General features: G+C 72.4%; 44 protein-coding genes (1 of these 44 running past the window's edge). 27 read left to right on the forward strand and 17 right to left on the reverse strand.

From position 1 onward, the window contains the following. Nucleotides 1-2,873: the 3' portion of a S8 family serine peptidase gene (locus HII36_RS04885; protein ID WP_328807592.1), read on the forward strand. It extends 556 nt beyond the left edge of the window; only the last 2,873 of its 3,429 coding nucleotides appear in the window; its start codon lies beyond the left edge, outside the window; the stop codon is at nt 2,871-2,873. Here the strand turns inward: HII36_RS04885 and HII36_RS04890 are convergent. The 7 genes from HII36_RS04890 to HII36_RS04920 form a co-directional block, all read right to left on the reverse strand. Next, on the reverse strand, nt 2,870-4,192 hold the full coding sequence (locus tag HII36_RS04890) for a sensor histidine kinase (protein ID WP_173521825.1): 1,323 nt from the start codon (nt 4,190-4,192) through the stop codon (nt 2,870-2,872). The genes HII36_RS04885 and HII36_RS04890 overlap by 4 nt on opposite strands. Then, nucleotides 4,189-4,878: a response regulator transcription factor gene (locus HII36_RS04895; RefSeq protein ID WP_217369182.1), complete on the reverse strand. Its 690-nt coding sequence runs from the start codon at nt 4,876-4,878 to the stop codon at nt 4,189-4,191. Before HII36_RS04895 ends, HII36_RS04890 begins: the two co-directional genes overlap by 4 nt. A gap of 42 nt (nt 4,879-4,920) precedes the next feature. Beyond that, nucleotides 4,921-6,252 (reverse strand): cation:proton antiporter, encoded by a 1,332-nt coding sequence (locus HII36_RS04900; RefSeq protein ID WP_173521826.1) that lies wholly within the window; start codon nt 6,250-6,252, stop codon nt 4,921-4,923. A gap of 3 nt (nt 6,253-6,255) precedes the next feature. Then, nucleotides 6,256-7,590, reverse strand: a complete 1,335-nt coding sequence (locus HII36_RS04905; protein WP_173521827.1) for a cytochrome P450 — start codon at nt 7,588-7,590, stop codon at nt 6,256-6,258. After that, nucleotides 7,584-8,642 (reverse strand): alpha-hydroxy acid oxidase, encoded by a 1,059-nt coding sequence (locus HII36_RS04910; protein ID WP_173521866.1) that lies wholly within the window; start codon nt 8,640-8,642, stop codon nt 7,584-7,586. The genes HII36_RS04905 and HII36_RS04910 overlap by 7 nt, the downstream gene beginning before the upstream one ends. Continuing rightward, entirely contained in the window at nt 8,642-10,210 is a 1,569-nt protein-coding gene (locus HII36_RS04915) for an NAD(P)-binding domain-containing protein (RefSeq protein WP_173521828.1), read from the reverse strand. Before HII36_RS04915 ends, HII36_RS04910 begins: the two co-directional genes overlap by 1 nt. 70 nt (nt 10,211-10,280) lie before the next feature. Then, complete coding sequence (locus HII36_RS04920; RefSeq protein ID WP_173521829.1) at nt 10,281-11,837, reverse strand: class I adenylate-forming enzyme family protein; 1,557 nt, start codon at nt 11,835-11,837, stop codon at nt 10,281-10,283. A 143-nt stretch (nt 11,838-11,980) separates the two neighbouring features. Between HII36_RS04920 and HII36_RS04925 the strand changes: the two genes are divergently transcribed. After that, entirely contained in the window at nt 11,981-12,688 is a 708-nt protein-coding gene (locus tag HII36_RS04925) for a sulfotransferase family protein (protein WP_328807593.1), read from the forward strand. Nucleotides 12,689-12,747: 59 nt separating this feature from the next. Beyond that, on the forward strand, nt 12,748-14,148 hold the full coding sequence (locus tag HII36_RS04930) for an amino acid permease (protein ID WP_173521830.1): 1,401 nt from the start codon (nt 12,748-12,750) through the stop codon (nt 14,146-14,148). Between the two features lie 4 nt (nt 14,149-14,152). Here HII36_RS04930 and HII36_RS04935 read toward each other — a convergent pair whose 3' ends face one another. Next, nucleotides 14,153-15,079 carry a nucleoside hydrolase gene (locus HII36_RS04935; protein WP_173521831.1) on the reverse strand — a complete coding sequence of 309 codons (927 nt, stop codon included), beginning with the start codon at nt 15,077-15,079 and terminating at the stop codon, nt 14,153-14,155. A gap of 95 nt (nt 15,080-15,174) precedes the next feature. Here HII36_RS04935 and HII36_RS04940 point away from each other — a divergent pair, with 95 nt between their 5' ends. Genes HII36_RS04940 through HII36_RS04950 form a run of 3 tightly spaced genes read left to right on the forward strand, consistent with a single transcriptional unit; the run spans nt 15,175 to nt 17,350 of the window. Continuing rightward, a complete protein-coding gene (locus tag HII36_RS04940) occupies nt 15,175-15,702 on the forward strand; it encodes an RNA polymerase sigma factor (RefSeq protein ID WP_173521832.1) in 528 nt (175 codons plus the stop codon). Beyond that, on the forward strand, nt 15,699-16,502 hold the full coding sequence (locus HII36_RS04945; protein WP_173521833.1) for a cupin domain-containing protein: 804 nt from the start codon (nt 15,699-15,701) through the stop codon (nt 16,500-16,502). The genes HII36_RS04940 and HII36_RS04945 overlap by 4 nt, the downstream gene beginning before the upstream one ends. Then, on the forward strand, nt 16,499-17,350 hold the full coding sequence (locus tag HII36_RS04950; RefSeq protein WP_173521834.1) for an ABC transporter ATP-binding protein: 852 nt from the start codon (nt 16,499-16,501) through the stop codon (nt 17,348-17,350). The genes HII36_RS04945 and HII36_RS04950 overlap by 4 nt, the downstream gene beginning before the upstream one ends. On the opposite strand, the gene HII36_RS04955 is transcribed toward HII36_RS04950, so the two are convergent. Next, on the reverse strand, nt 17,293-18,108 hold the full coding sequence (locus tag HII36_RS04955; protein ID WP_173521835.1) for an SGNH/GDSL hydrolase family protein: 816 nt from the start codon (nt 18,106-18,108) through the stop codon (nt 17,293-17,295). The genes HII36_RS04950 and HII36_RS04955 overlap by 58 nt on opposite strands. A 108-nt stretch (nt 18,109-18,216) precedes the next feature. Between HII36_RS04955 and HII36_RS04960 the strand changes: the two genes are divergently transcribed. Genes HII36_RS04960 through HII36_RS04970 form a run of 3 tightly spaced genes read left to right on the forward strand, consistent with a single transcriptional unit; the run spans nt 18,217 to nt 21,664 of the window. Then, nucleotides 18,217-19,071 (forward strand): DUF4394 domain-containing protein, encoded by an 855-nt coding sequence (locus HII36_RS04960; RefSeq protein ID WP_173521836.1) that lies wholly within the window; start codon nt 18,217-18,219, stop codon nt 19,069-19,071. A 47-nt stretch (nt 19,072-19,118) separates the two neighbouring features. Further along, nucleotides 19,119-20,735: a CocE/NonD family hydrolase gene (locus HII36_RS04965; RefSeq protein WP_217369184.1), complete on the forward strand. Its 1,617-nt coding sequence runs from the start codon at nt 19,119-19,121 to the stop codon at nt 20,733-20,735. Further along, nucleotides 20,717-21,664: a helix-turn-helix transcriptional regulator gene (locus tag HII36_RS04970; protein WP_173521837.1), complete on the forward strand. Its 948-nt coding sequence runs from the start codon at nt 20,717-20,719 to the stop codon at nt 21,662-21,664. Before HII36_RS04965 ends, HII36_RS04970 begins: the two co-directional genes overlap by 19 nt. 3 nt (nt 21,665-21,667) lie before the next feature. On the opposite strand, the gene HII36_RS04975 is transcribed toward HII36_RS04970, so the two are convergent. Continuing rightward, on the reverse strand, nt 21,668-22,558 hold the full coding sequence (locus tag HII36_RS04975) for an SDR family oxidoreductase (RefSeq protein WP_173521838.1): 891 nt from the start codon (nt 22,556-22,558) through the stop codon (nt 21,668-21,670). 77 nt (nt 22,559-22,635) lie between these two features. Between HII36_RS04975 and HII36_RS04980 the strand changes: the two genes are divergently transcribed. The 4 genes from HII36_RS04980 (at nt 22,636) to mctP (ending at nt 25,905) form a co-directional block, all read left to right on the forward strand. After that, complete coding sequence (locus HII36_RS04980; protein WP_173521839.1) at nt 22,636-23,184, forward strand: VOC family protein; 549 nt, start codon at nt 22,636-22,638, stop codon at nt 23,182-23,184. Beyond that, nucleotides 23,184-23,810, forward strand: a complete 627-nt coding sequence (locus HII36_RS04985; RefSeq protein ID WP_173521840.1) for a carboxymuconolactone decarboxylase family protein — start codon at nt 23,184-23,186, stop codon at nt 23,808-23,810. Before HII36_RS04980 ends, HII36_RS04985 begins: the two co-directional genes overlap by 1 nt. A 284-nt stretch (nt 23,811-24,094) precedes the next feature. Further along, nucleotides 24,095-24,304, forward strand: a complete 210-nt coding sequence (locus tag HII36_RS04990) for a DUF3311 domain-containing protein (RefSeq protein WP_173521841.1) — start codon at nt 24,095-24,097, stop codon at nt 24,302-24,304. After that, on the forward strand, nt 24,301-25,905 hold the full coding sequence (gene mctP / locus HII36_RS04995; protein ID WP_328807594.1) for a monocarboxylate uptake permease MctP: 1,605 nt from the start codon (nt 24,301-24,303) through the stop codon (nt 25,903-25,905). The genes HII36_RS04990 and mctP overlap by 4 nt, the downstream gene beginning before the upstream one ends. A 66-nt stretch (nt 25,906-25,971) precedes the next feature. Here mctP and HII36_RS05000 read toward each other — a convergent pair whose 3' ends face one another. Continuing rightward, complete coding sequence (locus HII36_RS05000) at nt 25,972-26,319, reverse strand: DUF6285 domain-containing protein (protein ID WP_173521842.1); 348 nt, start codon at nt 26,317-26,319, stop codon at nt 25,972-25,974. Between the two features lie 113 nt (nt 26,320-26,432). On the opposite strand from HII36_RS05000, the gene HII36_RS05005 reads away from it, so the two are divergent. The 6 genes from HII36_RS05005 (at nt 26,433) to HII36_RS05030 (ending at nt 31,565) form a co-directional block, all read left to right on the forward strand. Further along, nucleotides 26,433-27,218, forward strand: a complete 786-nt coding sequence (locus HII36_RS05005; RefSeq protein ID WP_173521843.1) for a CPBP family intramembrane glutamic endopeptidase — start codon at nt 26,433-26,435, stop codon at nt 27,216-27,218. 54 nt (nt 27,219-27,272) lie between these two features. Then, nucleotides 27,273-28,463, forward strand: a complete 1,191-nt coding sequence (locus tag HII36_RS05010; protein WP_173521844.1) for an acyl-CoA dehydrogenase family protein — start codon at nt 27,273-27,275, stop codon at nt 28,461-28,463. After that, nucleotides 28,460-29,479, forward strand: coding sequence for a phosphotransferase family protein (locus HII36_RS05015; RefSeq protein WP_173521845.1), 1,020 nt, complete (start codon nt 28,460-28,462; stop codon nt 29,477-29,479). Before HII36_RS05010 ends, HII36_RS05015 begins: the two co-directional genes overlap by 4 nt. 64 nt (nt 29,480-29,543) lie before the next feature. Beyond that, complete coding sequence (locus tag HII36_RS05020; RefSeq protein ID WP_173521846.1) at nt 29,544-29,885, forward strand: hypothetical protein; 342 nt, start codon at nt 29,544-29,546, stop codon at nt 29,883-29,885. 91 nt (nt 29,886-29,976) lie between these two features. Further along, a complete protein-coding gene (locus HII36_RS05025; RefSeq protein ID WP_173521847.1) occupies nt 29,977-30,747 on the forward strand; it encodes an ABC transporter ATP-binding protein in 771 nt (256 codons plus the stop codon). Then, nucleotides 30,744-31,565 carry an ABC transporter permease gene (locus tag HII36_RS05030; RefSeq protein ID WP_173521848.1) on the forward strand — a complete coding sequence of 274 codons (822 nt, stop codon included), beginning with the start codon at nt 30,744-30,746 and terminating at the stop codon, nt 31,563-31,565. The genes HII36_RS05025 and HII36_RS05030 overlap by 4 nt, the downstream gene beginning before the upstream one ends. Here HII36_RS05030 and HII36_RS05035 read toward each other — a convergent pair. Both HII36_RS05035 and HII36_RS05040 read right to left on the reverse strand, forming a co-directional pair. Beyond that, nucleotides 31,519-32,124 carry a TetR family transcriptional regulator gene (locus HII36_RS05035; protein ID WP_173521849.1) on the reverse strand — a complete coding sequence of 202 codons (606 nt, stop codon included), beginning with the start codon at nt 32,122-32,124 and terminating at the stop codon, nt 31,519-31,521. The genes HII36_RS05030 and HII36_RS05035 overlap by 47 nt on opposite strands. Further along, nucleotides 32,124-32,531: a hypothetical protein gene (locus HII36_RS05040; protein WP_173521850.1), complete on the reverse strand. Its 408-nt coding sequence runs from the start codon at nt 32,529-32,531 to the stop codon at nt 32,124-32,126. Before HII36_RS05040 ends, HII36_RS05035 begins: the two co-directional genes overlap by 1 nt. A gap of 131 nt (nt 32,532-32,662) precedes the next feature. On the opposite strand from HII36_RS05040, the gene HII36_RS05045 reads away from it, so the two are divergent. Genes HII36_RS05045 through HII36_RS05060 form a run of 4 tightly spaced genes read left to right on the forward strand, consistent with a single transcriptional unit; the run spans nt 32,663 to nt 37,399 of the window. Next, nucleotides 32,663-33,457 carry a hypothetical protein gene (locus tag HII36_RS05045; protein ID WP_173521851.1) on the forward strand — a complete coding sequence of 265 codons (795 nt, stop codon included), beginning with the start codon at nt 32,663-32,665 and terminating at the stop codon, nt 33,455-33,457. A 34-nt stretch (nt 33,458-33,491) separates the two neighbouring features. Beyond that, nucleotides 33,492-34,619 carry a hypothetical protein gene (locus HII36_RS05050; RefSeq protein WP_173521852.1) on the forward strand — a complete coding sequence of 376 codons (1,128 nt, stop codon included), beginning with the start codon at nt 33,492-33,494 and terminating at the stop codon, nt 34,617-34,619. A gap of 31 nt (nt 34,620-34,650) precedes the next feature. Next, a complete protein-coding gene (locus HII36_RS05055) occupies nt 34,651-36,078 on the forward strand; it encodes a hypothetical protein (protein WP_173521853.1) in 1,428 nt (475 codons plus the stop codon). 31 nt (nt 36,079-36,109) lie between these two features. Then, the gene (locus tag HII36_RS05060) at nt 36,110-37,399 is read left to right on the forward strand and encodes an AAA family ATPase (RefSeq protein ID WP_173521854.1); all 1,290 of its coding nucleotides are present in this window, start codon (nt 36,110-36,112) and stop codon (nt 37,397-37,399) included. 45 nt (nt 37,400-37,444) lie between these two features. On the opposite strand, the gene HII36_RS05065 is transcribed toward HII36_RS05060, so the two are convergent. Beyond that, a complete protein-coding gene (locus HII36_RS05065; protein WP_173521855.1) occupies nt 37,445-37,837 on the reverse strand; it encodes a hypothetical protein in 393 nt (130 codons plus the stop codon). A 52-nt stretch (nt 37,838-37,889) separates the two neighbouring features. Here HII36_RS05065 and HII36_RS05070 point away from each other — a divergent pair, with 52 nt between their 5' ends. Further along, nucleotides 37,890-38,609: a hypothetical protein gene (locus tag HII36_RS05070; protein ID WP_173521856.1), complete on the forward strand. Its 720-nt coding sequence runs from the start codon at nt 37,890-37,892 to the stop codon at nt 38,607-38,609. A gap of 6 nt (nt 38,610-38,615) precedes the next feature. Here HII36_RS05070 and HII36_RS05075 read toward each other — a convergent pair whose 3' ends face one another. Next, a complete protein-coding gene (locus HII36_RS05075) occupies nt 38,616-39,602 on the reverse strand; it encodes an ArsR/SmtB family transcription factor (protein ID WP_217369185.1) in 987 nt (328 codons plus the stop codon). Between the two features lie 57 nt (nt 39,603-39,659). Here HII36_RS05075 and HII36_RS05080 point away from each other — a divergent pair, with 57 nt between their 5' ends. Next, nucleotides 39,660-40,895, forward strand: coding sequence for an MFS transporter (locus HII36_RS05080; RefSeq protein ID WP_173521857.1), 1,236 nt, complete (start codon nt 39,660-39,662; stop codon nt 40,893-40,895). A gap of 200 nt (nt 40,896-41,095) precedes the next feature. Here the strand turns inward: HII36_RS05080 and HII36_RS05085 are convergent, their stop codons facing one another. Beyond that, a complete protein-coding gene (locus HII36_RS05085) occupies nt 41,096-41,536 on the reverse strand; it encodes a VOC family protein (protein WP_173521858.1) in 441 nt (146 codons plus the stop codon). Nucleotides 41,537-41,557: 21 nt separating this feature from the next. Then, nucleotides 41,558-42,625, reverse strand: coding sequence for an AraC family transcriptional regulator (locus HII36_RS05090; RefSeq protein ID WP_173521859.1), 1,068 nt, complete (start codon nt 42,623-42,625; stop codon nt 41,558-41,560). Nucleotides 42,626-43,130: 505 nt separating this feature from the next. Here HII36_RS05090 and HII36_RS05095 point away from each other — a divergent pair. Both HII36_RS05095 and HII36_RS05100 read left to right on the forward strand, forming a co-directional pair. Continuing rightward, on the forward strand, nt 43,131-44,381 hold the full coding sequence (locus tag HII36_RS05095) for a sensor histidine kinase (protein WP_173521860.1): 1,251 nt from the start codon (nt 43,131-43,133) through the stop codon (nt 44,379-44,381). Nucleotides 44,382-44,724: 343 nt separating this feature from the next. Further along, nucleotides 44,725-45,571 (forward strand): hypothetical protein (locus HII36_RS05100; RefSeq protein ID WP_217369186.1); only part of this gene is annotated, 847 nt, incomplete at its 3' end.

Consider the following 45,571-nt stretch of genomic DNA (forward strand, 5'->3'; position numbering starts at 1 on the left):
ACGACTACAACTGGTTCGACCCGGCGCGGATCTGCCCCGAGGCCGCCCCGTGCGACAACAACGGGCACGGCACGCACGTCATGGGCACCATGACCGGCGCCGACGGCATCGGCGTCGCGCCCGGCGCGAAGTGGATCGCGGCCAAGGGCTGCGAGGTCAGCACCTGCAGCGACGCCTCGCTGCTGGCCGCGGGCCAGTGGGTGCTCGCGCCGACGGACCTGAACGGCCGCAACCCGCGCCCCGACCTCGCCCCCGACATCGTGAACAACTCCTGGGGCGGCGACGGGTTCGACCCCTGGTACAAGCAGACCGTCGAGGCGTGGATCGCTGCCGGGATCTTCCCGGCGTTCGCCAACGGCAACGAGGGCCCGGCCTGCCTCACCAGCGGCTCGCCCGGCCAGTACGTGATCAGCTACAGCGCCGGCGGCTTCGGCGCGAACAACGCGCTGTACAGCGCGTCGAGCAAGGGCGCGGGCGAGGACGGCGAGATCAAGCCGAACATCGCCGCCCCCGCCGTGAACGTGCGCTCCTCGACCCCCGACGACGGCTACGGCGTCTCCACCGGCACCTCGATGGCCTCGCCACACGTGGCGGCCACGGTGGCGCTGATCTGGTCGGCCGCGCCCCGGCTGCAGGGGAACGTGGCGGCCACCCGCCCGCTGCTCGACACCACCGCGATCGACGTCGCCGACACCAGTTGCGGCGGCACCGCGGCCGACAACAACGTGTGGGGCGAGGGACGGCTGGACGCCTTCGCCGCCGTCCAGGCCGCGCCCGCCGAGCCGCTCGGCGACCTGCGCGGCACGGTCACCTCGGCGGGCACGCCGGTGGCCGGCGCGACGGTCAGCATGACCGGGCCGCTCAGCCGCACGGTCACCACCGGCCAGGACGGCACGTACAGCGTGCCGCGCCTGCTGCCCGGCGAGTACCACCTGACCGTGACCAGGTTCGGCCACCAGCCGGCCACCGCGGTCGCGCAGCTCACCGGCGGCCAGAGCACCACCACCGACGTGGCGCTCACCAGGCATCCCACCGGCGAGGTCACCGGCACGGTCGGCACGGCGGGCACGCCGGAGCCAGGCGCCACGATCGAGGCGGCCGGCACTCCGGTCAGCACGGTCACCGACGCGGCCGGCCGCTACCGGCTGACCCTGCCGCACGGCGACTACACGCTGAACGTCACGCCGTCGTCGCGGTGCGCGAGCCCGGGCACCGCCACGGTGAGCGTGACCGGCGACGTGACCAAGGACATCGAGCTGCCGCTGCGCGGCGACGCCTTCGGCTACACCTGCCGCAGCGCCGCCGAGCCGTACGTGGCCGGCGCCGAGAAACTGGCCCTGACGGGTGACGACGAGGCGCTCCAGGTCACGCTGCCGTTCCCGATGCCGTTCTACGGCAGCGGCCAGTCCAGGGCCTGGATCAGCACCAACGGGTTCCTCAGCTTCGCCACCGACGAGATCGTCACCGGCTCCAACACCAAGCTGCCCGCCACCGGGACCCCGAACCACGCGATCTACCCGTACTGGGACGACCTGGTCGTGGACACCGAGTCGGGCATCTACACCGCCGTGCTCGGCCAGGCGCCGAACCGCCGCTACGTGGTCGAGTGGCGCAACGTCACCTTCTACTCCGCCAAAGACCAGCGGCTGTCGTTCTCGGCGGTGCTCGGCGAGGACGGCTCGATCTCCTTCCGCTACAAGGACATCGAGAGCGAGCGCGACCAGGGCAGCAGCGCCACGATCGGCGTCGAGAACGCGGCCGGCACCGACGCGCTGATGTACTCCTACGACGAACCGGCGCTGTCGACCGGGCAGAGCCTGGCGATCACCCCCAGCAGGCACGGGCTGGTCGGCGGCGTCGTCACCGACGCCAACGACGGCAAGCCGCTGGCCGGCGCGAGCGTGAAGATCGGCGACCTGCCCGCGCTCACCACCGGACAGGACGGCGCGTTCTTCGGCCAGGTGCTGGCCGGCGACTACCAGGTGACGGTGGCCAAGGAGCACTACGGCACCTTCACCCAGGAGGCCACGATCACGCCCGGCACGCTGACCAGGATCGACACCGCGCTGGTCACCGGCCGGGTGAGCGCGTCGGCGGCCGAGCTGACCGTGGTGATGCCGGCCGAGTCCACCAGGACGCGCACGCTGGAGCTGACCAACCTGGGCTCGCCCACGCCGTACACGGTGACCACGGACCCGGCGCAGGGCTGGCTGGGCGTCACCCCGGCGGCCGGCGACCTGGCCAAGGGGCAGAAGGCCACGCTGCGGGTGAGCGTGTCCAGCGCCGGGATCGCGGCCGGCGGGCTGCGCTCGGGCAAGCTGATCGTCAAGTCGGCCAGCGGGCGGCAGCCGGTGATCGAGATCGCGGTGACCGTGGTGGTGCCCAAGCACCAGGTGGCCGTGGACGTCGGCGCCACGCGCGGCGTGACCGACGCCGCCGGTGACTCCTGGTCGCCGGACCGGCGCTACGTCCAGGGCGGGCACGGCTACGTGGCCAACCGCAGCCGCACCGCCGACACCAGCAGGACCATCGCCGGCACGCAGGACCAGGCGCTGTACCGCACGGCGCGCGAGGGCATGCTGGAGTACCGGTTCGACGGCGTCCCTGCCGGGACGTACACGGTCGAGCTGGACTTCGCCGACCTCAGGTCCACCCGGCCCGGCGCGCGCGTGTTCGACGTGCTGGTCGAGGGGCAACTGGCCATCCCGGCGCTGGACCTGGCGCTGGAGGCGGGCACGTACACGGCGGTGGCCAGGCAGTACACGGTGAAGGTCACCGACGGCCAGCTCAACGTGCGCTTCGCCACCCGGCAGGGCACGACGATCGTCAACGCGGTGCGCATCTCGGAGCGGCCGGACAAGGCACTGCCCTAGCGGGTGCGGCCCGCTCCTGAGGCGCCTCTCATGAGCGGGCCGCGCTGCGGCGGGTCACGCGGCGGCGCGGGCGGCTGGTCGGCGGGCAGGCGCACGGTGAACACCGCGCCCGCCCCCGGCCCGCCGTCGGCCGCGATCGTGCCGCCGTGCGCGTCCACCACCTCGCGGGCCAGCGCCAGGCCGAGCCCCACGCCAGACCCCGGATTGGACCCGTGACCGGGCCCGTAGCCTCGGTCGCCGCGGGCGAACCTGGTGAACAGGCGTTCCGCGTCGCGCGGGTCCAGGCCGGTCCCGTCGTCGCGGACACTGAGCAGGACCACGCCGGGCCCGGCCCGAAGCGTCACCAGCACGTGACCGCCCGCGGCGGTGTGCCGCAGCGCGTTGTCGACCAGCGCCGAGATCACCCGCCGCAACGCGGTCCGCACGCCGCGCACGACGTGCTCGCCCGGCCCTTCGCTGCGCACGTCCAGGCTGACGCCGCGATCCTCGGCGCGGGCGGTCTCGGCCGTCGCCACCTCCTCGGCCAGCGCGGCCAGGTCCACCGGGCCGAACAGCGCGCGCATCTGCGTGAGCTGGGCCGACAGCAGCAGGTCGGCCACCACCTCGCCCAGCTGCCCGGTGCCCGCCACCAGCAGGTCGACCTCGTCGAGCACCAGCACCGGGTCGGCGCCGCGGCGCAGCTTGCGCGCCACGAGCTGGGCGCGGGTGTGCAGCCGGGTCAGCGGGGTGCGCAGCTCGTGGCTGACGTCGGCGGTGAACCTGCGCTGGCGGGCCAGCGCCTCGCCGAGCGGCGCGATGGCGCTCCTGGCCAGGACCTGGCCGGCCAGCAGCGCGGCCACCAGCCCGGCGATCTCGGCCAGGGCGAGCGTGCGCAGCAGCCGGTCCTGCTCGGCCCGCTGGTGCCGCAGGTCGAGCACGGCCTGGACGGTCACCGGGCCGCGCCGCTGGGTGCGCACGAGGTACCGGCGCCCGCCGAGCTCGGCCTCGGAGACCCTGGTCCGGCCGTCGGCGGCGACCCGGTCCAGCTCCGCCCGGACCGGCAGCCCGGCCGGCGCGGCGGGTGAGGCGTCCACCGAGCCGCCCCACAGCTCGAACAGCCACATGCAGGGCGGCGGCTGGGCGACCTGCGCGCGGTCCGCGGCGGTGGCCAGGTCGCGCCGGGCCGCCGCGTCCTGGCCGTGCACGCCCATGCAGTAGATCATCACGCCGACCAGCGCGAGCACCACCGAGATCGCGGCCGCGACCTGCACCGTGAGCCGGCGGCGGGCGCGCACCAGCAGCCGCCGCTCCGGCGCGGGCGGCCGGGGCCGGCCGGTCACAGCTCGCCCAGGCGGTACCCCACACCCCGCACGGTGCACACGACGCGGGAGCCGAGCTTGTTGCGCAGATAGTAGACGTAGGTGTCGACGATCGACTCCTTCCGCGCGCCGGCGAAGACCCGCTGCCGCAGCGAGGTACGGGTGTGGACCTGCCGGGGCCGGGCGGCCAGCGCGCGCAGCAACCGGCACTCCTGACCCGACAACGTGACGTGCTCGCCGCTGGGCAGACGCACGGTGTGCGTCTCGGGGTCGAGCCAGCCGGCGCCCAGCGGCAGCAGCCTGGCCTGGTCGAGGTTCCTGCGGTGCAGCGCCCGCACCCTGGCCAGCAGCTCGTCGATCGCGAACGGCTTGACCAGGTAGTCTTCCGCGCCCGCGTCGAGCCCGGCGACCCGGTCGGCGACCGAGTCGAAGGCGGTCAGCACCAGCGCGGGCACGGTGACGGCCCGGTCGCGCAGCCGCCGCAGCACCTCGATGCCGTCGACCGCGGGCAGCCCGCGATCGACGATCATCGCATCGTATCCGCGGCTCAGCCCCAGGTGCAGGCCGCTGTGTCCGTCCAGCGCCAGATCGACGGTGTAACCCTGTTCGGTGAACAGATCGACCAGCAGGTGCCCCAGTTCGCGGTCGTCCTCGATGAGCAGCAGCCGACGGGAGAGTGGGTCGGCCGTACCCGATGTCCCAGCCACGAGACCACCGTGGCACTCCGGCTGCCGGATTTCCAGAACCACTCAGCCATCTGAACGTTCGTATGCCGGTGCCGGCCGGCCGTCGGGACCCGGTTCCCCGATCTGGTCGCGTTCGTAGCGGTCGGGCAGGGCCAGCTTGTACAGCGGCAGGGCGCCGGCCGTGGTGATCACCGCCACCAGCACCAGCATGGCGAACAGCTCCTGGGTGATCATGCCCTGGGCCAGGCCGATGTTGATGAAGATGAGGATCATCAGGCCGCGCGCGTTCATCAGCGCGCCCACCGCGTACGACTCCCGCGGCCCGAATCCGAGCCGGCGCATCGACAGCGCGCAGCCGAAGTACTTGCCGCAGAACCCGGCCAGCAGGATCAGCAGGAACGCCAGCGGCATGGCGCCGCCGGCGATGCCGCCGAGCTGGGTGTTCAGGCCGGAGAAGGTGAAGAAGACGGGCAGCAGCAGCGTCGAGACGACGTCCATCATGCGGCCGTGCAGCAGTTTCCTGAAGGCCGCGTCGCGGGGCATGGCCAGCCCGGCCACGAATCCGCCGAAGACCGCGTAGACGCCGATCCAGTCGGTGAGCCAGCCGGCGGTGAGCGGCACCAGGATGACGACGTACACGCCGCCGGGGCCGAGCCGTCCGGTGCGGGCCACGCTCCGGCCCAGCGGGCGCAGCAGCGGCCTGACCACGGTCAGCATCACCAGCGCGAACACCGCGGCCAGCACGATCGTGCGCAGCGCGCCCGCCGTGCCGGTGCCCAGGTGCATCGCGGTGAGCACGGCCAGCAGGCACCAGGCGAGCGCGTCGTCGATGGAGGCCGCGACCAGCGTGAGCCGGCCCACGCGGGTGTTCTCCAGGCCGCGCTCGTACAGGATCCTGGCCAGCATGGGGAAGGCGGTCAGCGACAGCGCGCCGCCGACGAACAGCGCGAACTCCAGCGGGCCGACGTCCGGCCGCGACAGCAGGCCCCACAGCAGCAGCCCGCAGCCGGCGCCGAGCAGCAGCGACGGCACGATCCCCGAGGCGGCCAGCACGCTCGCCCTGCGTATCTCGCCGGGCTCCTGGGCGCTGTGGTCGATGCCGGCGCCGACCAGGAACATGTACAGGGTCAGCCCGATCGTGCTCAGCACGTACAGGACCGGGCGCACGTCCGGCGGGAACAGCGCGGCCTGGGCCTGCGGGAACAGCCAGCCGAACAGGGTGGGGCCGAGCAGCACGCCGGCGACCATCTCGCCGAGCACGCGCGGCTGCATCACCAGTTGCGCCAGCCGGCCGCAGATCGCGGCGGTCACCAGGATGACGACCAGGGCGGGGAACACCTTCAGTATCAGCTCGAGATTCGGGTCGAGTGGCGCGACCATGACCGATGAGCGCATGCGTCAACTCCGTGTCTGGTGGAGGTCGCCGGCGAAGTGGCGTTCGCACGGCCGCTGCCTGCGCGCGTCCCACACCATGTATGTGCCGAGGACGAGCTGCACGAGGCTGCGCCACACGTCCTCCCAGCGGTCGCGCAGCCGCATGAGCGCCAGCGCGGCCCGGCCGGGCGGCCGCAGGCCGAGCGGGGTGAGCAGGCACGGGCCGCGGTTGGGCAGCGAGCGGGTGTGGGTGGCGGACGAGCGCAGCGTGTAGGCGGACAGGATCTCCCGCGTGGCGGCGCGCATGGCGATCGGCGCGAGCCGCCAGGCCGGGCAGGGCCGGTTGGCGGGCATGCCGTACGGGATGTGGTTGAGCTCCTTGATCCCGGCCCCGGCGAAGCGTTCCGGGTCGAAGCGGCCGGGGTCGGCGAACCCGGCGCGGTGGAAGGCCGGGTAGTCGAAGCAGAGCACGGAGCCGGCCGGGATGACCGTGTGCTCGTCGAGCGCGATGTCGCCGTTCGTGATGCGGTGGGCGACGCCGAACAGCGGGTAGAGCCGCAGCGTCTCGGCCATCACCAGGTCGAGGTGGCGCACGTCGCCGGCCCTGGCCCGCTCCTGCGCGCCGGGATGCTGGGCGAGCACCAGCAGCAGGTGCGCCATGGCCTCCGACAGCTGCACGACCGCGGTGTTGAAGAACGCGCCCTGCAGGTAGTACGCCTGCTCGCGCGGGCTCAGCCCGGCGGGCAGCGGGTGGCGCACGTCGGCCAGCCTGGTGAGCAGGTAGCGGGTGAGCCGCTCGCGCCGGTCCAGGTGGCGCAGGCCGCAGCACTTGAGCGAGGTGACGACGTCGTCGGCGTTGGCGACGATCAGGTCGCGCGCCTCGGGCGGGCACGGTTCGGCGAAGACCAGCTCGTAGGAGAACTGCGCCCAGACCGGCATCATCAGGTCGCGCAGCCGGACCGCGCCGCGCACGTCCCGCAGGTTCGCGGCCGCGCAGCGGCGGGCCAGGTCCTCGGCCTCGGCTTTGGGCAGCGCCAGCAGGGCGCGGGTGACGTGGGCGACCGCGTCGTAGCGCGGCCCCGGCTCCAGGTGTTCCTGGTGCATCTCGGGTCCTGGGGCCAGCCAGTACCAGAACAGGTCGGACAGGGCGGCGCCCTTGCTGCGGCCGGTGGCGGCGGGGTGGCCGTACAGCTCGCGGAAGCGCTCGACGCCGACCAGGTCGCCGGGGACGGAGATGCCCTCGTCCCCGTTGACGCCGTTGAAGACGCGGACCCGCAGGGCCACGATCCTGGCCGGCAACCACCACGGCAGGCTCAGCAGGACGGCGGCGCCCAGGGCCGCGAGCGTCAGCGTCAGCATGGCCGGCGCACCAGACCGGGGCCGAGCTCGCCGATGGCGGCGCAGCCGCACAGCAGCAGCGCGTCCTCGAACTGCTCGCGCAGCCGGGTGAGCACGTCGGTGACGCCGCGCTCGCCGGCCGCGGCCAGCCCCCACAGCACCGGGCGGCCGACCGCGACCGCGTCCGCGCCGAGCGCGAGCGCCTTGAGCACGTCGGTGCCGCGCCTGATCCCGCCGTCCATGAGGACCGGGACGGCGCCGCCGACCGCCGCCACGACGTCCGGCAGCAGGTCGACGGCCGCGGCGACGGTGTCGAGCTGCCGTCCGCCGTGGTTGGAGACGATGATCGCGGCGGCGCCGTGGTCGAGCGCCAGGCGCGCGTCGGCGGGGTGCGTGACGCCTTTGACGGCGACCGGCAGCGCGGTCATCTCCCTGAGCCGGTCCAGGTGCGCCCACGACAGCTCGGGGCTGAACACGAAGGGCCGGATCCTGTCGCCGTCGCGCAGGTTCTCGCAGCACAGGCCGGGTGGCAGGTCGCGGAAGCCGTTGCGCCTGTCGCGCGCGTGCGCGCCCAGCACCGGCGAGTCGACGGTGACGACCAGCGCCGTGCAGCCGGCCGCCTCGGCCCGCCGGACGATCCGCTCGGTGAAGGCCAGGTCGGGTTGCAGGTAGAGCTGGAACCACAGTTCGGCGCCCGGGGCGGCGGCGGCCACGTCCTCGACGGCGACCGTGGCCGCCATGCTGACGATCATGATCGTGCCGGCCGCGGCGGCAGCCCGCGCGGTGGCCCGCTCGCCCTCGGGGTCCGCCAGCCGGTGGAAGGCGGTGGGCGCCACCAGCACGGGCATCGACGCGCGGGCGCCGAGCAGCGTGACCTCGGTGCGTGCCACGGCGGCGCCGCGCAGGACGCGCGGCACCAGGGCGATCCGGTCGAAGGCGCGCTCGTTGGCGCGCAGCGTCAGCTCGTCGCCCGCGCCGCCGGCGAAGTAGTCGTAGTGCACCGGGTCGAGGCGTTCGCGGGCGGCGGCCTCGAGCTCGGCCAGGGTGTGCCAGTCGAGCGCGGTCAGGTCCATCACACGCCTGCCCGTGCGGTGCTGCGGGCGAAGAAGTCGCGCAGCGGCTCGAAGTGGATCTCGCGCGAGTTCCACTCGTTCTCCAGGTTCTCGGTGATGTGGTGAGCCTCGGGCGGCTGCCCGGGGCGGTGGTGCCTGACCACCGGGTGCAGGTAGTGGCCTTCGGCGGCGCGGGCGGCGTCGCTCTGCCTGATACGGCCGACCGTGAGGTCGAACGGGTCCACCTGGTCGTGGTCGGGGCCGTACTCCAGGGTGATCGTGTAGTGTCCGGCGTCGCCGATGGGCGGGCCCTGCAGGTCGACCGGCAGTTCCTCCAGGTAGCGGGCGCCGCCCCGGCCGTCGGGCACGATCACGTCGGCGAGCAGGCCGAACTGCTGCCACAGCGCCGAGGTGCGGTTGACCCGGCCGAGCACCGCCTCGGCCAGCGCGGCCGGGTCGGCGGGGAGCGGGGTGCCCGGCCAGGCGACGCCGTGGTCCCGCAGCTCCAGCAGGCGGTGCAGCGCGCGCACGCCGTAGCGGAAGCCGTGGATGAAGCCGCTGGTGCCGCGCTTGAAGTCGCGGGACTGGGTGATGGTGCCGGCGAAGTACAGCCCGGGGACGTTGACCGACTCGTAGCCCGGGGTGAGCGCCGGGAACCGGTCCTGGATCACCAGGTCCGGACGGCACTCCGGGGCGAAGATCGAGGCGTCGAACCTGAAGCCGGTGCAGACGATGACCCGGTCGTACGGGATGTCCTTGGTGACCTCGTCGGCGCGGACGAAGCTGACCGTCACCAGGTAGGTGCCGTCGGCCTGCCGGTCGATGCGCTTGACGTCGCCGTCGAGCAGCGCGTTCTGCGACTTGAGCTGGTAGGTGTCGAGCAGGCCGTTGTTGACCGCGCGCAGATGCCCCACGAAGTGGGTGCGCCAGGCCAGCTTCAGCGCGCGCGGCCCGGCCACGTGGATGACCGCGGCGGTCTCCAGCAGGTTGTCGGCCGTCTCGAAGGCCGAGTTGCCCTTGCCGATGATCAGCACCCGCTGCCCGGTGTAGCCGGCCGGGTCGGTGGAGGCGGCCGCGTAGGTGTCGGCCGTCTCGATGCCGGGGATGGCCGGCAGGTTGGGCCGGGTGACGCCGGTGGCCACGATCAGCCGTCCGGCGCGGTGGGTGTCCCCGTGGGAGTCGGTCACCTGGAACAGGCCCGTGCCGGGGTCGCGGCCGGCCCGGACGACGCGGGTGTCGTAGGTGACGCGCAGCCCGCAGGACGCGGCGAAGTCGGCCAGATAGGTGACCAGGTCGTCGGCGCCCGGGAAGTACCGGTCGCTGTAGCGGGTGAAGAGCAGGGCGGGGTCGTCCGAGAGCAGCGAGTTCCAGTCCATTCGCAGGTTGAGCTCGGGGTCGTCCCAGCCGGTGTGCTTCTTGTTGATGGAGATCAGCGTGCGGTGCCGCGGGAAGGTGCGGAAGAACGTGCCCGGGGTGGGGCCCGCCTCCAGGATCCGGTAGTCGCGCCCGGCGCGGTGCAGGAAGTAGCCGAGTTGCAGCCCCGCCGGGCCGGCGCCTATCACCAGGTAGTCCAGGGTGTTGTCCGGCACGGATGCCTCCGTCGCAACGAGGTGGTTGAAGGAACAACCTCATTGTCGGCAGGCGATTCTCAGAGAACTCTCAGAGCAGATCCAGCAACGCGCGCTTGTCCGGCTTGCCGCCTTCGGCGACCGGAACTGCGGGCACGACGGTGAACGTGCTGGGCACGCTGTCGTCGCCGAGTTCGTCCCGGACCAGCTCCGCCAGGGCCGCCCGGTCGGGGACGCGCCCGGCCGCCGGGACCACGAACGCGTGCACGGCCTCGCCGCGCCGCTCGTCCGGGGCCCCGGCCACGTAGGCCTCCTCGACGTCCGGGTGGCGGACCAGCGCCCGCTCGATCGGCCCGGCGTAGACGACCATGGCGTTGACCATGATCACGTCGCGGGAGCGGCCCGACAGGTGCAGGAAGCCCTGTTCGTCCAGGTGGCCCAGGTCGCGGGTGCGCAGCCAGCCGTCGCGCAGCGGGCTCTCCTCGTCGGCGCCCCAGTAGCCCGCCATCAGGTACGGGCTGCGCACGTGGATCTCGCCGGCGGCCCCGGTGGGCAGCGGTTCTCCTTCGTCGTCGCGGACGCTGAGCTCGACGCCGGGGTGCGGGCGGCCCACGCTGGCCAGGGCGCGTTCGGGGTCGCGTCGCAGGTCGGCGGGGGTGAGCATGGTGATCGAGCCCGCCTCGGTCTGGCCGTAGCCCTGGTAGACGACGGGGCCGAGCAGCTCGGTGGCCGCGGCCAGCCTGCTGGGGCTGATCGGCGAGCCCGACACCATAAGCGCGCGCAGGCTGCCCAGGTCGACGCCGGGGTCCTCGCGCAGCAGGTGCAACATCCGGTACAGGCGGGGGACGGTGATGATGGAGCCGGTGATGCGGTGGCGCTCGATCGCGTACGGGAACATCGGCCGGTCGTCGGTGCCCTCGTCGTCCGGGATGACCGCGGTGCCGCCGCCGAGCAGGCACGGCGCCAGGAACTCCAGCACCACCATGCTGGCCAGCGTGCCGAACAGCAGGTAGCGCTGGAAGGCGGCGGCGAACGCGGTGGCGGCCGGGCCCCAGCGGCGCGGCTGCCAGGCCCAGTGCGCGCCGAGCGCGGCGTAGGTGATCGCGCAGCCCTTGGGGCGGCCGGTGCTGCCGCTGGTGAAGTGCAGCGCGGCCACGTCGTCAGGCCGGGCGGTCACGACGGGGACGCCCGCACCGCCCGGCTCGGCCAGCAGGTCGACCGGCTCGGCGACCAGGTCGGCCGGGCCGGCGCAGGGGCCGAGGGACAGCAGCGGGATCGGGCCGGCGGCGCGGCGCAGTTCGGGCGTCGCCGTCTCCGGGTCGACGACGATCGCCGCGACCCCGGTGCCGAGCACGTGGGCGAGCTGCGCGGGCGGGTAGCCGGGCCGGATCCCGACGACGCGGCAGCCCACGACGTGCGCCGCCAGGTGCGCGGCGAACGCCTCCGGCGTGACCCGGGTGCGGATCGCCATCCCTTGCCCGGGGCCGAGCCCGGCCGCGCGCAGCGCCAGGGACAGCCGCCCGATCAGGTCGAGCAGTTCCCCCCGGGTGACGGTGCGCGGGCCGTGCTCGAAGGCCGGGCTGCCGGGAGCCTGGCCCAGCGCGTCGAGAACGGCTTGCGGGAAGAGCGGCTCGGGGTGACGACCCATGGTGGGCTCCTCTGGGCATTCGCGGTCGCTGGCGGTAGACATGTCGGCATACGCCGTCATTTTTCATCCCGATGCGAGCGTAGGCAGCCCAGATCGGAAGCAGATCGGAAGCGGATCGGAACGTCGGATCGGAACGTCGGGTCGTGCGAGGGGAGCACGAGATGCAGGTGATCGGCGCGGGGTTCGGCCGGACGGGCACCAGGTCGCTGCAGGCGGCGCTGGACCGGCTCGGCTTCGGCCCCTGCTACCACATGTCCGTGGTCATCGACCAGCCGTTCCGGGTCAGGCAGTGGCTCGACGTCGGCGAGGGCCGCACCCGCGACTGGGACACGCTGTTCGACGGGTTCAGGTCCGCGGTGGACTGGCCGGCCGCCGCCTACTGGCGGGAGCTGGCCGAGCACTACCCGGCGGCGAAGGTCGTGCTGACCGTGCGCGACCCGGAGCGCTGGTACGACAGCGTCAGCGCGACCATCTTCCGCAGCGCGCTGGCCGAGGGCCGTCCCGTGCCGCTGCGGCGGCGGATCATGCGCCGGCTGATCGCCCGCCGGGCGCCGGACTTCGCGCTGTACCCGCGCATGGCCAGGGCGACCGTCATCGACCGGGTCTTCGACGGCCGGGTCGGCGACCGGGAACACGTGCTGGAGGTCTACCGGCGGCACCTGGCCGAGGTGCGCGCCGCCGTACCGGCCGGGCGGCTGCTGGTCTTCGACGTCGCGCAGGGGTGGGAGCCGCTGTGCGACTTCCTCGGCGTCCCGGTGCCCGACGAGCCGTTCCCGCGCGTCAACGAGCGGGCGGCGTTCTGGGGGAAGCGGCCGCGCCGGCGGCTGCGCCTGATCGTGCTCGGCCGCTGACCCCGGCTTAGACCCCGCCGGCCAGGGAAGGAGCGCACGCACAGGGAGTCGATCGGTCGATGGGGGACGTCGTGGTCACGTCGCGGGGCGTCTTCAGGCGCAAACCGGTGGAGCAGATCGCCACCGAGCACGAAGGTGATCTGGCCAGGTCGCTCGGCCTGTGGCAGCTGACCGCCATCGGCGTCGGCGGCATCATCGGCGCCGGCATCTTCGCGCTGGCCGGCGCGGTCGCCAACCAGACGGCCGGGCCCGCGGTGCTGGTGTCGTTCCTCATCGCCGGGATCGCCAGCGCGGCCGCCGCCCTGTCGTACGCCGAGTTCGCCGGCATGATCCCGAAGGCCGGCTCCGCCTACACCTACGGCTACGCGGTGCTGGGCGAGATCGTCGGCTGGTTCATCGGCTGGGACCTGCTGCTGGAGTACACCGCGATCGTCGCGGTGGTGGCCATCGGCATCTCCGGCTACTTCGGCTTCCTGGTGCAGCAGCTCGGCCTGGAGCTGCCGGCCTGGATGCTCGGCGCGCCCGGCACCGGCGACGGGCACGTGGTGGACCTGTTCGCGGTGGTGTTGTGCCTGTTCATCGCGTTCCTGCTGAACCTGGGCATCCGCGCGGCGGCCCGTTTCGAGACGTTCGTGGTGGCGGTGAAGGTCGCCGTCGTGCTGCTGGTGATCGTGGTCGGCTTCTTCCACATCAGCACGGCCAACTACACGCCGTTCTTCCCGTACGGGATCGGCGGCGCGATCACCGGCGCGGCCACCGTGTTCTTCGCGGTCTTCGGCTACGACGCGATGAGCACGGCGGCCGAGGAGTCGCGCGACGCGCAGCGGCACATGCCCAAGGCGATCATCTACTCGCTGGCCATCTCCATGGTGCTGTACGTGCTGGCCACGCTGGTGCTCACCGGCATGCAGAACTACCGCGACATCGACCCGGAGAGCGGCTTCTCCTCGGCGTTCGCCGCCGTCGGGCTCTCCGGACTGGCCTCGGTGATCGCGGTGGGGGCGATCGTCGGCATCCTGACCGTGATGTTCACGTTCATGCTGGGCGTCACCCGCGTGTGGTTCTCGATGAGCCGCGACGGGCTGCTGCCGCAGTGGTTCGCCAAGCTGCACCCGGTGCGGCGGGTGCCCTCGCGCGTCACCTGGATCGTCGGCGCGGCCTCGGCGCTGATCGCCGGGTTCCTGCCCATCAGGGAGGCGGCCGAGCTGACCAACATCGGGATCCTGCTGGCGTTCGTGGTGGTGTGCGTGGCGGTGATCGTGCTGCGTTACCGGCAGCCGGATCTGCCGCGGGCCTTCCGCACCCCCGGCATGCCGGTGGTGCCGGGGATCGGCGTGGTCTTCTCGATCTGGCTGATCACCTTCCTCGACCCGGTCACGTGGCTGCGCTTCGCGGTCTGGTTCCTGCTCGGGCTGATCGTCTACTTCGCCTACAGCCGCCGGCATTCGGTGCTGGAGTGACGGGTCATCCGATCCCGCTGGTGTAGAAGTCCCAGAAGCGGTCCTCGTCCACCTCCAGCACGGTGCGGCCGTCGGAGTCGGTGACGAGGTCCGGGCGCAGGAAGACGGCCGCGGCGACGGCGTCCCAGACGAACATCCGATGCCCCGGGTCCTTGGCGAACGCCGGGCCCTGGAGCTGCTTGAACAGCCGCTTGACCGGGGTCTCCGGGCCCGCAGTCACCCGGCGGTAGCCGTCGGCGTCGAGGGTGAGGCGTTCGGTGGCCGCCAGCGGCACCACCAGCCGGCTCCTGAACGGCGCGGCGAAGACGTCCTTCGAGGCGGCCGGGTCGAACCAGCGGTTGAACTCGGCGCTCTCCTCGCCCGCGCCGAGGAAGACCACTTCCTTGACCAGCCCGGCCGTTTCCGGGTGCGCCTTGACCGCGCGGGCCAGGTTGGTGGCCGGGCCGAGCGCGAACACGGTCACCTCGCCCGGATGGCGTTTCACCTGCTCGGCGAGGAAGTCCGCGGCGCCGCCCGGCCGTGGCGCGGCCGTCGCGTACCCGCCGTGCGGCGGCGTGGGCAGCTCCCGGTGCGAGGCGGGGCGCGGCCGGTCGAGCGCGCCGTCGTAGTCGGCCCTGGGCGCGGGGACGTTCGTCTCGCCGGTCACCACCGGCACGTCGGCCCTGCCGATGAGTTCGAGCTGGCGCAGCGCGTAGGCGGTGCCCTCCTCAGGCCAGGTGTTGCCGCCCACCGTGGTGACGCCGAGCAGTTCCACGCCCGGCGCGGCGGCCAGCAGGAACAGGGCTTGCGCGTCGTCGTTCAGCTCGCCCATGTCGGCGTCGATGATGATCTTCCCGGTGCCCGGCGCGGCGTCGAGCGGCGTGCCCGAGCAGGCGGCCACCGCGCCCAGAGTGGCCAGAACGGTGACGAATGCCAGTACTTTCCTTTTCACGTCCCGTCTGTCGCGGCCGATGCCGCCACCGGTTCGTGAACCGATGAGACGACGGCATCCGACAGAGAGAACATGCAACCGATGGACCCGCTCCCATGAGCGAGCACGAGACCTGGGACGACGCCCGCCTGCTCGCGGCCGTCGCCGACGGGGACCGGCGCGCCCTGGAAATCCTCTACGCCAGGCACGCGCCCTGGCTGGTCATCCGGCTGACCCGGCGCTGCGCCGACCCCGCCCTGGTGGACGAGGCGGTGCAGGACACCTTCGTGGCGGTCTGGCGCACCGCGCGGGCCTGGCGCGGCAAGGGCGAGGTCGCCGCCTGGATCTGGGGCATCGGCGTGCGCCGCCTGCTCGACCAGCTGCGCCGCCGCCCGGCCGCGCAGCCCGCCGCGTACGAGGAGGTCATGGTCTCCGCCGAGGAGCAGGTGCTGCTCGGCATCGAGTACGGCGAGCTCGGCCAGGCGCTGAACCAGCTCTCCCCCGAACTGCGCGCCGTGGTGCAGGCGACCGTGCTGGACGGCCTGACCACGCGCGAGGCCGGACGGCTGCTCGGCATCCCGGCGGGAACGGTCAAGACCCGGATGATGCGCGCCCGCGCGCTGCTGAGGGAGGAACTGGCATGAGCGCCTGGCACCTGGACGAGGACCTGACCGCCCGCTACGCCGGCGGCGACCTGAACCCCACCCTGGCCGCGTCGGTCGAGGCCCACCTGCTGGCCTGCCACCCCTGCCGGACCCTGCTCGCCCCCCGGGTGCCGGGCGAGCGGCTGGACCGGGTGTGGGCGGAGATCGCCGACGTGGTGGACGCCCCCGTGCCCGGTCCGGTCGAGCGGCTGCTCGGCGCGGCCGGCGTGCCCGAGCACGTCGGCAGGCTGCTGGCCGCCGCCGCCTCGCTGCGGCTGCCGTGGATCGCCGCCAGCGCGGTCGCCCTGCTGTTCGCCGCGCTGGCCTCGGCCGAGACCACCCGGTGGGGGCTGCTGGTGTTCCTCACCCTGGCCCCGATCGTGCCGGTCGCCGGGGTCGCGATCGCCTACGGCCGCGACGGCGACCCGGCGCACGAGATCGGGCTGGCGGCGCCGTACTCGATGTTCCGGCTGATGCTGATGCGGGCCGCCGCCGTCGTGGCCGTATCGTCGGCGCTGGCGCTGGCGGCCGGGCTGCTGCTGCCCGGCGGCGCGTGGACGTCGGCCGCCTGGCTGCTGCCCGCGCTCGCCCTGACCTCGCTGACCCTGGCCCTGTCCAGCCGGTTCGACCCGCGCCTGTGCGGGGCGGCGGTGGCCGCGGCCTGGCTGGTGGTGATCGCCATGACGAACCTGCGCGGGCCGAACCTGGCGCTGTTCGACTCGGCCGGCCAGCTCGGGTACCTGGCCGTGGTGGCCGGGTCCGTCATCGTCATCGTCGTGCGGCGCAGGGAGTTCTCATGATCGAGGCGACCGGTCTGGTCAAGGCCTACGGCCGCGGCCGGGCCCTGGACGGGCTCACCTTCACCGCGGGCAAGGGCGTGACCGGCCTGCTCGGGCCGAACGGCGCGGGCAAGACCACGCTGATCCGCATCCTGGCCACCGTGCTGGCCCCGGACGGCGGCCAGCTCAGGCTGCTCGGCCGCTCCCCCGCCACCGACCGGGTGGAGATCCGGCGGCGGCTGGGCTACCTGCCGCAGGAGCCCGGCTTCCAGCGCGGGCTGACCGCGTTCGAGTTCGTCGACTACGTGGCGATACTGAAGGAGATGACCCGGCGCCGGGCCCGCCACGACGAGGTGCGCCGGGTCCTGGCCGAGGTGGGGCTGAGCGCCGTCGGCGGCAAGCGCGTCTCCGCGCTCTCCGGCGGCATGCGCCGCCGCCTCGGCCTGGCCCAGGCCCTGCTCGGCGAGCCCGACCTGATCCTGCTGGACGAGCCCACCGCCGGGCTCGACCCGGAGCAGCGGCTGCGCTTCCGCGAGCTGATCTCCCAGATCGCCGAGGAGCGGGCGGTGGTGCTGTCCACCCACCAGACCGAGGACGTGGCCGCGCTGTGCGGCCGGGTGGTCGTGCTCAAGGCGGGACGCCGCGTCTTCGAGGGCACCCCGGCGCAGCTGCGCGCGCTGGCCGACGGCCGGGTGTGGTTCTCCTCGGGGAAGGCGGGGGTGTTGTCGTGGCGGACGGGCGACGGCCTGTTCCGCAGCATCGGCCCGGCCCCCGAGGGCGGCCGCCCGGCCGAGCCGACCGTGGAGGACGGCTACCTGATGCTCCTCGACGACACCACCGGCGGCGAGAACCCACCGGGCCCGGCTTGAGCGCCGACCGGGGCGAGTTCCGGCCGCTTGGGCTCGATCCCGTCGCCCGAGGACCGGCCGTGGATGCGCCGGTTGATCCACGGGCCCAGGAACTCCCTGGCCCAGCGCAGGTCGTCGCGGCGGGCCGCCGTCCACACCGGCGGCTGCCTGGTCGGGTACGGCTCGCGCCAGTCCTCGGCCACCGGCACGCCCAGCACCTCGGCGGCGCGCAGCGCGACGCGGCGGTGGCCGTCCGGGCTGAGGTGGAGCCGGTCGGGGTTCCAGGCGCGCGCGTCGCGGAAGACGGGCATCGGCCACAGGTCCACCAGCAGCGCGTCGTAGCGGCGGGCGATGTCGTGGATGTGCAGGTTGTAGATCTCGATCTTGCTGTGCGCCAGCCGCATCACCGGCACGTGCCGCACGTCGAACCCGGTGAACAGCAGCACCCGGATCCCGGCCTCGGTCAGCGTCCTGACCCCCTGGTCCAGCCGCCTGGCCACGGCGGCGGGGCCGCTGCCCGGCCGCAGGATGTCGTTGCCCCCCGCGCACAGCGACACCAGGTCGGCCCCCAGTTCCACGGCTCTGGGCACCTGCTCGGCCACGATCTCGTCGATCAGCCGGCCGCGTACGGCGAGGTTGGCGTAACTCAGGCCCGGCTGCTCCGCTTCGATGTGCTCGGCGAGCCGGTCGGCCCATCCCCTGAAGCCGTGCGGGGCCGGGTCCTCGAGTCCTTCGGTGAAGCTGTCCCCTAGGGCGACAAACGAGGTGATTCGTCCCATGACCGGATAGTTTGCCAAGTCCGGATCACCCTACGCGACCGTAACAAATCCAGCGGGCACGCTCCGGCGAAGTAGAGGGGAAGGCAACACCGACACTGAGGAGAAGTGATGCGCAGGAATCTGGTCCTCGCCGTCGCGGTGCTCGGCGCGGGGGCGGTCATCTCCGTCCCCGCCCAGGCGCACAGCGCGGCCCCTCGGGTGACCGGCCTCACGACGGGCGGCGACCTGGTCGCCTTCCGCGCCGACAACCCGGCGAACGTGACCAGGATCGGCAAGGTCACCGGGCTCAAGGACGACACCAGGGTGGTCGGCATCGACTACCGCGTCCAGGACGGCAAGCTGTACGCCGTCGGCGACAAGGGCGGCGTCTACACCCTCGACAGGAACGCCAGGGCGGCCAAGGTCTCCCAGCTCAGCGTCGCGCTCGACGGCGCGAGCTTCGGCGTCGACTTCAACCCCGCGGCCAACCGGCTGCGGGTGATCAGCGACACCGGGCAGAACCTCCGGCACAACCTGGACGACCCGAACGGCGCCCCGGCCCAGGGCACCACGGCCACCGACGGCCGGCTGACCAACCCGCCCGTGCCTCCCGCCACCACCGGGGCGGTCGCGCTGGGCGTCACCGCCGCCGGCTACACCAACAACGACCTGAGCGCGAACACCGCCACCACGCTGTTCGACGTGGACACCACGAACGACCAGGTCTCGCTCCAGTCGCCGGCCAACGCGGGCAACCTCGCGCCGACCGGCAGGCTCGGCGTCGATTCGGGAGCCGACGCCGGGTTCGACGTGTACAGCGCGCTGCGCAAGGGCGTGACGGTCTCCAACAGCGCGTACGCGGCGCTCAAGGTCGACGGCGCCTACCGGTTCTACGCGGTGAACGCCCTGACCGGGGCGGCGCTCCAGATCGGGACGTTCCCGGCGAGCCGCCAGGTGAGCGACATCGCCGTCGAGCTCGACTGATCCCCCCGGTCTACCGCACCCCCGGTGGCATCTGTTACTGGTAGGTAATGCGACGCGTACGGGTCCTGCGTGACCTGATCGTAGCGATGCCCGACGGGGTGAACCTGCTGGCCGACCGCTGGTTCCCGGCCGGGGACGAGCGGGCGCCGGTGATTCTCATCCGCTCTCCGTACGGCCGGTCGGGCCTGATCGGCCGGCTGTACGGGCGCGGCTTCGCCAAGCACGGCTTCCAGGTGGTGATCCAGAGTTGCCGGGGCGGGTTCGGGTCAGGGGGCCTGCCCGACCCGCTCGGCGACGAGCGCGACGACGGCCTGGCCACCGTCGCCTGGCTGCGCGAACAGCCCTGGTACCACGGCTCGTTCGCCATGTTCGGCCCATCGTACCTGGGTTTCACCCAGTGGGCGGTGGCCGCCGAGGCCGGGCCCGAGCTGAAGGCGATGGCCACCCAGATCACCGCCTCCCAGTTCAGGGACGCCGCCTACGTGGGCGGCGCGTTCGCCCTGGAGTCGGCGCTGGGCTGGACCGCGCTGACCGACCCGGGCTCCCCCTTCATGCCCGTCACCTCGATGCTGACCGTGCCCAGGGCCACCAGGCGCGCGGCGCTGTCCGGGCGGCCGGTGGGCGAGCTGGACCTGCTCACCTCCGGCCACCCGCTGCGCTTCTTCCAGGAGCTGCTGGCCCATCACGCCGACCCGGCGGTGCCGTACTGGGACAAGCGGGACTTCCATCCGCGCGTCGGCGAGGTGGAGGCGGCGGTCACCATGCTCGGCGGCTGGTACGACGTGTTCCTGCCCTGGCAGATCAAGGACTACCTGGCCATGCGCGCGGCGGGCCGGCGGCCGTACCTGACGATCGGCCCCTGGTACCACGTCGACCCCAGGCACGGGCGGCCCACCATGGCCGAGGCGGTGGCCTGGTTCCGCGCGCACCTGCTCGGCGACCCGTCGGGGCTGCGTCCCGACCCGGTCCGGCTGTACGTGACCGGCGCCGGGCAGTGGCGCGACTACCCCGACTGGCCGGTGCCGGGGATGCGCGAGCAGCGCTGGCACCTGCAGCACGGCTTCGGCCTCGGCCGGGAAGGCCCGCGCCCGGCCGGGCCCGACCGGTTCCGCTACCACCCGGCGCACCCGACGCCGGTGATCGGCGGCCCGGTGCTGCTGGCCGACTCGCGCCCGCGCGACCAGCGCCGCCTGGAGGCCCGCCGCGACGTGCTGGTCTACAGCTCACCGGCGCTCGACGCCGACGTGGAGCTGATCGGCCCGGTCACCGCCGAGCTGTTCGTGCGTTCCAGCACGCCGTACGTGGACGTGGTGGTGCGCCTGTGCGACGTGCACCCCGGCGGGCGCTCGCTCAACCTCAGCGAGGGCGTGCGCAGACTCGGCCCGGACGACGGGGCCGCTACAGTGGACGGCGTGCGCAGAGTGCTGGTGGACCTGTGGCCGATCGGCCACCGGTTCAAGCGCGACCACCGGATCAGGGTGCACGTGGCGGCCGGGGCGTACCCGACGATCGCCCGCAATCCCGGCACCGGCCACCCGCTCGCCGCGGGCGGCCCGATGATCCCCGCCGACGTCGAGGTCTTCCACTCCCCCGAGCGTCCCTCGGCGCTGCTGCTGCCCCGAGTGCCGGCCCAGGGACGGTCCGCGTGCGCGCCGCGCGGCTGATGTCGCTGGTCCTGCTGTTGCAGGGCCGGGGCGGGATGACGGCGGCCGAGCTGGCCAAGGAGCTGGAGGTCTCCGAGCGGACCGTGCACCGCGACGTGCTCGCGCTGTCGGAGGCCGGGGTGCCGGTCTACGCCGACCGCGGGCGCGGCGGCGGCTACCGGCTGCTCGACGGCTACCGCACTCGCCTGACCGGCCTCGACCGGGCCGAGGCCGAGGCGTTGTTCCTGTCGGGCGTGCCGGTCGCGCTGCGCGAGATGGGCCTGCAGGACGTGGCGGCCACGGCCAGGCTGAAGGCGGCCGCGGCGCTGTCGCCCGGGCTGCGCGACGCCCCCGCCGTCGCCGCGCAGCGCTTCCACCTCGACGCGCCCGGCTGGTTCGCCGGGGACGAGCCGCCGCCGGCCGCCCTGTCCGTCCTGGCCGGGGCGGTCTGGAACGACCGGCGCATCACCGCCGCCTACAAGCAGGGCCTGCGGACGCTGGAGCCGTACGGGCTGGTGCTGAAGGCGGGCGTCTGGTACCTGGCGGCCCGCACCGGCGGGCGGCACCTCATCTACCGGGTCGACAGGTTCGGCGACATCGAGGTGCACGAAGACGGCTTCGACCGCGACCCCGGCTTCGACCTGGCGGCGTTCTGGGCCGGTCAGTCGGCGGAGTTCAGCAGGTCCCTGCTGAGAGACGTGGTCACGCTGCGGCTCAGCGAGCGCGGCGTGCGCCTGCTGCGCCACATCGCCGACCCGGCCGCGCTCGCCGACGCGCTCGGCTCGCTGACCGGCGACGGCACCGTGCGGCTGGCCGTGGAGTCGATCGGGGTGGCGTACTCGCAGGTGCTGCGGTTCGGGCCGGAGGCCGAGGTGCTCGATCCGCCGGAGCTGCGGGCGCTGGTCGCCGACGCCGCCGCCCGCATGTCCGCGCTCTACTCCCCTCCCTGACGGCTAGCGGTAGTCGGCCGGGTCGGCGTCCTTGCCCGTCTCGCGCACCTCGGTGATGAACTTCCACACCTGCGGGCGGCTGCCGTCCAGGTCCGTCACGCCGTACGCCTCGGCCAGCTCGCCGCTGGTGATCGACCTGCCCGACCAGCGGGCCTTGTCCGGGTCGGCGGCCAGCGCCGCGACGCCGCGCCCGATGTAGGCGGGGGTCTCCGAGACCTGGAACGAGATGTCCACCTTGGCCTCGCGCCAGTTCTCCTCGGTGACGCCGAAGGTGTCGAGCATGGCCTCCGAGCGCAGGAACCCGGGCGTGACCGCGACCCCGGTGCCGCCGTGCGGGCGCAGCTCGGTGGACCAGGCGAAGCCGAGCCGGTTCACCGACATCTTGGCCAGGTCGTAGAAGACGTTCTCGCGGTAGCGGGTCTCGTTGAACTCCCAGGTGCCGTCGGTGACCTCCACCACCAGCCCGCCCTGGTTCTTGATCAGCAGCGGGAGCAGGTGGTGGCTGGTGATGAGGTGGGTGTCGATGGCGAGCCTGAGCAGCCGCAGGCCCTTGTCCAGGTCGTGCTTCCAGACCGGGGTGTCGAACGACCACAGGTGGTCGCCGCCCCAGACGTCGTTGACCAGCACGTCGAGCCGGCCCTGCTCGCTCTCGATCCGCTCGGCCAGCGCCTTGACCTGGGCCGCCTCCAGGTGGTCGACCTGCACCGGGATGCCGGTGCCGCCGGCCGCGGTGACCAGCTCGGCGGTCTCCTCGATGGTCTCCGGCCGGTTCATCTCCGAGCGCCGCTCGCGCGTGGACCTGCCGGTGCAGTAGACGGTCGCGCCGATCGCGCCGAGCTGCACCGCGATACCCCGTCCCGTTCCGCGGGTCGCGCCCGCCACCAAAGCAATCATGTCTCCACCCTCCTCCGGAAACAGGACATCTCCTGTCATGTTTTCTGGCGATCCTCCGTGATAAGCACGTAGTTACTATGAACAGCGAATTCGAGCTCCGTGGCGTCAACCACATCGCGCTGGTCTGCTCCGACATGAAGCGGACCGTCGAGTTCTACTCCGGCGTGCTGGGCATGCCCCTGATCAAGACCATAGAACTGCCCATGGGCTGGGGCCAGCACTTCTTCTTCGACTGCGGCGGCGGCAACGCGCTGGCCTTCTTCTGGTTCCCCGACGCGCCCGACGGAGTGCCGGGCGTGTCGGCGCCGAAGAACCTGCCCGACCGCGGCGAGTTGCTGTCGGCGGTCGGGTCGATGAACCACATCGCCTTCGACGTGCCGCCGGAGCGGATCGAGGAGTACCGCGACCGGCTGGTGGCCAAGGGCATCGACGTGGGCGTGCTGCTGAACCACGACGACAGCGAGTTCGGCGTGGCGCCGAAGATGCACGACGGCGTGTTCGTCCGCTCGATCTACTTCAAGGACCCCGACGGGATCCTGGTCGAGTTCGCCGCCTGGACCCGTCCGGTGGGGCAGCCGGGCGACGTGCGGCACGAGCCGCGGACCGCCGCCGAGCGGACCGTCTGATGCCGCGCCTGCGCCGGGTGCCGCGCGCCGAGATGACCGACCCGGTGGTGACCTTCTTCAACGACCGCCTCGTCCCGGACGGCTCGGCCGACGACGGCACCGCGACCGGGTCGCCGGGCGACTGGTGGTCGGTGTTCGCGCTCGACCCGAAGATCTTCCGGCACTGCGTCAAGGGTTTCCAGCTCTACCGCGAGTCCTCGATCGACCCGGTGCTGCGCGAGCTGGGCCAGGTCAGGGCCGGCTGGGCGCGGCAGAGCCAGTTCGTCTACTCCCAGCACTGCAAGCAGCTGCGGGCGCTGGGCGTGGCCGAGGAGAAGGTGCGCGCGGTCGCGCACTGGCCGGTCAGCACCGTCTTCGGCGAGCTGGAGCGCGCGGTGCTCGCCTACACCGACGCGCTGGTGCTCGACGGCGGGCGGGTGCCCGACGAGGTGTTCGCGGCGCTGGCCGCGCACCTGCCGGACGAGCAGATCCTGGAGCTGACCTACATCATCTGCATGTACGAGATGCACGCGACGATGGCGCGGGCGCTGCGGCTGGAGTTCGACGACCGGCCCGACCCGATCGTCGAGGTGCCGGCGCCCGAGGGATACGGCACCCGGGACATCGCCGACGAGCTGGCGGGCTGATCGACCGTTCGTCTCAGCGCCACTGACCGTTCGTCGCGAGTAGCCGACCACTCGCCGATCGGCGGGGGTGTGTGCGCCACCGCTCTCACTAGGGTCCCGGTGAGAGCGGTTTCTCATGCCGCCCGGCGTCTCGGATGCCGAGATTTCATCTCGACATTTAAGCCAAAACGTAACATTCAGGACGTTGGGTTTAATACCGGCATAAAGCTAACCTCCCTCCATTGACCGAATGTCAGGCGCCGGTCACGAGAGTCCGGCCCCTGATGCGTTCTTCGGAGGGGTCCATGACAACCGGCGAACCGGAGCGGCGGCGAACCGACCGCAGCCCATGGAACTGGCTGCTGGTCGTGCCGATCGTGCTGCCGCTGCTGACGTTCCTGTTCAACGCCGATGAGCCGCGGGTGATGGGCTTCCCGCTGTTCTACTGGCTGCAGCTCGCGTTCATCCTCGTGGGCGTCGTCTGCACCACGATCGTCTACAGGATGAGCAAGTGAGCGGGCACACGACCGAGCTGGTCGTCTTCATCGCGCTGTTCCTCCTGGTCAGCGGCATGGGCTTCGTGGCCGCGCGGTGGCGGCGGCCCGACAACATCGAGAGCCTCAACGAGTGGGGACTGGGCGGCAGGAACTTCGGCTCCTGGATCACCTGGTTCCTCGTCGGCGGCGACCTCTACACCGCCTACACGTTCGTGGCCGTGCCCGCGCTGGTGTTCGGCGCCGGCGCGCTCGGCTTCTACGCGCTGCCGTACACCGTGGTGGTCTACCCGCTGGTGTTCCTGGTGCTGGCCCGCATGTGGTCGGTCTCGCACGTGCACGGGTTCGTCACGCCGGCCGACTTCGTCCGGGCCCGTTTCGGCTCGCCCACGCTGGCGCTGATCGTCGCCATCACCGGCCTCGTGGCCACGATGCCGTACATCGCGCTGCAGCTCGTCGGCATCGAGGCGGTGCTGCAGGCGATGGGCGTCACCGGGCACCTGCCGATCATCATCGCGTTCGCGATCCTGGCCGCCTACACCTACCAGTCGGGCCTGCGGGCGCCGGCGCTGATCGCGTTCGTCAAGGACACGCTGATCTACATCGTGATCCTGGCCGCGATCATCTACATCCCGATCAAGCTGGGCGGCTGGGACTTCATCTTCGGCGAGGCGGCCAAGAAGTTCGAGGCCTCGCCGTCCGCCGGTGACGGGATCCTGCTCAACGGGGCCAACCAGCTCCAGTACATCTCGCTGGCCTTCGGCTCGGCGCTGGCGCTGTTCCTCTACCCGCACAGCCTCACCGGCGTGCTGGCCTCGAAGAACCGCGGCGTGATCAAGCGGAACATGGCCGCGCTGCCCGCCTACAGCCTGCTGCTCGGCCTCATCGCGCTGCTCGGCTACATGGCCATCGCGGCCGGCACCAAGCCGGTCCCCGGCAGCCCCAACACGATCATTCCGAAGCTGTTCGACCAGATGTTCCCCGACTGGTTCACCGGCGTGGCGTACGCGGCCATCGGCATCGGCGCGCTCGTCCCCGCGGCGATCATGTCGATCGCGGCGGCGAACCTGTTCACCCGCAACATCTACCGCGAGTACATCAACAAGGCCGCGACCGACGCCCAGGAGGCCAAGGTCTCCAAGGTGGTGTCGCTGCTGGTCAAGGTCGGCGCGGTGGCCTGCATCCTGCTGCTCGACCTGCAGTTCGCCATCGACCTGCAGCTCATCGGCGGCGTGATCATCCTGCAGACGCTGCCCGCGGTGGCGCTCGGCCTCTACACCCGCTGGTTCCACAAGGGCGGCCTGATGGCCGGCTGGGCGCTCGGCCTGGCGGCCGGCATGTGGATGCTGTACACCATCCCCGGCGCCCCCGGCTCCGGCAAGCTGCACTTCGGCGGGTCGGCGTTCAGCCTGTCGAACCTGGGCTTCGACACCAAGATGACGATCTACGCCGGGTTCGTGGCGCTGATCGTCAACCTGGTGGTGGCCGTGCTCGGCACGCTGATCTTCCGGGCGCTGAAGGTGACCGACGGCCCGGACGCCACGCAGCGCGAGGACTACTTCGTCGACGAGGGCGACCCGAAGGTCAAGGAGCTGGACCTGGACCCGGCCGGCTCTCACTAGCCGCCCGATCCCCGGCCCCTGGTGGTGCTCCCGTTTACGGGACCACCGCCGGGGGCCTCGTGCGTGTCACGCCTCCGGGTAGCCGGGGTTGGCGACCGCCAGCTTGGCCCGCACGGCGTCGGTGAGCGCGTTCAGCAGCCGGTCGTCGTCGGCCAGCCGGCCGTCGCGGATCGCCGCCGCCAGCTCGGCGTCGTCCCGCACCCCCAGGTCGGCCAGCCGCCTGGCGTGCTCGTCCGCCTGCTCCGGGCCGAGTTCGAGCTCGCGTTCCACCATCGCGAGAACGTTGATCGCCACCCGCGCATGGAACCTGACCCGGCCGTCGAGGGCCGGCAGCACGTCGGACTGCAGGAAGTCGCGGACGGCGGCGACGAGCTGCCCCGCCGTGGGCACGTCGTGCGGCATGTCGTGCGGCATACGGTCTCCTTCGCGGTGGTGCGCGCGTGTGATCGTCATGGTCGGCGGCCGGGAGCCACCATGACAAGGCAGGATTTATCCGGATCGGAGCGGTAGGCGGCTAACCTGCGGCCATGCACACTCAATCCCCCCTCGTACCGGCGGCCCCGGTGCTCGGCCCCAAGCTCATCAGAGCCGAGATCATCGTCGTCTTCGCGGTCTCGCTCGGCGCCAGCGCGCTGGTGTCGCTCGTCCGGCTGATCGGCGCGCTCACCGCGCCGCGCGAGCTCAAGGGCCAGCAGGCCGTGCTGGTCGGATCGCTGGCCCCCGACCGGCCGTGGCTGGACCTGGCGCTGCAGCTCACCCAGATCGTGATCTCGGTGGCGCCGGTGGGGCTGGTGGCGTACCTGATGGTGCGCTCGGGCGAGTCGATGCGCACGATCGGCGCCGACTTCCGCCGCCCGGGCGGCGACCTGGTGCGCGGGGCGGTGCTCGCGGCCGCGATCGGCGGCTCCGGGCTGGCGTTCTACCTGGCGGTGTGGGCGGCCGGGGTGAACCTGACCGTCGTGCCCGGGCAACTGCCCGAGGTGTGGTGGCAGGTGCCGGTGCTGCTGCTGGCCGCCGCGCAGAACGGCGTGCTGGAGGAGGTGCTGGTCGCCGGATATCTGCTGCACCGGCTCGGGCAGGCCGGGTGGGGGCCGTGGAAGGCCGTGGTCGTGTCGTCGTTGCTGCGCGGGTCGTATCACCTGTATCAGGGCTTCGGCGGATTCGTCGGCAACGTGGTGATGGGCCTGGTCTTCGGCCGGCTCTACCAGCGGTGGGGACGCGCGATGCCGCTGATCGTCGCGCACACGCTCATCGACGCCGTCGCCTTCGTCGGGTACGCCTTCCTGCGCGGGCGGGTGAGCTGGCTGCCCTGAATCCCACTCCAGCAACCCGTTGACCGCGCAACGTTTTCGGGTTGAGATCCGTTCATGAGCTTCGCCGTGCCCGACCACGTCCGTCCGATCCGTGACGCCGTCCACGCGTTCATGACAGAACGGGTGGAACCCGCCGAAGCGGTGCTGCACGGCGGCGGCCCCGCCGCCGCCACGGCCCTGGACGAGCTGCGCGCGGAGGCCAAGAAGGAAGGGCTGTGGGCGCTCGGGCACCCGCGCGAGCTCGGCGGCGGCGGCATGCCGTTCCTCGACTACGTCTACGTCAACGAGGTGCAGGGACGCAGCGAGTTCGGCCAGCTCGCGCTGGGCACCTTCACCCTGCAGGACTCCCTCATGCTGCACGAGCACGCCTCGCCCGAGCAGCGCGAGCGCTACCTGGACCCGCTGGTGCGCGGCGACATCTGGCCGAGCTTCGCCATGACCGAGCCCGCCGTCTCCAGCAGCGACCCGACCCAGCTCGCCACCGCTGCCGTGCTCGACGGCGGCGAATGGGTGATCAACGGGCACAAGTGGTTCACCACCGGGGCCTCGCGGGCGGCGTACACGACCGTGATGTGCCGGACCGAGCAGGACAGCCCGCCCCACCTGGCCTTCTCCATGATCCTGGTGCCCACCGACACGCCCGGCTACCGAATCGTCCGCGAGACGCCCGTGCTCGGCCTGGACGGCGCGCACTGCGAGGTGCGCTACGAGGACGTCCGCGTGCCCGCCGCCAACCTGCTCGGCCCGCGCGGCCAGGGATTCGTCATCGCGCAGCAACGGCTCGGCCCCGGCCGGATCTTCCACTGCATGCGCTGGCTCGGCCAGGCCCAGCGCGCCTTCGACCTGATGTGCCGCAGGCTGAACGACCGCACCACGTCCGGCCGGCCGCTGGCCGCCAAGCAGCTCATGCGCCGGCACGTGTTCGACTCCTACGCCGAGATCCAGGCCGCCAGGCTGCTCACGCTCAACGCCGCCGAGGCCATCGACGCCGGCTCGCAGGCGCGGGTGGAGATCGGCGCGATCAAGGTGGTGGGCGCGCGGATGCTGCACGACGTCATCGACCGCGCCATCCAGGTGTACGGCGCGGCCGGCCTCACCCCCGACACCCCGCTGGATCGCATGTACCGCCACGCCAGGGCTGGACGCATCTACGACGGCCCGGACGAGGTGCACATCGACGCGGTCGGCCGCCGGATACTCGGCGAATACGCGGCCGGCGGCAACTGGGAGTTCGGCCTGCGATGAGCACGGCCGAGACCATCGTCGGCGACGTCTTCGGCCCGGCCGCCACCGTCGCCCGCGCCGTCAGGCTCCCCGGCGGCGCGTCACGCGAGACCTGGGCGCTGGACGTCGACACCCCCGGCGGCGCCCGGCACGAGCTGATCCTGCGCCTGGACTCCCCCGGAGCCACGCCAGACGCGGGCGCGCTCCCCCAGGCGGGCGCTCTCCCCCAGGCCGGCCCGCTCCCCGAGGCGGACGCTCTCCCGCAGGCGGGCGCGGGGCTGGCCGTCGAGGCCGCGCTCATGCGGGCCGCGCACGAGGCCGGCGCGCCCGTCCCCCGCGTGGTCGCCGCCGCCGAGACCTACATCCTCATGACCCGCGTCGCCGGCGAGACGATCCCGCGCAAGATCCTGCGCGACGACGCCTACCGCGCCGCCCGCCCGCTCCTGGCCGGCCAGTGCGGCCGGGCCCTGGCCGCCGTCCACCGCATGCCGCCCGGCTGCCTGCCCGGCCACCTGCCAGAATCCGCGCCGCAGGACCCGCTGCGGTACTGGCGCGACGTGCTCGACCTGCTCGGCGAGCCCCACCCGGTCTTCGAGCTGGCCTTCAGACGGCTGGCGGCCACCCGTCCGGCCAGTCCGCGCACCACGCTCGTGCACGGCGACTTCCGCAACGGCAACCTGATCGTCGGCCCCGAAGGGATCAGAGCCGTGCTCGACTGGGAGCTGGCCCACGCCGGCGACCCGGTCGAGGACCTCGGCTGGCTGTGCGTGAAGGCGTGGCGCTTCGGCGCGAAGCCCCCGGTGGGCGGGTTCGGCGGCTACGACGAGCTGATCGACGCCTACGAGCAGGCCGGCGGCCACCCCGTGGACCGCGACGCGCTGCGCTGGTGGGAGACGTTCGGCGTGCTCAAATGGGGCATCATCTGCGTCATGCAGGCCATGCGGCACCTGCGCGGCGGGGCGCGCTCGGTGGAGCTGGCCGCGATCGGGCGGCGCGTGTGCGAGAACGAATGGGACCTGCTCGCCGCGCTACGGTGACTCTGCGTGACTCCGTGACTACGATGATCACCGTTGTCACCGTCGTGCAGAAGAAGGACGTCCCATGCGCTTCCGTTCCGCCCTCACCGCCGCCGGCGCCGTCGCCCTGGCGCTCGCCGTCACCCTCCCGGCCGCGGCCGCGACCGGCCAGTTCCGCTACACCTACCGCACCTGGCACGGCTCCGAGGTCATCGGCTTCCTGACCGACCCGCTCAGCGGGAAGTGCATCGACCTGCCCATGGCCGGCGCGAACGGCGGCGACGCCGCCTACGCGCCGAAGAACCTCACCAAGTCGACCGCCACGGTGTTCCTCAACGCCGACTGCACCGGCGACGTCTACTACACCCTGCGCCCGGGCGGCGGCGCCTCGAACCGCCTGCTCGTGCGCTCGGTCGTCTTCTCCTGACCGCCTGATCCCCCCGCGAGAAAACCCGTTGCGCCGGTACGGTCACCGAACGCACGCTTGTTCGGTGACCATTCTGGAAGCGTCTCACTTGATGAAGCGGTTCGGACCGGTCACGGCCGTCCGGGACATCAGCCTGACCATCGGCGAAGGCGAGGTCGCCGGGCTGCTCGGCCCCAACGGCGCGGGCAAGTCCACCACCCTGCACATGCTGCTCGGCCTCATCACACCCGACGCGGGCACGGTCGAGATGTTCGGCCTGGAGCTGGCCAGGCACCGGGTCGAGGTGCTCAGCCGCATCAACTTCGCCGCCAGCTACGTCGACCTGCCCGGCGCGCTGCGCGTGCACGAGGTGCTCGACGCCTTCGCCCGCCTGTACGCCGTCCGCCACCCCGGGCGGCGGGTGGCCGAGATGATCGAGCTGTTCGAGCTCGGCGCGTTCCGCAGGCGCCAGGTGATGGCCCTGTCCTCCGGCCAGCGCACCCGCGTCCAGCTCGCCAAGGCCCTGCTCAACGCGCCCAGGCTGCTGGTGCTCGACGAGCCCACCGCCAACCTCGACCCCGACGCCGGCGACCGGATCCGTGGCCTGCTGACCGGCGTGGCCAGAGACAGCGGCAGCGCCATGCTGATCACCTCGCACAACATGCGCGAGGTCGAGCGGATGTGCGACCGCATCCACTTCATGTCCGACGGCGTCATCGTGGCCGCGGGCAGCGCGCGCGAGCTGGCCGGGCACTACGGCGTGGACGACCTGGAAGAGGTCTTCATCAAGGTCGCCCGCCAGAACGAACCCCGGCGCCCGGTGAACGAAGCCCGGCCCTCCCTGAACGAAGCCCGGCCCTCTCTGAAGGAAGCCCGTCCGTGACCGCCGTCACCCTGGAGCCGCGCAGCCTGGCCGCCCGCCGCCGGCGGGTGCTCGGCGTCGTCCACCGCGACTTCGCCGCCCTGCGCCGCAGCCCGATCCGGATCTTCGAGATCTTCTTCTGGCCCACCGTCGAGCTGCTGCTGTGGGGATTCGTCACGCTGTTCCTGCAGACCCAGCGGGTGCCGTTCGTGGTGGCGTTCCTGATCGGCGCCGTGCTGCTGTGGCAGGTGCTGCAGAAGGCCAGCAACGAGATCTCCATCGCCTTCCTCGAGGACATCTGGTCGCGCAACCTGCTCAACGTCCAGGTCAGCCCGCTGTCCAGCGTCGAGTACCTGATCGGCCTGGTGCTGTTCTCGCTGGGCAAGGTGGCCTTCGCCGTCGCCGTGATGGGCGTGCTGGCCTTCGTCCTGTACGGCTTCGGGCTGACCACGCTCGGCGTGGGCCTGGTGCCGTTCATGGCGCTGCTGCTGGTGCTCGGCTGGTCGCTCGGCCTGGTCGGCATCGCCGCGGTGCTCCGCTTCGGCGAGAACGCCCAGGTCATCGCCTGGTCGCTGGTGTTCGTCGTGCAGCCGCTGGCCGGGATCTTCTACCCCGTCTCCGTGCTGCCCGGCCCGCTGGAGAGCGTGTCGTGGCTGCTGCCCGCCTCACATGTCTTCGAGGGCATGCGTACGGTGATGGCCGGCGGCGGCGTGCCGTGGGATCGCCTGGCCTGGGCGGCCGCACTCGACGTCGGCTACCTGGCCGCCACGCTCGGCCTGTTCGCCTGGGCGCTCAACTACGCCCGGCGGCATGGGAAGCTCTCCCGCTTCGGTGACTGACCGCCGCCACGATCACGTCCACCAGCCCCTCCACCACCTGCGCCCGGTCCACCTCCGGGTGCTCCAGCCACCAGTCGCCGGTGGTCTGCACCATCCCGACGAACGCGTGCCCGAGCACCTGCGCGCGCACCGCGTCGGGCACCACCCGCTCGGCGGCCAGCACCGCGCCCAGCTCCTCTCCCAGCCCGCGCACCAGCGCCGTCATGTGGGAGCGGATCCTGGAGTCTTCGGCGCTGGCCCGGTGGAACAGGAACCGGTACAGGTTCAGGTTGGCCGAGATCAGATCCAGGTAGACGCCGATCGTGGCCCCGGCCCTCTCGCGCAGGTCGCCGGGGGCGGCGAAGCCCGGCCGGAGCTGGCCGATCACCGTGCGTACGTGCCGGTCGGCCAGCGCCTGGTACAGCCCGCTCTTGTCACCGAAGTGCCGATACAGGATCGGCTTGGTGATGCCCGCCTCGGCGGCGATGGCCGCCATGGACACCTCGGAACCCTCCCGCTGGATGACACGGTCCGCGGCGTCGAGCAGCGCTCTGCGGCGATCCGGGTCGCGTCCACTCATCAGCCCAGGATAGATCGCCGCCGCCGGGGCAGCAGCGCCGAGGCCACCAGGGCCGTCCCCATCAGCGCGTACAGGCCGTTCGCCCCCGCGACCGTGCCGGCCGGCTCGCCGCGCCCCGGCCACGGCAGCACGTCCGCAGCGCCGATCGCCGCGTCGAGGTCCAGCGCGAACAGCGCCCCGGCCGCGGCCAGCGGCAGCCCGCAGGCCAGCGCCGCGGCCGGGCAGGCGGCCAGCAGCGCCACCACCACCGCCACGGCCGCGAGGTATCCCAGCGCCGCCGGCGCGGGGCCGAAGCCGGCCTGCGCGGTGCGCAGCGCCCTGGCGCCCGCCTCGGTCAGGTAGTACACCGGCGGCAGCGCGGCCAGCCCGGCGACGCTCGCGATCAGACGTCGAACCTCATCCGTCACATCCGGCATCGTCTCTCACCGGCCGCCGGGATACCGGGGTGAGCCGTCAAACATGCCAGGTCGGCACCTTTACAGTGTAGATTTCTACGTAAATACTGGGAAATGCTGGAACTCTTGGTACGCTTCGCGCCATGAGTGACCGGCTGGACGATCTCGAACGGCGGATCGACGAGCTCCGGGCCGGGGTGCGCAAGGCCATGCGGGCCAAGGACAACGCCGCCGCCCGCGCGCTGCGGGCCGAGCTGCGCACCGCCGAGCGGGCCTGGGACTCGCTGGTCAGCGGCGAGCCGTCGCGGGCCAGGCCGGAACTGCCCCGGCTGGTCACCGTCCGCGAGCAGGTGCACCAGGCGCTGGCCCTGCTCGCCTCGCCCGCGCAGCCGCGCCTCATCGTGGCCGTCAGCGACGTCTTCTTCGGCGGCAGCATCCGCAGCAGCCAGCTCACCAGCCTGCGCCGCGACGAGGAGCGCTCGTTCAGGTCGTCGCCGTACGGGCGGCCCTTCTACCTGTGCGCGGCGCTGACCGACCGGTTGTCCCCCGCCCGCGGCCTGCTGGCGCTGAGCACGTGGCCGCTGCACCGGCGCATGGTGGGCCCGCTCAGCCCGCGCGTGGACTTCCTGAACTGCGCGATCTCCATCGCCGGACGGCAGCCGCACGACGAGCGCACGCTGCGCCTGCTGGGCCGGCTGGCCAGGAACATCCCCGGCGCGACCGACGACGACGTCACCCCGCCCGATCCCGGGCGGGTGATCGAGGCGGCCGGCGCCGAGCTGCGCGTGCACGCGGAACGCGACACGCGGGACCGCGCCGAGCTGGAGGAACGGGCGACATCCCAGCTCGGTGACGTGGCCAGGCTGTTCGGCGCCGCTACGCTGAGCACGATCAGGAAGGAAGGGGCCTCAGGTGATGCGCAGGTGATGGGCACGTGAAGAGGCTCAGGCACGCGGGCCGGGCGGTGGGCGCATGAAGGGTCTCGGCCATGAGGACCAGGCCAAGCGGCTCGACGCGCTGCGCGGCGGCACCCCGCAGCAGCCGCACGACGCCCGCGCCATCGCGGCCCTGGCCGCCAACCCCGGCTGCACCCGCAGGGCGCTCATGGACGGCGCCGGCATCGACAAGGACGCCGCGGCCCGGCACCTCGGCTTCCCCGCGCCGTTCGGTCAGTCGCCGTTCGCGATCACGCGCGGCAACGTGTTCGAGACCCTGGTCAAGGCCGACGGCTGCGCCGAGCTGCTGCGCATGCTGCGCGAACTGCTCGGCCTGCCGATCGCCGAGGTGGCCTACCACGACGTGGAGAACGTGGGCGCGCACCTGCGCCACACCCACACCAGGGCGCTGATCGACCGCGCGGCCCGCGACACGCACGACGCCGGCACCCTGTACGACCACCCGCTGCTCAGCCTGCGCATCGCCGGGCACACCGCCTACCTGGAGCCGGACGTGGTGGCCTTCCAGCTCGGCGGCCGCTTCCACATCGTGGAGATCAAGTCGTTCGCGGTGATCGACGGCCAGGCCGACCCGGCGGCGGTGGCCGCGGCGGCCCGCCAGGCGGCCGTGTACGTGCTGGCGCTGCGCACCATGCTGGAGGAGCTGGGCCACGACCCGCTCAAGGTGGCGCACGACGTGGTGCTGGTCTGCCCGGAGAACTTCGCCAACCGGCCGGTGGCGACGCTGGTCGACGTGCGCAAGCAGCTCGCCGTGCTCAAGCGGCAGCTGGCCAGGATGACCTCGCTCGACCGGCTGCTCGACGGCCTGCCCGACGATCTCACGTTCGACCTGGTGCCGGGCGAGGACGGCCGGCCCACCAGGCCGGTCGCCGAGCTGGCCGACGCGCTGCGCCGGGCCACCGCCCGCTACGCGCCCGACTGCCTGTCCACCTGCGACCTGTGCTTCTTCTGCCGCGACGAGGCCCGGCAGGAGGGCGCGTCCGACCTGCTCGGCCGGCACGTGCGCGACGAGCTGGGCGGGGTCGCCTCGGTGGCCGAGGCGCTGGGCCTGGCCGACGGCGTCAGGCAGCCGGCCGAAGGCCAGGAGGAGATCGCCCGCCTGCTGCGCGGCGCGGAACGCCTGCGCAAGGAGTGCCTGACATGACCGCCGCGCGCGTGTTCGGGGAGCCTGTCCCGTGAGCCTGCTGACCTCGCTCGCCCGGCTGCGCGCCCTCGACGAGGGCCGGGCGCAGCCGATCGCGACCGTCAGGCACTGCCATCTGTCCACGCGGCCGATGGTGTTCATCCCGCTCAAGCTGTCCGGCGAGGCCGCCGCGCCGCTGGCCGCCATGCTCGGCACCGACCGCGCCCACCCCCACCTGCTCGTGGTGACCCAGCCGCGCAACCGCGACCTGCGTTTCGCCTGGGCCGCGGACCTGGCCGGGCTGCTGCTGCCGTACCTCGACGGGTTCCTGGACGACACCGAGACCGTCGAGCGCAAGAACTCCGACCCGTACGAGCGGACGCTCGACGCGCCGCAGCTGATCGTGCCGAACCCGGCGGGGGTGGCGTTCACCCGGCTGCTCGGCCGGTCCACCCGGTTCCGCCGCACCGACGGGCCGTACCCGGTGCCGGAGTCGGTGCCGCTGCTGGGCAGGTGGCTGACGTACTTCGCCGAGCGGGCCGGCTATCCCGGCTCGTCGCTGATGCCGGCCGCGACCGAGGAGCTGGGCAGGCACTGGGCCAGCGGGCAGAGCGGGCTGGAGGACGCCAACCTGGCCGCGCTGATGGCCTGGATCACCGACGGTCCCACCGACGCCGCCGAGGACCCGCTGATCTGGCCGCCGGCCGGCCCGGCGACCGATCCCGGGTTCGACGCCGAGGTGCTGGCGCCGGCGATCGAGAGCGAGTCGGCCGAGCGCATCACCGAGGCGCTGCGTACCCAGCTCGAACCCACCTGGCGGCTGATGTGGCAGGCCGTAGACCTGCTGGCCGGGCTGGAGGCGGGGGCGAGCGTGGCGCAGCGCTGGGAACACGACCGCGGCTCGTTCAGCGCGATGGCCGCGCACATCGCCGAGGGCGCGCCGCCGCAGGCCAGGCGCGACGGCGCGATCGCCGCCGCGTCGAAGCTGGCCCGGATGGAACGCGCGCAGGCCTCCTACGACGTGCAGCGCGCCTACGACGATCCGCTGGTCATGGCCGAGTACCGGCTCAGCGGCGAGGCGTTCGCCGGCGAGGTGATCGAGACCGAGCCCGACCACACCGAGGGCGAGGGCCGCTCGCGCAAGCTCCGCCCGCTGGTGGTGATCAAGACCGACGACCCGGTACGCCTGTCCCCCGGCACCGCGCTGGGCACGCCGCAGCGCCGCGCGCAGGGGGCCGAGCTGGTGGAGTCGTACCAGGGTCTGGTCACCGTGAAGATCACCAAGGGCATGGGCCGCGCCAAGACCCCCGCGCCGGGGAGCGTGCCCGAGGTGGGCGAGCGGGTCTGCTACACGTCGCTGACCGACGACTTCCAGGGCTCGCCGACGCTGCCCGACGCCGAGGCGACCCCGTGGACGCACGGCGGGCCGCCGCAGGAATACGTCCCCACGGACGAGGACGCCGAGGAGGAGTGGTCGTGACCCGCGAGCCCAGACGGGGACAGGAGTGGACATGACCGTCGCGGCCGACCTCAGCCCCGAGCAGGTCATCCGGAACGTGCTCGCCGACCTGCCCAGGCACCGCGGCGTGGTGGTCGACTCTCCGCCGGGCGCCGGCAAGTCCACCCTGGTCGTGCGCGCCGCCGCGCACATCGCCGCCACCGGCGAGCCGCTGATGATCGTCGCGCAGACGAACGAGCAGGTCGACGACCTCGTGACGCGCATCAGCGACAAGCACCCGCGGCTGACCGTGGGCCGACTGTCCGCCGGCGGTTACGTGCCGCCGCGCCGCCTGCTCGACCTGCCCGGCGTCACCGTGGGCACCAGGATCCAGGACCTGGGCGATCCGGACATCGTCATCGCCACCGCCGACAAGTGGGCCTGGATCGCCGGACGGGTGTGGCCGTGGGCGATCGTGGACGAGGCGTACCAGATGCGCTCCGACAAGCTGCTGCGCATCGCCGGGCTCTTCGAGCGGGCGCTGTTCGTGGGCGACCCCGGGCAACTCGACCCGTTCTCGATCGTGGACGGCGACCGCTGGTCCGGCCTGTCGTGGGACCCGTTGCAGAGCGCGGTGTCGGTGCTGCTGCGGCACAACCCGGACCTGCCGGTGCACCGGCTGCCGGTGTCGTGGCGGCTGCCCGCGTCGGCGGCGCCGGTGGTGTCGCAGGCGTTCTACCCGTTCACCGGGTTCAGGTCGGGCACCGGGCCGGGCGACCGGCGTCTCGAACTGACCACCGGCGGCATGGGCACCGTGCACGACCGGGCGCTGGAGGAGGCGGCCAGGTCCGGGTGGGCGCTGCTGGAGCTGCCCAACCGGCACACCGTGCGCACCGACGGTGAGGCCGTCGAGGCGGTGGCGCTGCTGGCGGCCCGGCTGCTGCAGCGCGGCGCGGTGGCCGGCTCCGAGCAGGGCGAACGTCCCGTCACCGCCGACCGCATCGCGGTGGGCGCGGCGCACCGCGACCAGGTGGCCGCGATCAGGAACGCCGGGCTGCCGCCCGAGATCACCGTCGACACCGCCAACCGCCTGCAGGGCCGCGAGTACGACGTGACGATCGTCCTGCACCCGCTGTCGGGCCGCCGCGACGCGACGGCGTTCCATCTGGAGTCCGGACGGCTGTGCGTCCTGGCCTCCCGGCACCGGCACGCGTGCGTGGTTGTGGCCCGGGCCGGGATCGCCGAACTCCTGGACGCGCACCCGTCGGCGGAGCCGGTGCAACTGGGGGTGCCGGTGAAGTTCCCTGACGGCTGGGAGGCCAACCAGTCCGTCCTGGAACACCTGGCCGCCCACCGGGTCTGACCCGTTCCGACGAGGAGCGGGCGATCGGCCGGCCTTTCGGGCGTCCTACCAGAGGGTGGACGGTCCGGCGACGACCCAGCCGGCGTCGGTCGGCTTGACCCAGAAGCCCAGCGACACCTCGATGATCCGCGCTCGGCAGGTGACCTCGGCGGAGAGATGGCTGCCGGTGTGGCCCCAGCGGAACCCGCCGAGTTCGAGTTCGCCGAGCCAGGCCAGGTCCTGCTCCCAGGCGTCGGCGGCAACGCTCCCGCTCGCGGCCTCCGCGTCGGCGCTCGCTCCGGCCGAGCCCGCCCACAGCGACTTGAGCACGTGCCGCATCGACGCGTGATCGACGAGCTGTTCGGCCTCCTGGAGGTTCCCGGCTCGGAGCAGGCCGAAGTAGTGGCTGACGACCGCTTCGACGTCGGCCTTGGCAGGGCGCCTCGTCCAGATCTTCACCGCAAGATCCTAAAGGCGGCCCGGATCCCGCCATATTCCCACGTTTTACGGCATGGCCTGGGCGCTGATGAACCCCGATTACGAGGTGAGTTTCCCCGATACTCCCCCGTCCGGCACGCCCGAATTCACGTTGATCCCCGTGAACGTGCTGCCCGTGCCGTGGGAGATCACCGAGGTCGATCGGCCCATCGCCAGGAAACACGAGATCCAGGTCAACAACGTGATCGGCGAGATCTCCGGGGCGATGCCCGGCGGGCGGACCGGCACGTCACTGGCATTCGAACGTTATTCGGCGGGCACGGGCAGGTCGCGGCAGGCCAGGCAGGAGGTCGAAAAGCTGCTGACCCGCCTGGACGACGAGCATTTCATGGTCACCGTCATCGCCGAATTGTCGGAGCCGATGTCCGAGGCGCAGCTGGAACGGACGGGATTGTCGGCGTCCACGATTCTGCTGGATGCCCGGCGAGGAAAGAAACCCTTCGGCTGGAAAGCGGCGAACTGTGAAACCCTGGAGATGTCCGGCTGCGCGGACCTGAGCGTACTGGAGGGGTTCAGGCGCTGGAGCGCGAGCCTTCGCCCGGAGGACGAGAAGGCGCTGGGCGCCTGGGGTTTGAGCGGCGACCGGCTGCGCGCGATCGCGCGCGACGGAAAGGTGTCCGGTCTGATGGCGGACCTGACCTCCCCTTCGGGGGCACTGTCCTTCGTCAGGAACGACCGGGTGCGGGCGGTCTACGTCGCCGCGGTCCTCCTGAGACAGCCCGTGCCGCGATGACCGGATTCAGCATGCGACGTCGGCGGCGCTCGGGCCCGATCCGGTGATCAGGGCGTCGCCGAGTTCCGAGCGCAGGTAGAGGACCGAGCGCCCGTGGCGGGCGCTGGCGAGCAGGCCGGCCGCGCGGAGGGTGCGCAGGTGCTGGTTGACGGCCGAGGTGGTGATGCCCAGGCGGCCGGCGAGTTCGGTGGACGAGGCGGGGGTCTCCAGCATGGCGAGCAGCCCGGCCCGGGTGGCGCCCAGCAGGTCGGTGAGCACGGCGGGAGACGGGCGGGACTCGGTCTGCCAGAGCGTGCCGACACCCCGGGTGGCGTACATGACCAGCGGCGGCTCGGCGGGTGAGATGGGCGTGGTGGGCGCTCGGCTGAACAGGGTCGGGACCAGGGTGAGGCCTTCGCCGCTGGTGGCGCGCCGGTAGTGGCTGTCGCTGATCAGCCGCATGCTGACGACGCCGTCCTTCAGCTGGACGCGTTCGTTGAGGTCGGCGAACATCGCGGCCAGGCCGTGGGCGGAGATGACCTGGCCGCGGTGCACGACGTCGGCCTGCAGCACCGCGCGCATCCTGGGCCACCAGGGCGCGAAGCAGGTGCGCCAGTAGTCGCGCAGCGCGTCCAGGATGCGGGCCGACGGGTCGGCGCCGCGCAGCGGTTCCGGCAGCCGGGGGTGGATGGCGTGCAGGTCGTGGAGCACGCGTTCCACGGGTACGCGGGCGAGTGCGGCGAACTCGTCGTCGATGCGGGTGAGCGGGGCGTGGGGGCGGGGCGACAGGTAGTCCGGTGTCCACATGTCGTCGTTGGTGAGCGCGCGCAGCAGGGGCACGTCCAGGGTGGATCTGACCTGCTCCGTGCGGCGCAGCCAGGGCAGGTGCACGGGATAGCGGCCGGGGTCGCGGAACGTGCGCAGCGAGAGCGTGAGCTCGTTCAGCGGTGAGATGGCGAAGCGGACGTCGGCCACGTCCATCCCCGCCAGCTCGTATTCAATCAGGCCCGGCATGAAGCCATACGCTACATCAATTGGCGACAAAGGCCCTATTACGGGATAAAGACCCCCGTGATCGAGACCTTCTTCCCTCAGGACCGCGTCGCCCGGACGCTGACCGTCAGCACGATGGCGTTCGCGCTCTCCAGCGGCGTCTTCTACGCCGTCAGCACGCTGTACTTCACGCTCGTCATCGGGCTCAGCGTGACGACGGTGGGTCTCGGGCTGGGCATCGCGGGCGGCGCCGGGGTGCTGGCCTCGTACGCGGGAGGGTGGCTGGCCGACCGGGTCGCCGCACACCACGTCCAGACGGTGGCGACCGGGCTCTACGGCCTCTCGCTGCTCGCCTACACGTTCGTCACCGACGCCGTCGCGTTCACCCTGATCGCCTGCGTGGCCGTGATCACCCGCTCGGTGGGCTCCTCGTCGAAGCAGGCGATGCTGGCACGCTGGTACCAGGGTCCGGATCGGGTCGCGGTCCGGGCCAGGATGCGCGTGGTCACGAACGTCTTCATCGGCCTGGGCACCACCGCCGCCGCGGCCGCGCTGCTGATCGGCACCGCGCCGGCGTACCGGACGGCGATCGTCGTCGCCGGTGTGCTGCTGCTGGCCGCCACCGTGCCGCTGGCCGGGCTCGGCCGCCGGGTGCCCGAGCTGGCCGCCGCGATGACCGCCGTCAGGGCTGAGCGCACCGCGTCCACCGGGCCCTCGCCGCTCAGGGACCGCACGTACCTGGCGAGCGTGGTGTGCAACGCCGTGGTGGCCATGCAGTTCGGCCTGCTCACCGTCGGCATGCCGCTCTGGGTGGCCACCACCGACGCGCCTACCGCCATCGTCTCCGTGCTGCTCGTGCTCAACACCGCGGTCGTGGCCGCGCTCCAGGTGCGTGCCTCGCGCGGCACCGACGACGTCCGCACGGCCGGGCTCACGGTACGGCGCGCGTCGTGGCTGCTCGCCCTCGCCTGCGGCCTGTACGCCCTGGCCGGCTACGCCACCGTGATCGTCGCGTGTGCGCTGTTCGTGGTGGCCGCGTTCACCCACACCATGGGTGAGATCCTGGGCGAGGCGGGCGGCTGGGGGATGTCCTTCGAACTGGCCGACCCGCGCAGCGCCGGCGCCTACCAGGGGCTGAGCCAGACCGGCTACGCGATCGCCGGCATGTTCTCGCCGGTGCTCGCCACGACGGCGGTCGAACTCGGCACGGTGGGCTGGGCCGGGCTGGCCGCGCTCTTCGTCCTGGCCGGGACGGGCGCGGCCGCGGTGGCCAGACGCGCGGCCCCGCTGGTCCCCGTCGGCCAGTCGTACTGACCACAGAGGTCGGGTACGGGGTGACGGCGTGCTCGACCAGCCGGCCGCAGGAGCGGAAGCCGAGACGGCGGCAGATCGGTTCTCCGGCCGCGGACGCTCGGCGTCTTGCCGCCGGCCGGTCGGCTCCCGGAGCCTCCGCCCGAAAGGCCCTGGTCAGCCCCCCGGCCGCGGCGATCGGCGTCGTCCGCCGGGCAGGGTCTTCAGCCGAGTTGTTCGGCCAGTCCGACGATGATGCCCTCGGGGCCGCGGACGTAGCAGAGCCGGAAGCTGTCCTCGTACTGTGCCGCCTCGCCGACGAGTTCGGCGCCGTGCCCGCGCAGGCGCGCGACGACCTCGTCGAGGTCGTCGACGGCGAACATGATGCGGCGGATGCCCAGCGTGTTCACCGGCGCGTCCTGCGGCTCGGTCCTGATCGCCTTCGGCGTGTGGAACATCGCGAGCTCGATCCGGCCGTGTCCGTCCGGCGTGCGCAGCATCGCGACCTCCTGCCGGACGTCGTCGACGCCGATGACGCGCTCCACCCAACGTCCCTCGATCGGCGCCCTGCCCTCCAGTTCCATGCCGAGTTCGACGAAGAACGAAATGACGGCGTCGAGGTCGTCGACCACGATGAGGACGTTGTCCATCCGCTGGATCGTCATGCCAGGTCTCCTTGATGTGAATCAGCCACGTCGGCCGTGCCTCCACCCCTGAGACGGAGCCACCGGGCCGTTCTCGACATCCTCCGCGACTTCCTCGTCCCCCGGCGTCGCGACACCGCGGTGTTTCCATCGCTGGTTCGCCCGGGCCAGTGAGCGTGCGTCGGAGTAGCCGAGGCGATGTGCCAGGGCCGCGCGGCCGGCCGCCTTCATGCGGGCGGCCTCGGCCCGCCGTACTCCGTCCAGCTCGTGACGCCACCCGGTGCCCAGGTCGGCGAGCCGTCGCTGCAGCGTACGCGGGCTCATCGCCAGCCGCGCGGCCACCTGGGTCAGGGACGATCCCGACCCCAGCGACTCCCTCAGCACCTGACGGAACCGATCCAGCCAGGTGGTCGCCGCCGGCGGTCGTGGGAGTGCGTCGGCGTGCCGCCGCAGGATGCTCGCCAGCATCGGATCGAATCCCAGGACGGGCAGATTCATGTCGGCCTTGCGTACGGTGACGGCGTCCGCCGGAGCGCCGAAGTGGACGTCGTCCGTTCCCAGGACGTCGACGAACGCGTCGCGGCGTCGGGGCGCGGCCTGCCGGAAGGAGACCCGCACCGGGTTCACGGGCCGCCCGGTGACCGCCCGGGCCCGGGTGAACGTGCCCATGAGGCCGAACTGCATCGCCAGCTCGGCGCCGCGGCCTTCGCCGTTGTTGAGATTCACGTGGAAGGTGATGTCCCGCTCGGTTTCCGAGGCGTACTGGAAATGCCAGTTGGTGCTGACGGTGGGCATGAAGGTTCCCGATATCTCGAATCCCTCCCAGAGCGTCGACGCCGTGATGAACAGGTAGTCGTACAGCCCGAGTGCGCCGACCCGGTAGTTCCGGACGATCGCCACCGCGGCGTACGGGCTGCCCAGTTCATGCTCGACGAGTTCCCAGATGCGTAGATAGCGGTCGCTGGCGACCGTGGCGTGGTTCGTTCGCAGCGCCCAGGCCGGGATGTCGGCCTGACCGGCCACGCGGGCCGGGTCCAGGCCGGACGCGGTGATGACGAGCCGAGGAAGCAGGACGCAATCGAGTGCGTTCGCCGTCGATGGATCTGACACCCTGAACCGCTCCTGGGTTCCGATGCCGGACAAGGATTCCCCGCCGGTGCGCGGAGACGGCCGACCAGGGCCGGCGGCAGCGGTGCGCGCCGGATGGTCGTCGCGCTCACCTCATGAGCTGGTCGTGGAGCCCTTCGTCCTGGTCGACATGGCGTCCTTCTTTCGAGGTTCACGCGGATGCCGTTGTGCGCGCTCAGCATCGCGAGCGGCGCATTCAGAATTGCTGCAGAAAATCTGCGCCGGTATCACGGCGCTCTCGATGCGGCAGCAGCCTCGATGACGACCAGGCGTTGTGACGTTGTGGCGCTGGGCGCGTTCGCGCGCGCTCTGCGGAGAGGCGGGCGCTTCCCGGGCGCTAGCACCGCTAGACAAATGAGCGCCGATAAACTAGCGTCGCTAACACTTCTAGCGACGATCGAAGAAGTGGTCCGCGGGCGGTGGCACGCTCGGCGTCCACGGCCTCGCCGTCGTTCTCATCCGGTGAGAGCTCGAAAGGGAGACGACGATGATGAAGCTCAACGAACTACGCGGTGTTATTGAGGGACGCGTGCTCCTGCCCGAGGACGACGGCTTCGCGCAGGCCGCCACCGCATGGAACCTGACCGTCAGGCAGCCGGTGGCGCTGGCCGCCGGGGTGCTGCTGGTCGTGCGCGGCCGCTTCCCGGCGACGGCGCTGCTGGTGCTGGTGTGCGTCGGCATCGCCGTGTGGGGGGTCGGCGGCACCGGCTACGCGGCCTGGCATTTCTACTCGATCCTGATCCTGGTGCACACCGTCGCCGGCGCCGCGGAACTCCGTACGAGACGCGGGGCGGGCGGTCTCGCCGCGGTGCTGATCGCGTACGTGTTCGTGCAGCTCTACCAGCCCGGCGACCCGGCCGAGGTGGTGATCGGCGCGATCTTCATCGGCGTCGCCTACCTCAGCGGCATCCTGCTGCGTCAGCAGACCGAGCAGACCAAACGCCTGGCCGGGCAGGCCGCCCGGCTGGAGGCCGAGCGCGAGGAACGGGCCAGGCAGGCCGTCGCGGACGAACGCGCCAGGATCGCCAGGGAGTTGCACGACATCGTCTCGCACAATGTGAGCCTGATGACGCTGCAGGCCGGCGCGGTCCGGACGATGCTCGGCCAGGAGGCGCCACGCGAGCGCGACCTGCTGCTCAACGTGGAGCGCGCGGGCCGCGAGGCGGTGGAGGAACTGCGGCTCATGCTGGGCATGTTGCGCGATCCCGGCGGGACGGGGGTCCAGCCGTCCCTGGCCGGGCTGGAGCATCTGGACGCGCTGGTGGGGCAGGTCAGGGAGGCCGGCGTGGCGGTCGGCGTCGAGGTACGTGGCCGGCCGCGGCCGCTGCCGCCCGGGCTCGACCAGTCGGCGTACCGGGTGGTGCAGGAGTCGCTGACCAACGCGCTCAAGCACGCCCGTGCGAGCCGCATCGACATCACGGTGACGCACGCGCCCGGCGCGCTGACGCTGGAGATCGTCAACGACGGCACGACCGACAGCCCCGGCGACCCCGCCTGGCCCGACGACGCCCACCACGGCCGCAAAAGCGGTCACGGCGGTCATCACGGCGGTGATGGCGGCGGTCACGGCGAAGGTGATGGCGGCGGTCATGGTGGCGGTCATGGTGGCGGTCATGGTGGCGGTCATGGGCTGGTCGGGATGCGGGAGCGGGTGGCGATGTTCGGTGGCGAACTGGCCGCCGGGCCCGTGCCCGGCCGGCACGACTTCCGCGTGTGGGCGAGGTTCCCGCTCCTCTGAGCCACAACGCATCGCGCAGGTTCCCACTCGTTCGAACCTCGACGTATCGCGCCTCGGCGTATCGCCAAGACGAGGGTTCCGCTCGGCTGAGCCTCAACGATTTGTGGAGGCGGGGTCGCCCGGGAGGTGGACGACCGCCGCGCGCACCGGTCCCTAGCGTTCATCCCCGAAGGTTCGCCGCCGAAGGAGGACGCGAGTGTCACCGCTGCCCGGCCCGGCGCGTCTCCGCCGCCGCGGCACCCGGACAGGGATGTGACCCGAGTCCCCGGCCACGGGCGGGTGGGTGGCGCCTTCATCGGCAAGACCGCCGGCGCATCCCCAGCATCACGGAAAGAGGACTTCGATGAAAGCGACAGCGTTACTGCTGAGCACGGTCGTGCTCGGCGGGCTGCTGGCCGCCGCACCCGCATATGCCGCCACACCCGTATATGCCGCCGCCCCATCCGCCACATCGGCGGCCACGTCCGCCACGTCCGCCGCATATGCTGCCACGTCGGCCGCCCCGGCAGTGAAGACGGCGGTGGCGAAGGTGAAGGCGTCCCCTGCCAGGCAGTCGGGCGCCTGCCCGACCACGGTCGGTTTCTCCGCCGTGGTGGCCGCCAAGGGCAAGGGCACCGTCCGCTACCGATGGGTACGCGGCGACGGCAGCAAGAGCGTGGTCAAGAGCTTCCGCGTGAACGGCTCACGCAAGGTGACGGTGAAGGACCGGCAGACCTTCGACCGCGATGTCACCGGCTGGCAGGCCGTCGAGATCATCGGCAAGAAGGGGTTGTCGGGCAAGGCCCGGTTCAGCGTCTCGTGCGACGGCCCGCCGCAGGTCTGGGACGTCTCCCGCCCGCTGCCCGCCGACGACGACACGCTCCGCTCGGCCGCCGACGTGGACGTCACCCCGGCCACCCACACCGGCGTCTGCCCCACCACGGTGACCTTCACCGCGACCCTGCAGGTCTCGCGTACCCCGGCCACGATCCGCTACCAGTGGATCGACGGCATCACCGGCGAGTCCCAGCCCGAGTCCCTGCACTTCGCGGCCGGCGGGCCGCGCCTGCGCCAGGTCAGCCTGCCGATGACGGTCGCCGGTTCCGCGAATGGCTGGAAGGCGATCCGCATCCTGAGCCCCGGAGGGCACGACTCCGGCCGCGCCGCCTACACCGTCACGTGCCGGCCGGGCCCTGTCCCCACCCCCACGG

Origin of the sequence: Nonomuraea antri (genome assembly GCF_013283785.1) — a bacterium.
Classification (GTDB): domain Bacteria; phylum Actinomycetota; class Actinomycetes; order Streptosporangiales; family Streptosporangiaceae; genus Nonomuraea; species Nonomuraea antri.

Bases quoted from the DNA above. Each gene is read 5' to 3' on its own strand.
- HII36_RS04900 (WP_173521826.1), bottom strand. From the start codon at position 6,252: ATGCGCTCATCGGTCATGGTCGCGCCACTCGACCCGAATCTCGAGCTG.
- HII36_RS04905 (WP_173521827.1), bottom strand. From the start codon at position 7,590: ATGCTGACGCTGACGCTCGCGGCCCTGGGCGCCGCCGTCCTGCTGAGC.
- HII36_RS04910 (WP_173521866.1), bottom strand. From the start codon at position 8,642: ATGGACCTGACCGCGCTCGACTGGCACACCCTGGCCGAGCTCGAGGCC.
- HII36_RS04920 (WP_173521829.1), bottom strand. From the start codon at position 11,837: ATGGGTCGTCACCCCGAGCCGCTCTTCCCGCAAGCCGTTCTCGACGCG.
- HII36_RS04930 (WP_173521830.1), top strand. From the start codon at position 12,748: ATGGGGGACGTCGTGGTCACGTCGCGGGGCGTCTTCAGGCGCAAACCG.
- HII36_RS04940 (WP_173521832.1), top strand. From the start codon at position 15,175: ATGAGCGAGCACGAGACCTGGGACGACGCCCGCCTGCTCGCGGCCGTC.
- HII36_RS04945 (WP_173521833.1), top strand. From the start codon at position 15,699: ATGAGCGCCTGGCACCTGGACGAGGACCTGACCGCCCGCTACGCCGGC.
- HII36_RS04950 (WP_173521834.1), top strand. From the start codon at position 16,499: ATGATCGAGGCGACCGGTCTGGTCAAGGCCTACGGCCGCGGCCGGGCC.
- HII36_RS04955 (WP_173521835.1), bottom strand. From the start codon at position 18,108: ATGGGACGAATCACCTCGTTTGTCGCCCTAGGGGACAGCTTCACCGAA.
- HII36_RS04960 (WP_173521836.1), top strand. From the start codon at position 18,217: ATGCGCAGGAATCTGGTCCTCGCCGTCGCGGTGCTCGGCGCGGGGGCG.
- HII36_RS04965 (WP_217369184.1), top strand. From the start codon at position 19,119: ATGCGACGCGTACGGGTCCTGCGTGACCTGATCGTAGCGATGCCCGAC.
- HII36_RS04975 (WP_173521838.1), bottom strand. From the start codon at position 22,558: ATGATTGCTTTGGTGGCGGGCGCGACCCGCGGAACGGGACGGGGTATC.
- HII36_RS04980 (WP_173521839.1), top strand. From the start codon at position 22,636: ATGAACAGCGAATTCGAGCTCCGTGGCGTCAACCACATCGCGCTGGTC.
- HII36_RS04985 (WP_173521840.1), top strand. From the start codon at position 23,184: ATGCCGCGCCTGCGCCGGGTGCCGCGCGCCGAGATGACCGACCCGGTG.
- HII36_RS04990 (WP_173521841.1), top strand. From the start codon at position 24,095: ATGACAACCGGCGAACCGGAGCGGCGGCGAACCGACCGCAGCCCATGG.
- HII36_RS05000 (WP_173521842.1), bottom strand. From the start codon at position 26,319: ATGCCGCACGACATGCCGCACGACGTGCCCACGGCGGGGCAGCTCGTC.
- HII36_RS05005 (WP_173521843.1), top strand. From the start codon at position 26,433: ATGCACACTCAATCCCCCCTCGTACCGGCGGCCCCGGTGCTCGGCCCC.
- HII36_RS05010 (WP_173521844.1), top strand. From the start codon at position 27,273: ATGAGCTTCGCCGTGCCCGACCACGTCCGTCCGATCCGTGACGCCGTC.
- HII36_RS05015 (WP_173521845.1), top strand. From the start codon at position 28,460: ATGAGCACGGCCGAGACCATCGTCGGCGACGTCTTCGGCCCGGCCGCC.
- HII36_RS05020 (WP_173521846.1), top strand. From the start codon at position 29,544: ATGCGCTTCCGTTCCGCCCTCACCGCCGCCGGCGCCGTCGCCCTGGCG.
- HII36_RS05025 (WP_173521847.1), top strand. From the start codon at position 29,977: ATGAAGCGGTTCGGACCGGTCACGGCCGTCCGGGACATCAGCCTGACC.
- HII36_RS05035 (WP_173521849.1), bottom strand. From the start codon at position 32,124: ATGAGTGGACGCGACCCGGATCGCCGCAGAGCGCTGCTCGACGCCGCG.
- HII36_RS05045 (WP_173521851.1), top strand. From the start codon at position 32,663: ATGAGTGACCGGCTGGACGATCTCGAACGGCGGATCGACGAGCTCCGG.
- HII36_RS05050 (WP_173521852.1), top strand. From the start codon at position 33,492: ATGAAGGGTCTCGGCCATGAGGACCAGGCCAAGCGGCTCGACGCGCTG.
- HII36_RS05060 (WP_173521854.1), top strand. From the start codon at position 36,110: ATGACCGTCGCGGCCGACCTCAGCCCCGAGCAGGTCATCCGGAACGTG.
- HII36_RS05070 (WP_173521856.1), top strand. From the start codon at position 37,890: ATGGCCTGGGCGCTGATGAACCCCGATTACGAGGTGAGTTTCCCCGAT.
- HII36_RS05075 (WP_217369185.1), bottom strand. From the start codon at position 39,602: ATGCCGGGCCTGATTGAATACGAGCTGGCGGGGATGGACGTGGCCGAC.
- HII36_RS05085 (WP_173521858.1), bottom strand. From the start codon at position 41,536: ATGACGATCCAGCGGATGGACAACGTCCTCATCGTGGTCGACGACCTC.
- HII36_RS05095 (WP_173521860.1), top strand. From the start codon at position 43,131: ATGATGAAGCTCAACGAACTACGCGGTGTTATTGAGGGACGCGTGCTC.